Annotated in this window: 49 protein-coding genes and 1 pseudogene (1 of these 50 running past the window's edge); 33 read left to right on the top strand and 17 right to left on the bottom strand. The window is 46.2% G+C overall.

Going from position 1 to position 57,671, the window contains the following annotated elements; all coding sequences use genetic code 11:
• The first annotated feature begins 494 nt into the window (after window positions 1–494).
• Complete coding sequence (locus tag QUA62_RS11160; protein ID WP_190663726.1) at window positions 495–764, top strand: hypothetical protein; 270 nt, start codon at window positions 495–497, stop codon at window positions 762–764.
• Window positions 765–787: 23 nt separating this feature from the next.
• On the top strand, window positions 788–1,459 hold the full coding sequence (locus QUA62_RS11165; protein ID WP_333403975.1) for an ABC transporter ATP-binding protein: 672 nt from the start codon (window positions 788–790) through the stop codon (window positions 1,457–1,459).
• Window positions 1,460–1,558: 99 nt separating this feature from the next.
• On the opposite strand, the gene QUA62_RS11170 is transcribed toward QUA62_RS11165, so the two are convergent.
• Window positions 1,559–2,350 (bottom strand): DUF4058 family protein, encoded by a 792-nt coding sequence (locus tag QUA62_RS11170; RefSeq protein WP_333403977.1) that lies wholly within the window; start codon window positions 2,348–2,350, stop codon window positions 1,559–1,561.
• Between the two features lie 129 nt (window positions 2,351–2,479).
• On the bottom strand, window positions 2,480–2,722 hold the full coding sequence (locus QUA62_RS11175) for a hypothetical protein (protein ID WP_333403979.1): 243 nt from the start codon (window positions 2,720–2,722) through the stop codon (window positions 2,480–2,482).
• Window positions 2,723–2,849: 127 nt separating this feature from the next.
• Here QUA62_RS11175 and QUA62_RS11180 point away from each other — a divergent pair, with 127 nt between their 5' ends.
• The 5 genes from QUA62_RS11180 (at window position 2,850) to QUA62_RS11200 (ending at window position 5,559) form a co-directional block, all read left to right on the top strand.
• The gene (locus QUA62_RS11180; protein WP_333093481.1) at window positions 2,850–3,062 is read left to right on the top strand and encodes a helix-turn-helix domain-containing protein; all 213 of its coding nucleotides are present in this window, start codon (window positions 2,850–2,852) and stop codon (window positions 3,060–3,062) included.
• A 20-nt stretch (window positions 3,063–3,082) separates the two neighbouring features.
• Window positions 3,083–3,295 carry a helix-turn-helix domain-containing protein gene (locus QUA62_RS11185; RefSeq protein ID WP_333102249.1) on the top strand — a complete coding sequence of 71 codons (213 nt, stop codon included), beginning with the start codon at window positions 3,083–3,085 and terminating at the stop codon, window positions 3,293–3,295.
• 20 nt (window positions 3,296–3,315) lie between these two features.
• Entirely contained in the window at window positions 3,316–3,528 is a 213-nt protein-coding gene (locus QUA62_RS11190; protein ID WP_333217711.1) for a helix-turn-helix transcriptional regulator, read from the top strand.
• Between the two features lie 85 nt (window positions 3,529–3,613).
• Entirely contained in the window at window positions 3,614–4,675 is a 1,062-nt protein-coding gene (locus tag QUA62_RS11195; RefSeq protein WP_333403981.1) for an AAA family ATPase, read from the top strand.
• A gap of 2 nt (window positions 4,676–4,677) precedes the next feature.
• Complete coding sequence (locus QUA62_RS11200; RefSeq protein WP_333403983.1) at window positions 4,678–5,559, top strand: DUF4435 domain-containing protein; 882 nt, start codon at window positions 4,678–4,680, stop codon at window positions 5,557–5,559.
• A gap of 109 nt (window positions 5,560–5,668) precedes the next feature.
• On the opposite strand, the gene QUA62_RS11205 is transcribed toward QUA62_RS11200, so the two are convergent.
• Window positions 5,669–7,177: a UbiD family decarboxylase gene (locus tag QUA62_RS11205; RefSeq protein WP_333403985.1), complete on the bottom strand. Its 1,509-nt coding sequence runs from the start codon at window positions 7,175–7,177 to the stop codon at window positions 5,669–5,671.
• A gap of 184 nt (window positions 7,178–7,361) precedes the next feature.
• Here QUA62_RS11205 and QUA62_RS11215 point away from each other — a divergent pair, with 184 nt between their 5' ends.
• The 9 genes from QUA62_RS11215 (at window position 7,362) to hppD (ending at window position 18,527) form a co-directional block, all read left to right on the top strand.
• Complete coding sequence (locus tag QUA62_RS11215) at window positions 7,362–8,795, top strand: IS1/IS1595 family N-terminal zinc-binding domain-containing protein (protein WP_445301657.1); 1,434 nt, start codon at window positions 7,362–7,364, stop codon at window positions 8,793–8,795.
• A gap of 356 nt (window positions 8,796–9,151) precedes the next feature.
• Window positions 9,152–10,180 carry a phosphate ABC transporter substrate-binding protein PstS gene (gene pstS / locus QUA62_RS11220; protein ID WP_333403987.1) on the top strand — a complete coding sequence of 343 codons (1,029 nt, stop codon included), beginning with the start codon at window positions 9,152–9,154 and terminating at the stop codon, window positions 10,178–10,180.
• Window positions 10,181–10,382: 202 nt separating this feature from the next.
• Complete coding sequence (gene pstC / locus QUA62_RS11225; RefSeq protein WP_006635464.1) at window positions 10,383–11,384, top strand: phosphate ABC transporter permease subunit PstC; 1,002 nt, start codon at window positions 10,383–10,385, stop codon at window positions 11,382–11,384.
• 2 nt (window positions 11,385–11,386) lie between these two features.
• Entirely contained in the window at window positions 11,387–12,367 is a 981-nt protein-coding gene (pstA, locus tag QUA62_RS11230) for a phosphate ABC transporter permease PstA (protein WP_333403990.1), read from the top strand.
• Window positions 12,368–12,422: 55 nt separating this feature from the next.
• The gene (pstB, locus tag QUA62_RS11235) at window positions 12,423–13,274 is read left to right on the top strand and encodes a phosphate ABC transporter ATP-binding protein PstB (RefSeq protein WP_333217704.1); all 852 of its coding nucleotides are present in this window, start codon (window positions 12,423–12,425) and stop codon (window positions 13,272–13,274) included.
• A gap of 276 nt (window positions 13,275–13,550) precedes the next feature.
• Complete coding sequence (locus QUA62_RS11240) at window positions 13,551–14,822, top strand: APC family permease (protein ID WP_333403992.1); 1,272 nt, start codon at window positions 13,551–13,553, stop codon at window positions 14,820–14,822.
• Window positions 14,823–14,864: 42 nt separating this feature from the next.
• Entirely contained in the window at window positions 14,865–16,274 is a 1,410-nt protein-coding gene (locus tag QUA62_RS11245; protein ID WP_333403994.1) for an NYN domain-containing protein, read from the top strand.
• Window positions 16,275–16,357: 83 nt separating this feature from the next.
• Window positions 16,358–17,065, top strand: coding sequence for an SDR family oxidoreductase (locus QUA62_RS11250; protein ID WP_190663739.1), 708 nt, complete (start codon window positions 16,358–16,360; stop codon window positions 17,063–17,065).
• Window positions 17,066–17,465: 400 nt separating this feature from the next.
• Window positions 17,466–18,527, top strand: coding sequence for a 4-hydroxyphenylpyruvate dioxygenase (gene hppD / locus QUA62_RS11255; protein ID WP_333403997.1), 1,062 nt, complete (start codon window positions 17,466–17,468; stop codon window positions 18,525–18,527).
• A 20-nt stretch (window positions 18,528–18,547) separates the two neighbouring features.
• Here hppD and QUA62_RS11260 read toward each other — a convergent pair whose 3' ends face one another.
• Together QUA62_RS11260 and QUA62_RS11265 are read right to left on the bottom strand one after the other, a co-directional pair.
• On the bottom strand, window positions 18,548–19,081 hold the full coding sequence (locus QUA62_RS11260) for a GNAT family N-acetyltransferase (RefSeq protein WP_333403999.1): 534 nt from the start codon (window positions 19,079–19,081) through the stop codon (window positions 18,548–18,550).
• Entirely contained in the window at window positions 19,062–21,209 is a 2,148-nt protein-coding gene (locus QUA62_RS11265; RefSeq protein WP_333404001.1) for a diguanylate cyclase domain-containing protein, read from the bottom strand. Before QUA62_RS11265 ends, QUA62_RS11260 begins: the two co-directional genes overlap by 20 nt.
• A gap of 481 nt (window positions 21,210–21,690) precedes the next feature.
• On the opposite strand from QUA62_RS11265, the gene QUA62_RS11270 reads away from it, so the two are divergent.
• Entirely contained in the window at window positions 21,691–22,377 is a 687-nt protein-coding gene (locus tag QUA62_RS11270) for an HAD family hydrolase (RefSeq protein ID WP_333404003.1), read from the top strand.
• Between the two features lie 146 nt (window positions 22,378–22,523).
• On the opposite strand, the gene QUA62_RS11275 is transcribed toward QUA62_RS11270, so the two are convergent.
• Entirely contained in the window at window positions 22,524–23,135 is a 612-nt protein-coding gene (locus QUA62_RS11275) for a CPP1-like family protein (RefSeq protein ID WP_190663744.1), read from the bottom strand.
• A 243-nt stretch (window positions 23,136–23,378) separates the two neighbouring features.
• Window positions 23,379–24,257 (bottom strand): peptidoglycan editing factor PgeF, encoded by an 879-nt coding sequence (gene pgeF, locus QUA62_RS11280; protein WP_333404005.1) that lies wholly within the window; start codon window positions 24,255–24,257, stop codon window positions 23,379–23,381.
• 431 nt (window positions 24,258–24,688) lie between these two features.
• Here pgeF and QUA62_RS11285 point away from each other — a divergent pair, with 431 nt between their 5' ends.
• From QUA62_RS11285 to QUA62_RS11295, 3 genes are all read left to right on the top strand, one after another.
• Window positions 24,689–26,536 carry a peptidoglycan DD-metalloendopeptidase family protein gene (locus tag QUA62_RS11285; RefSeq protein ID WP_333404007.1) on the top strand — a complete coding sequence of 616 codons (1,848 nt, stop codon included), beginning with the start codon at window positions 24,689–24,691 and terminating at the stop codon, window positions 26,534–26,536.
• A gap of 74 nt (window positions 26,537–26,610) precedes the next feature.
• The gene (locus QUA62_RS11290) at window positions 26,611–28,983 is read left to right on the top strand and encodes a hypothetical protein (RefSeq protein ID WP_333404009.1); all 2,373 of its coding nucleotides are present in this window, start codon (window positions 26,611–26,613) and stop codon (window positions 28,981–28,983) included.
• Between the two features lie 15 nt (window positions 28,984–28,998).
• Window positions 28,999–29,886, top strand: a complete 888-nt coding sequence (locus QUA62_RS11295; RefSeq protein ID WP_333404011.1) for a glycosyltransferase — start codon at window positions 28,999–29,001, stop codon at window positions 29,884–29,886.
• Window positions 29,887–30,152: 266 nt separating this feature from the next.
• On the opposite strand, the gene ribE is transcribed toward QUA62_RS11295, so the two are convergent.
• Window positions 30,153–30,866: a riboflavin synthase gene (gene ribE, locus QUA62_RS11300; protein WP_333404013.1), complete on the bottom strand. Its 714-nt coding sequence runs from the start codon at window positions 30,864–30,866 to the stop codon at window positions 30,153–30,155.
• 228 nt (window positions 30,867–31,094) lie between these two features.
• Between ribE and QUA62_RS11305 the strand changes: the two genes are divergently transcribed.
• The 4 genes from QUA62_RS11305 to QUA62_RS11320 all read left to right on the top strand — a co-directional run bounded on the left by QUA62_RS11305 (window position 31,095) and on the right by QUA62_RS11320 (window position 37,348).
• The gene (locus tag QUA62_RS11305) at window positions 31,095–31,601 is read left to right on the top strand and encodes a bifunctional nuclease family protein (protein WP_006635481.1); all 507 of its coding nucleotides are present in this window, start codon (window positions 31,095–31,097) and stop codon (window positions 31,599–31,601) included.
• A 5-nt stretch (window positions 31,602–31,606) separates the two neighbouring features.
• Window positions 31,607–32,737: an aldo/keto reductase gene (locus QUA62_RS11310; RefSeq protein WP_333404015.1), complete on the top strand. Its 1,131-nt coding sequence runs from the start codon at window positions 31,607–31,609 to the stop codon at window positions 32,735–32,737.
• 629 nt (window positions 32,738–33,366) lie between these two features.
• Window positions 33,367–36,609, top strand: coding sequence for a PAS domain-containing protein (locus QUA62_RS11315; protein WP_333404017.1), 3,243 nt, complete (start codon window positions 33,367–33,369; stop codon window positions 36,607–36,609).
• 232 nt (window positions 36,610–36,841) lie between these two features.
• Complete coding sequence (locus tag QUA62_RS11320; RefSeq protein WP_333404019.1) at window positions 36,842–37,348, top strand: hypothetical protein; 507 nt, start codon at window positions 36,842–36,844, stop codon at window positions 37,346–37,348.
• 67 nt (window positions 37,349–37,415) lie between these two features.
• Here the strand turns inward: QUA62_RS11320 and QUA62_RS11325 are convergent, their stop codons facing one another.
• Together QUA62_RS11325 and QUA62_RS11330 are read right to left on the bottom strand one after the other, a co-directional pair.
• Window positions 37,416–38,525: an extracellular solute-binding protein gene (locus QUA62_RS11325; RefSeq protein WP_333404021.1), complete on the bottom strand. Its 1,110-nt coding sequence runs from the start codon at window positions 38,523–38,525 to the stop codon at window positions 37,416–37,418.
• Window positions 38,522–38,650 (bottom strand): annotated as a pseudogene (locus QUA62_RS11330) (phycobiliprotein lyase); the annotation flags it as partial. The gene QUA62_RS11325 and the pseudogene QUA62_RS11330, both read right to left, overlap by 4 nt.
• Before the next feature lie 657 nt (window positions 38,651–39,307).
• On the opposite strand from QUA62_RS11330, the gene QUA62_RS11335 reads away from it, so the two are divergent.
• Window positions 39,308–39,706, top strand: a complete 399-nt coding sequence (locus QUA62_RS11335; protein WP_333042890.1) for a hypothetical protein — start codon at window positions 39,308–39,310, stop codon at window positions 39,704–39,706.
• A 388-nt stretch (window positions 39,707–40,094) separates the two neighbouring features.
• Here QUA62_RS11335 and cobT read toward each other — a convergent pair whose 3' ends face one another.
• The 4 genes from cobT to QUA62_RS11355 all read right to left on the bottom strand — a co-directional run bounded on the left by cobT (window position 40,095) and on the right by QUA62_RS11355 (window position 43,694).
• The gene (cobT, locus tag QUA62_RS11340) at window positions 40,095–41,201 is read right to left on the bottom strand and encodes a nicotinate mononucleotide-dependent phosphoribosyltransferase CobT (protein ID WP_333404025.1); all 1,107 of its coding nucleotides are present in this window, start codon (window positions 41,199–41,201) and stop codon (window positions 40,095–40,097) included.
• A gap of 187 nt (window positions 41,202–41,388) precedes the next feature.
• The gene (locus QUA62_RS11345) at window positions 41,389–42,144 is read right to left on the bottom strand and encodes a DUF2232 domain-containing protein (RefSeq protein WP_190663939.1); all 756 of its coding nucleotides are present in this window, start codon (window positions 42,142–42,144) and stop codon (window positions 41,389–41,391) included.
• A 249-nt stretch (window positions 42,145–42,393) separates the two neighbouring features.
• Window positions 42,394–42,891: a universal stress protein gene (locus QUA62_RS11350; RefSeq protein ID WP_333404027.1), complete on the bottom strand. Its 498-nt coding sequence runs from the start codon at window positions 42,889–42,891 to the stop codon at window positions 42,394–42,396.
• Between the two features lie 89 nt (window positions 42,892–42,980).
• Window positions 42,981–43,694, bottom strand: a complete 714-nt coding sequence (locus QUA62_RS11355; RefSeq protein WP_190663937.1) for a Crp/Fnr family transcriptional regulator — start codon at window positions 43,692–43,694, stop codon at window positions 42,981–42,983.
• A 625-nt stretch (window positions 43,695–44,319) separates the two neighbouring features.
• Here QUA62_RS11355 and QUA62_RS11360 point away from each other — a divergent pair.
• From QUA62_RS11360 to pgsA, 6 genes are all read left to right on the top strand, one after another.
• Complete coding sequence (locus tag QUA62_RS11360) at window positions 44,320–44,499, top strand: hypothetical protein (protein ID WP_333404029.1); 180 nt, start codon at window positions 44,320–44,322, stop codon at window positions 44,497–44,499.
• Between the two features lie 284 nt (window positions 44,500–44,783).
• Window positions 44,784–47,093 carry a hypothetical protein gene (locus tag QUA62_RS11365; RefSeq protein WP_333404031.1) on the top strand — a complete coding sequence of 770 codons (2,310 nt, stop codon included), beginning with the start codon at window positions 44,784–44,786 and terminating at the stop codon, window positions 47,091–47,093.
• A gap of 140 nt (window positions 47,094–47,233) precedes the next feature.
• Complete coding sequence (locus QUA62_RS11370; protein ID WP_333404033.1) at window positions 47,234–49,138, top strand: hypothetical protein; 1,905 nt, start codon at window positions 47,234–47,236, stop codon at window positions 49,136–49,138.
• 274 nt (window positions 49,139–49,412) lie between these two features.
• Window positions 49,413–50,123, top strand: coding sequence for a sugar transferase (locus tag QUA62_RS11375; protein ID WP_190663933.1), 711 nt, complete (start codon window positions 49,413–49,415; stop codon window positions 50,121–50,123).
• Between the two features lie 83 nt (window positions 50,124–50,206).
• Window positions 50,207–51,052 (top strand): ADP-ribosylglycohydrolase family protein, encoded by an 846-nt coding sequence (locus tag QUA62_RS11380; RefSeq protein ID WP_333404035.1) that lies wholly within the window; start codon window positions 50,207–50,209, stop codon window positions 51,050–51,052.
• Window positions 51,053–51,260: 208 nt separating this feature from the next.
• On the top strand, window positions 51,261–51,779 hold the full coding sequence (gene pgsA / locus QUA62_RS11385) for a CDP-diacylglycerol--glycerol-3-phosphate 3-phosphatidyltransferase (RefSeq protein WP_333220601.1): 519 nt from the start codon (window positions 51,261–51,263) through the stop codon (window positions 51,777–51,779).
• A 193-nt stretch (window positions 51,780–51,972) separates the two neighbouring features.
• Here the strand turns inward: pgsA and QUA62_RS11390 are convergent, their stop codons facing one another.
• The 3 genes from QUA62_RS11390 to QUA62_RS11400 form a co-directional block, all read right to left on the bottom strand.
• The gene (locus tag QUA62_RS11390; protein WP_333404037.1) at window positions 51,973–53,718 is read right to left on the bottom strand and encodes a diflavin flavoprotein; all 1,746 of its coding nucleotides are present in this window, start codon (window positions 53,716–53,718) and stop codon (window positions 51,973–51,975) included.
• Window positions 53,711–54,340: a hypothetical protein gene (locus QUA62_RS11395; protein ID WP_333404039.1), complete on the bottom strand. Its 630-nt coding sequence runs from the start codon at window positions 54,338–54,340 to the stop codon at window positions 53,711–53,713. The genes QUA62_RS11390 and QUA62_RS11395 overlap by 8 nt, the downstream gene beginning before the upstream one ends.
• 153 nt (window positions 54,341–54,493) lie before the next feature.
• Window positions 54,494–56,221, bottom strand: coding sequence for a diflavin flavoprotein (locus QUA62_RS11400; RefSeq protein ID WP_333404041.1), 1,728 nt, complete (start codon window positions 56,219–56,221; stop codon window positions 54,494–54,496).
• A 226-nt stretch (window positions 56,222–56,447) separates the two neighbouring features.
• On the opposite strand from QUA62_RS11400, the gene QUA62_RS11405 reads away from it, so the two are divergent.
• Both QUA62_RS11405 and QUA62_RS11410 read left to right on the top strand, forming a co-directional pair.
• Window positions 56,448–56,573 (top strand): hypothetical protein, encoded by a 126-nt coding sequence (locus QUA62_RS11405; protein WP_333404043.1) that lies wholly within the window; start codon window positions 56,448–56,450, stop codon window positions 56,571–56,573.
• A 1,073-nt stretch (window positions 56,574–57,646) separates the two neighbouring features.
• A protein-coding gene (locus tag QUA62_RS11410) for a transposase (protein WP_333404121.1) crosses the window boundary here: on the top strand, window positions 57,647–57,671 show its 5' end (the start). It continues 149 nt past the right edge of the window; the window shows 25 of its 174 coding nt (coding positions 1–25); it begins with the start codon at window positions 57,647–57,649; its stop codon lies off the right edge, out of view.

Raw genomic sequence — 57,671 nt, forward strand, 5'->3', positions numbered from 1 at the left:
CGATCGCGTTTGAGCCAGTCGTCGAGGACATCAAATATGCCTCTTTCGGTCTGGGCGCGTCCGACTGCGATTGTCATTTACGCAAATCTCCAAATGGATATAATTACAACGGATCTGCCTCTAGTCATTAGTCTCTAACCGTTGCCTCTGCTTAGCAGAAAACAAGTTGGATTATGAACAGAGTTTACTTTTCTTTACCGTATTAACGATTATAGAGGTAATTCTTTACAAGAGCAAGTTTTTATTAAAAAACTTCCGGAGCTTGACTTGTCGGAAGTCCCCGAAGTCCCCGAAGCCCTCGAAGCCCCCGAAGTCCTTGCCCTGCATTTGGGAACTTCTACTATATAGGAGTCTTTGCGCTTTGCGTCAGAAGCCCGGTCGCTTCGTAGATATATCGGCCTCAACCTCTTATTTTTCTAAGAAACTGGGTTTCCGTGGGTAAGTCCTATATATATACTGAGGATAGAGCTCCAAACTTAGGTTTTTAAGACTATATGTTCAGCATTGACATCATTGTGAAAAATACGCCCGTCTCGCTGTCGGTGCAGCGGAAGTTGGAGGAGGACGCTGAGACTGTTTACCAGCAGGTGCTGGCGGCGATTCGCAACTCCCAACCGCAAATTTTGGAACTCACCTGCGAGAAAAATCCTGAGAAAAAGGTGGCTGTACTCAGCAGCGAGATTTCTGGGGTGGTGGTTTCTCAGAAATCGGGGGCGTCATCTACAGGCAGATCCCCTGGTTTTGTCTCGATGACAGCAGAATGAGGGCTGGGGGTGTTGGTGCCGATATGAGCCAGTCAGCGGTTGCTGTGCGGGATTTGGGTTTTTGCTGGCCGTCTGGCGATCGAGTGTTGCAAGGTTGCTCTCTGGATGTACCTAAGGGCGAGTTTTGGATGCTTTTGGGCACTAACGGCAGCGGCAAGTCTACGCTGTTGAGGCTGATGGCTGGGCTGCTGCACCCCCAGTCGGGGGAAATTGACCTGGGCGGGCGAGTTGGTTTTGTGTTCCAAAACCCGGATCACCAATTGGTGATGCCGACGGTGGGTGCGGATGTTGCTTTTGGTTTGGTGGAGGAAAAGCTTTCTAACGTTCAGGTGCGGGAGAGGGTGGCGGAGGCTTTGGAGGCTGTGAATTTGCTGGAGTTGCAGCGGCGGCCGATTTATGCTTTGAGTGGGGGGCAGAAGCAGCGAATTGCCCTGGCTGGGGCGATCGCCCGTCACTGCGAAATTCTGCTGTTAGATGAACCGACGGCTTTGTTAGATCCTGATTCTCAGTTGGATTTGGTGGCTGCGGTGCAGCGGTTGGTGAAAAATCGCGGGATTACGGCTTTGTGGGTGACTCACCGTTTGGATGAGTTGAATTATTGTGATGGGGCTTTTTTGTTGGAAAAGGGCGAAGTGGTCGATCGGGGAGATCCGGCGCGTTTGAAGCAGCGGTTGATGCAAAGTCAAGATGTTTAGCCCTCAAGCAATGCTTGAATTAAGTCATTCGGCGATTGAAATCGCTTCTACAAAAACGAAGTCGGCCTCCGCAGACTAAGAGAATGGCTGCACGCCAAATCAATCTCGCAATCCTCGATCGCGCAACCAAGCATCTGCCCAAATTGTATCGGCCTCTGACAGCGGTGGTATGACTTCCCAGTTGCGATAATCTATCTTCAGGTCGTAACTTGCTATGTCATAAATTTGATTGAATAATTCCTGCAAATTGATTATAGGTTCGGTATCGCCAGATCGCAGTGGCAAAGGAAAGGCTGGCAGCGGGTTCTGCACGTTAAAAGCGTACAAATCTGCTTTGGGACGGCGATTTCCCCGACACACCAAAACGCTATAGTGGCTTTCAATGTCATTGCCAATAACTGGCATTTTTTGACCGCGCCGCAATAAATCTATTTCAATTAAATGAGTGCGGCTACCTAAAATTTCTTCTCGCTTTTCTTCGTACATTTGTCGTCCTTTTCCTGTGCACTTATTAGTAGGCGAGAGGATTTCAATAACTGTTATCAATTCTTTGGTTTCTCTTTCTCTAATTTCTAAATAGCCTTCCCGAACCTGGTAGGGCATGGGAATAGTTACTGTTAATGGTTGTGTAGGCGGTGCTGCAACTGCTACCTTTGATGCTGTTGTTTCTGTTGCCGTTTGCGGCTGTATTACGTTTACGTCAGCAATGCCAATAACGGACAAATCCTCGTCAGCGGTTTCATACATTCTCACTTCCAATGACACGAAATACTTAGGACGCAGTTGGGGAGATAAAAACCTGAAAATTTCACTAATCAGCAAGTGGTGTATCCCAGGCCAAAAGTCGGGATGTTCTAAATACGAATCCATGCCGGGAAAGGGAGATGGCATTGATGTGACTCCTTGACTCAAATCTATTTTCAGTTTAGCAACATTTTTTTTTGCAAATTAGGGTCGATCGCACTTCCTGTCAAATAGAATAATTCCTATTTGTGGAAGGGCGATCGCACTTTTCAACAATTAAACTTCGATCGCCAATTGTGTTTGAATTGGAACGCTGTTTTCATTTAACACGGACACCGCATTTACGAAAACAATTGTATGCGGGACTGCAGGCATTAAGCGGCGCAGTGCATTTAGGTAAGATTCCGCGTCGCGGCGGCGGGCAAAACGGGCGACTGTTAACCGCTGACACTTGGGGAGGTGGCGAATTAGATGCCAAGGTTGAAGCCGATCGCGATATGTCGATTGTTTTGGTATCATAGATGTGTTCTGCCCACTTTTGTGGGTGGTAAAGGAAAGGCGTTCGCCCTTGATTTCTCAGGTCGGAGGGCGATCGCTGTTAACTATCTTTATTAAAAGATATGAGCATAGCTGCTGTCAAGCATAAATGGGATTAATTCGATTGCGAGTTCGAGAACTCGCTGAGGAGAAGGGTTGGACGCTCAAAGAAGTCTCTGATAGAACGGGAATTCCCTACAGCACGGTTAAAAAATACGCCCAAGCTCCTAAACTGGCAACGGTGGACTACACGGCTTTGCAGAAACTTGCTGCTGTCTTCGATTTGATGATCGAAGATTTGGTTGAGGTTTTGGAAAATTAAACTGATTTGTCAGCGGGAAGATGGGGTTAATTCGGTTGCGGGTTCGAGAACTAGCCCAAGAGAAGGGTTGGACGTTGAAAGAAGTTTCTGAGCGATCGGGCATTCCTTACAGTACGGTTAGAAGCTATGCCCATTCTCCCAAACTGGCAACTGTAGATTATACGGCTTTGAACAAAATGGCTCGCGTGTTTGATATTGCGATCGAAGATTTAGTTGAGATTTTGGAAGAGTAGGCTGATTTATCGTTGGGAATATGGGACGAATTAGGCTGCGAGTTCGAGAATTTGCTCAAGAGAAGGGTTGGACTCTCAGGGAAGTCTCCAACAGAACAGGTGTTCCATACACCACGATCGCCACCTATGCTAATTCTGCAGGTATGGCAACTGTAGACTACACAGCTTTGGACAAGATGGCTCGTGCGTTTGATATTGCGATCGAAGATTTAGTGGAAATTTTGGAAGAATAGGCTGATTTCCTAAGAATGCAATTGGACGAACTAGGCTGAGAGTAAGTTTTTGACAAGCCGACTTTACCTTTATTAAATTCAAATTATGAAAGTTCAATCTATCAAGTTAAAGTATTTTAAGAAATTCAGAGAGCGAGAATTAGATTTCACCGATCCAGAAACTGGACTGGCACGAGACCTTATAGTTTTAATAGGGATGAATGGGACTGGCAAAACAAGTATTTTACAGGCAATAGCAGCAACATTGGGAGAGGCAACAGGTCGATTGCAGAGGCTTTCTGAATTGGAATGGCCGGGATTTAATTATGAATTGCTAGGGAGTAACTGGGGAAAGTTTGAACCAGACGTTACTCTAAAAATGCAATTTTCGTCTCTAGAGATCCACGCGGTTCGGGAGTTCCACCAAAAATTGCAAAATATCGGTCGCAATTTACCAGTTCCTCCTGCTGATAAACATATTGTGTCCCTTAAATGGCAAGGTGAGCGCGTTCAGGCAAACACTTCAAGTGAATTGTTTCAATTCAAAGGACGGGAATATGCTAAGCAACTCCTTAGAGCTGAAGGCTTTCAGGTGTTTGAGCGAGTTGGGACAATTCTTTGGTACACAGAGCAGAGAACTTCTACCAGCCTAACTACTGAAAACCCGGATGAAAAAATTGAAATTACAGAAGATAATCTACGAGATCGCTTTTCAAAGTGGCGACAATTTCATCAGGATGTTGAAAGGGGAAGAATTAAGCAATTCCGACCCGGACAAAAGGACATATATGCTGAAATTGAGCAAGCTTATAAAGTTGTTTTCCCCGAACGTAGCTTTGATGGACCTGTTCCACGAGAAGGGATTGATGACATTCTGAGCGAACCCTGGTTTTATCTATATGATGGCAGAAACCAATATGAGATTTCTGAGATGTCTGGGGGCGAACGTGCTATATTTCCGATGATGATGGACTTTGCTAATTGGAATATTCATAATTCTGTGATCTTGATTGATGAAATTGAGTTGCACTTACATCCACCACTGCAACAAGCATTATTGAGAGCTTTGCCCAAGTTAGGGAAAAATAATCAATTCATTATTACAACTCACTCTGATTATATAGAGCAGCTAGTACCTGAAGCATACATTGTTCGTTTAGAGGAGTAACTATGAGTGTTGTTAGTAGTGGAAAAATACTTTTTTGTGAAGGAGCGCCCACCAGTTTAGACTATAAATTACTTAATACATTAGTTGACAGGATAACAGCTAATACCTGCACAATTGTTACTGTTGGGAGTAAGTTTACATTTTCAAAATTTGCCGAAGGATACTTTTCAGCGAGTAAAGCACTAGACCCGAAATACATTGTTTTTCTAGATCGGGATTTCGATGTTAAGCCAACTGATAACTGCCAGCTACTCCAAAGAGCAAATAAATCTGGCAATAAATCTATTTTTTTAAGTTATAGAACTTGTGTTGAAAATTATCTCTTAGATGCTAATTTAATTCACAATTATTGGGAAGAAAAGTACAATGAAAAGCAGGACAATCCAACTTCTACCTGGGGGCATAAAAATTCACCAGGAGTCGCTCGGATTTCAAAACTGATTGAAACTAGCGCCAGAAACTTGCAAGCTTACCAAGCTGTAAGATGGGCTTTGGGTGACTTGGTGAACCTGAGTGTAGCACGGGAACAACTCAAAACTACATGGACGAATAAAGGTAAACTACCTAAATCATTAATTTTGCAAGACTGCAAAATTAAAGCGTTAGAATTAGTCAATCAATTTAGACAGGCTGTTGAATTAGTTAGACCAGAAAAATTTGAAGATAACCTTGTTGTCTATGAACAACTATTTGCACGAGAAGAATTTTGGACACAGAAGCAATACTTAATTTGGTTTAATGGCAAGGATATTCAAAAGGAAATGCAGAGACAAGATTCTACATTTATTTCTCTAAGTTCATTTTTTGATTGGGCAATTACTTACCTAGACATTAATCAGCATGACGACCTTATAGAACTAAAAACAAAAATCGAGGATCTATAGTTTAATTAAGTATAGTCACTTACAATTTTAGATTTCCAATTTGAGACTTGCGATTTTCCAATCTAAAATTGGAAATCTAAAATTACCTTCGATCGCCCTTTTCTCCTCCCTACTTCATCTCATATCCAAACAAATTCGGATCGACTTCTCCCAAATTCAAATCTGCCAAACCATACTCAGCCCAACGCCTTTCTACCATCGCCGCCACATCAGGATCGGACTCCAAAACTTCACCCCATTCGTGATCGGTTTCCGGCGGCATCTTCGTAGTAGCATCAATCCCCATTCTGCCTCCCAAACCAATCTTTTCACTGGCAAAATCTAACGTATCAAAAGGCGTATTCGGCAGAATAAATACATCCCGAACAGGATCGACTTTAGAACTAATTGCCCAAACTACTTGACGCGGGTCGCGAATGTTGATACTTTTATCCACAACAATCACAAACTTAGTGTAAGTAAACTGCGGTAATGCACTCCAAAATGCTAAAGCAGCCCGGCGCGCTTGACCGGGATATGCTTTATCAATCGAGATAATTGCCGCTTTATAACTCAGCGCTTCCATCGGTAAGAAGAAATCGACAATTTCCGATACTTGCTGCCGCAAAATAGGGGTATAAATACGGTTAAGCGCGATCGCCATCATTGCTTCTTCTTTCGGCGGCCGCCCGCTAAATGTGGTCAGATAAATCGGGTCTTTGCGGTGCGTCATGCAGTGGAACCGCACCAACGGCGAATCCTCCACGCCGCCGTAATAACCCATGTGATCGCCGAAGGGCCCGTCTGGCAAAACTTCCCCCGGCGTAATCGTTCCTTCTAACACGATTTCCGAGTCCGCCGGTACTTCCAAATCTACGGTTTTGCACTTCGCCAATTGCACGCCGGAACCGCCGTAAAGTCCGGCAAATAACCATTCCGATAAATCTACAGGAATTGGGGTTGCTGCGGCGAGAATAATCAGGGGATCGACTCCAAGGGCGATCGCAACTTCCAACTTTTTACCAGCCTGCGCCGCTTTCCGCAAGTGCCGCGCCCCGCCCCGCACCGATAACCAGTGTACAGTCATCGTGTTTTTTGACTGCAACTGCAACCGATAAACCCCCACATTCGGCGTACCCGTTTCGCAATCTTTGGTAATTACCAAACCCAGGGTAATAATTTTGCCCGCATCTCCCGGATAAGGGCGAATCATCGGGATTTTGTTCAAATCCAGCCCTTCTCCCTCAAGTACCACTTGCTGACAAGCTGGGAAAAAGTCACGGCCCGGTTTGGCTTTCACTACGTCAAACAGCACTTTGCCGAATTCTATGGCTTGGGAAATCTTTTTCGGCGGTTTTGGCTGTTGCAGCATTCCCAGTTTTTTGCCGAGCTCTTCTAGTTCGATCGGCTTTTCCATGTTCATCGCCCAGCAAACGCGCTGTTCCGTACCCAAGAGGTTAATCGCAACGGGGAAATCTGCCCCTTTGACGTTTTCAAACAGCAATCCGGGGCCGCCTTTTTGCAGCATTTGGTTGGAAATTTCGGCAATTTCGAGGTCGGAATCGACTAAAGCGCTAATCCGGCGCAGTTGTCCCCGTTCTTCGAGTAGTTTTAGGAATCCCCGCAAGTCTCTAGCCATTTTTTTTAAGAATTGTTAACGTTCTTTTGTTATTATGAGCCGATCGACTGCCACAAGTTACTCCTGAACCGCTCAAAAGATACGTGTTTAACGAACCGCGAAGACGCCAAGGGCGCGAAGGAAGAGAAAGAAGAAGATAGGTAATGCCTTGTTCGGTTCGGGAGTAGGCTGCATAATGGGTTACATGAAATGTCCAAGATGCGAATCTGACCAAGTTCGTAAAAACGGCCGTCCCAACGGGCACCAGCGGTATCTTTGCAAAGCTTGCCGCAAACAATTTTTTGAGCGGTTGAGTCCGCAGTCTTTCAGTCGCAAATGCACCGAAACACGGTTAAGCGAAGCTATCCCGAAGGAAATCGCCCCTGCAACCACCACAGAGTCCGGCGGGATTGCGATTTTGCTGTTGGATGCCGAAAATCTGAAACTTAAGGTTAATACAGAACAATTCTTAGCCGGTTTGTGCGACTATCCCCTGCAAGTTAAAATTGCTTTTGCTAGCTGGAAAAACCCGAGTATGGGCAAGTTGGATGCTGAACTTTACGATCGCGGTTACGAACTGATTCACGTTCCGGGCGGTGCTAATAGTGCTGATGGTAAGATGATTGCCTTTGGCGCTGCTATTTTATACCGCTATCGGGATGTCAAACAAGTGTTTGTCTGTTCTTCGGATGGTTTGTTAAATCATCTTTGCAATCAGTTGCAAAATCAGGGATTGACTGTGTTTCGGGTGCGTCGGCAAAATTCGGTTTTGTCTGTAGAAAATCCTCTGACTGGTGATACTCATCATTATTCTTGTGAGAGGGAACTGGAAATCCCTAGTTTTGAGGAATTGGCTAATCAAGTTGCAGAGTTGTTGAAAGCTGAACACAAATCTATTGATGAGCGAATCGCTCGTTTTTCTAGTGTGGCGGAGCTTTTTCAAGAGCGCCGAACTATTGTTTTCCCTTCTACAAGTTCCCCCGTAGCAGCACTGTCGGAGCCAGCACAAAACGAAGTTACCCCGGTGCTTGAAGCATCTTTGGCAACCGTTGCTGTTCCTCCAAATATTGCGGAGCAAAATTTTCCCGAAATAATACCTGCTGTCAATTCAAATGCTATTGAGTCGCTGGATGTTTTAAAAACTATACTTGTAGAAATAATTGAATCTGCCCAAATTGAGTTGAAAGAGGATGCTATTCCTGTAACAAGAATTAAAAAATGTTTTTTTGCTAAATATCACTCTCCTGCTGATTTAATTGTAAAAAGTTTTTTGGGTAGAACTTCGAGTTTGATCAAATTTTTGCATTTGGAATCAGCTACTTTTAAAATAATATTAATCGGTACCGAACATCAAGTGGGACTCGTTCAAAAACCCTCGAGTTCAAAAATTGAATTATCTGCCGCCCTTGAAGCATCGGTAGCAAAAATTGTACTGGCATTAACTGCTGAATCTCCAGGTAGTTACATTCCGATTCCCCAGGTAGCCGGCGAATTTAAAAAGCAATACGGTCAACCAATTACTAAAAAGCTGAAATCGCTGGATTTGGGCACCAAATTTCCAGATTTTTTGCAGTCCTGTAAAACATTTAAAGTTAAGAAAAAAGGTAAAATTTATGAAGTGGCGATCGCACTTCCCTAGCTTTTTTATAAATACGGCCCTACCTGGGCTGTAAATCGCCCGCCGAAGTATGAAATTAGCCGAGTGCGATCGGACAAATCATTTTTTACGGCGGTCGCCAATTTCGAGCGTCAATCCTACGCGCAATAACTCCAATAAAACTCGCAGCAGTTAACGGTCAAAAACTTAATCTAATGTTAACCTTAATTTAAAACAAGCTTATTGTTATTGCACCCATTTCTTAATAGTTAAAACTTTAATCTAAAATTAACCATAATTTAAAACAAGCTTATTGTTTCCTATGTCTTTAATTAGGGATTTTAGTCTATCCTATGTAGGATTCCCAAAGCCTGCTATCAATATTGAGGACGAAAATTATGACTTTCTTCACAGCACGTGGGCGGCGTGCTTTTATAGTTACGCTAGCGGTAGCAGCATTTTCGCTCTCGTTGATTACTTCTGCTGTAGCTGCTGTCACACTAAACGGTTCGGGAGCAACTTTCCCTAAACCTCTTTACGATCGCTACTTCTCTCAGATGAGAAGTGCCAATCAAATTACTGTAAACTACGAAGGAACTGGCAGCGGTGCTGGTATCAAAGCATTAATTGCAGGCACTGTTGATTTCGCAGGCAGCGACGCGCTGATGACTGCGGCGCAAATAGCCGAAGTAAAGCGCGGCGTCATGGCGGTTCCGACTGCTGGCGGTGCTGTTGCAGTTGTTTACAACTTGCCCGGAGTGACCAATCTGAGGCTAAATAAGGATGCCATGAACGGCATCTTTGAAGGCAAGATTACTCGCTGGAATGATGCGAAAATAGCCGGAATTTCTGGACAAGCTAAAGGCTTGCCAAATACTCCAATTCGAGTAGCTGTACGGGCAGACAGCAGCGGTACAACGTTTATTTTTGCTAACCACTTGCAGGCAACTGGTAGCAGCATCAAAGCTGCCGCTCAGCCGAAGTGGCCCGACACCGCTGTCAGCGGTCAAGGAAACCCCGGCGTAGCTGCTTTGGTGAAGAATACAGCGGGTGCGATCGGCTACGTTCAAGATACTTATGCTCGGCAAAACAATCTCCAAACAGCATTTATTCAAAATAAAGCTGGCCGGTTTGTAGATCCTAGCTTGGCTGAAGCAGAGAAAGCTTTAGCAGGGGAAACATTCCCCGCAGACTTCCGCTTAGTAGAAGGCAATCCTAACGACGGTTATCCGATTGTTGGCTTGACTTGGCTGTTAATCTACAAACAGTATCCTGCGGCGAAAGCAGAGGCTATTAAAAAGATGGTTAATTGGGTGATGACTACAGGTCAAGGTATCAACAAACAGCTAGAATTTACTCAGATTCCTTCAGCTACAGCTCAAAAGGTGGTTCAAACAGTTAATCAGACTGTGGTTGCCAGAGGTTAATTGGGGCGAGCGCACGGGGTTAGGAGTGGACGAGTTAAATGTATGACTCAAAACTCATAAATTATCAGGTTAATGTGCGCTAAGTTTACTATGTAAGGTGCGAGCTGCACCCCCTACAAACCAGGTTTGCAGCGCGCACCAACCCCCTTAGAATTACTCGTCTTTTAAGCAACCATTTCGCTTTTTACGCAATAATTTCGGCATGACCAATCCTTCCAAAAAACGTAAAAAAGTGACTCGGAAATCGCCCGAAATAAACACAGCATTAGACTTGACAGATACTTCTGGTGAAGGTTTATGGATCGAGTCAGGATTTACAATGTTTGTATGGGCTTTTGCCTTAGCGACAGCGGGCACGCTGTTCTGGATAAGCGCGATAATTTTTAAAGATGCTTGGCCAGCTATTAGCAATTTTGGACTCTCCTTTTTGTGGAATCCCAAGTGGGATATCGGCGAGTTGCAGTTTGGGGCATTGCCGTTTATTTACGGCACTGTGATTAGTTCTGCGATCGCCATAATCATCGCCCTTCCTTTAGGGCTGTCAGTAGCTATAGTTACTAGCGAGAACTTCTTACCCCCTTGGGTGCGATCGCCCTTGGGATTCATGGTTGAATTAATCTCGGCTATTCCCAGCGTAATAGTTGGCCTTTGGGGCATCTTTGTTTTGATTCCCTTTTTGTTGCCATTGCAGCAGTCATTGTTTGATAATTTCAGTTGGTTTCCCCTGTTCAGCAGCGAACCTTTAGGCCCCGGAATGCTGCCGGCAGGAATACTGTTATCGATTATGATTCTGCCCACAGTAGCCGCCATCAGCCGCGATGTATTGCTATCTGTTCCAGTAGATTTGCGAAGTGCTTCGATGTCCCTCGGGGCCACCCGCTGGGAAACAATATTTAAGCTGTTATTACCAGCAGCTAGTTCAGGAATTATCGGCGCTACAATCTTGGCATTAGGACGCGCTTTAGGCGAAACAATGGCCGTCACAATGGTGATTGGCAACTCGATTCAAATCAACCAATCCCTGCTAGCTCCCAGCTACTCAATTCCTGCGGTTTTGGCAAGTCAATTTCGGGAAGCTCTCGAACCGCTGCACATTGGCGCTTTGATGTATTTAGCCTTGATTCTATTTGTCATCACTCTGTTGGTGAATGCAGTGGCAGTATTGCTGGTTAAGCTAATGGGCGTTAAGGGAGCTAAAAATTAAAAATGACTCAAGCACAAAAATCAAACAGTATTCTGGATGCAGAAATCTACAACCCCCTGTCACTGAGCAGAAATTTGTTCAGTCGGGGAATGACACTTATTGCCTGCTTTCTCACAGCTCTTGCCGTGCTACCTTTGTTCGCTATTTTGTACAAAATCCTGGGGGAAGGACTTACACATTTGAGCTGGGAAGTGCTAGTATCTTTGCCCGCACCCGTCGGAGTTGAAGACCAGCCAAACGGCTTTGCCAATGCCATTCTCGGCACTGCTTTAATGGTGGGAATTGCGACATTGATCAGCGTCCCTATCGGCGTAATGACGGGAATATTTTTGTCTGAGTTTGGTAGAGAAAACAAAGCAATGGCTAATAGTATTCGCTTTATCACCGTCATTCTCAGCAGCGTTCCGTCGATCGTAGTTGGCGTCTTTTCCTACGCCCTAATTGTCGTTACTACCAAAGCATTTTCATCATTAGCAGGCGGTTTTGCCCTCGGCATCATCATGCTTCCAGTTGTTGCTCTGACAACAGAACAAGCATTAAAATTAGTGCCTACTTCTTACCGTCTCGCTTCTGCGGGTTTAGGAGGCGGACGTTTTCAAACTATTTTTCGGATTATTATTCCCTCAGCACTCCCAACTATTACCACAGGTATTTTACTCGCTGCTTCCCGGGCCGCCGGCGAAACCGCGCCGCTGATTGTAACGGCGTTGTCGAGTCAATTTTGGCCTCCTTTAGTTGATAAATTGGGCGAGATAATGCAGTCTCCCATAGGTGCAGAAACTCTCTCAAAACTCAAAGAAATTCCCGAGACACTGCTGACTCCGACTCCTTCTATGTCGGTATTAATATATAGCTACGCCAGCTCTCCTTACAAGGAGCAGAACGAATTGGCGTGGACTGCTGCCTCTGTCCTTTTGGGTATGGTTTTAATTGCTAGCGTCGCATCCCGTACAGTAACTCGGAAACGCTTGCAAAACCGATAAATCAATAACTAAAGTGCATCTTTCAGTCAAAAGTTAACAATATAAGCCGCAAATAATGAAACCTAAAGCTAACTTGAAAGCAGAAAACTATACAGATCAATTCCTAGACGATGTTACCCCGGAAATTGACCCCAATGCAATGCCAGCACTGCGGGTTCAGGACTTGAGTTTTTATTACGGAACTCACAAAGTCTTAGAAAATTTATCGATGAATATCCCTCACCCACAGATTACGGCGATTATTGGCCCTTCAGGTTGCGGCAAATCTACCTTTCTCAAAGCTCTCAACCGGATTGGTGAATTGGAGGGAAAGGTTCAAATTAAAGGAAGAGTAGAGTTTTTTGGACAGGATATTTACAGCCCGAAAGTAAACATTAATAGTTTGCGCCGCCAAATTGGGATGGTGTTTCAAAGACCTAATCCTTTTCCGCTGAGCATCTACGATAATATTGCTTACGGGGTGAGAATTTTTGGTCGCAAAAGCAAAGCAGAATTAGATGAAATTGTGGAATCTGCACTTAAAAGTGCGGCGCTTTGGAATGAAGTCAAAGACGATTTGAATAAATCGGCTCAGGGGATTTCGGGCGGACAACAGCAGCGACTTTGTATTGCTCGCGCTTTGGCTGTGAAGCCAAAAATTTTGCTGATGGATGAACCTTGTTCTGCTCTAGATCCGATTTCAACGATGAAGATTGAGGAGTTGTTTCAGACTCTGCGGCAGCAGTTAACTGTTGTGATTGTGACGCACAATATGCAGCAGGCGGCTCGTGTTTCTGATTACACGGCATTTTTTAATACTGATGAAAGTCGCATCGGCCGGCTGGTTGAATTTGGGCCGACAAGTAAGATTTTTACTTCTGCGGGCAATTCGAGTACGAGAGATTACATTCAAGGCCGTTTCGGTTAATACCAGGGTGTTTTGCTTTCTCTCACTCGCTATATTATGACAGGGGCTTAAGTCCCTGTCTCACAGTTAAAGTTCTCTTAGGAAAACTCTGAAATAGTAATAGTATTTGACTTACTATTAACTCAGATTTGGCAACATTCTCAATAAGTATTTCAGTCCTCCTAGCTGGGGACTTGATTTTGGAGGCGGGGGTTTAAGCCCCTGCCGGAATTATTGCAAATATTACTAGATGTAACCTAATATCAGTATGGCACTGAACAGAAAACCGCTATATTTATGTCTTCACCACTTCTGAAGCGAGAGTTAGGTGTTTTCGGCGCAACTCTCATGGGCCTGGGATCAATTCTTGGCACGGGAGTATTCGTAAGTATCGGGATTGCAGCGGAAGTTGCTGGGCCGGGAGTGATTTTGGCTGTGGGTATTGCGGCTTTAGTTGCTGTTTGCAATGGCCTTAGCAGCGCTCAATTAGCGGCAAATCATCCGGTTAGTGGCGGTACTTATGAATATGGCTACAAATATCTCAATCCTTGGCTGGGTTTCACTGCCGGCTGGATGTTTCTGTTGGCGAAAACGGCTTCAGCGGCTACTGCTGCTTTAGGTTTTGCGGGGTATTTTTTAAATGCAGTTGGTGTAGCCGATCGCACTTACCTGATCCTAACAGCTTTAGTCGCCCTCGCCGTTCTCACTTTAATTGTATTGACGGGAATTAGGCGATCGAATATTGCCAATACTGCCATAGTCTCAGTTACACTTCTATCCTTAGCGGTGTTTGTTGCTGTCGGTTTGCCAGAGGTAAGGTGGGAAATGCCCGCGCTACAGAATCATAGCTCGATCGGCTCCATCTTCCAGGCCACCGCCCTGATGTTTGTCGCTTATAGCGGTTACGCCCGCATCACCACAATGAGCGAGGAAGTGCGGGAACCGAGGGAAACCATTCCCAAAGCCATAATTTTTACTTTGGTGCTGACAATGCTGCTTTACGTCGGGGTAGCAGTAGTTGTCGCAGGCGCGGGGGGAGGCGATAAATTGTCTTTACAACCAGGCGGCACGACTGCACCCCTGGAAGTCATCGCCCGCAGTTTCCCAATTCGAGGAGTTTCTCAACTGCTAGCCGTCGGCGCAATTACCGCTATGTTGGGAGTCTTGCTGAACTTAATTTTAGGGCTGTCGCGCATCTGGCTGGCGATGGGGCGGCGTCTGGATATGCCGAGAGTCTTGGCGCGGCTGAATCCAGAGGGGACAACTCCCTACGTGGCTGTGGTGGTTGTCGAAGTTACGATCGCACTTTTAATCCTCGTCGGCGATGTCAAAACCACTTGGTCATTTAGCGCTTTTAGCGTTTTGATATATTACGCTATCACCAACCTCGCCGCGCTGCAACTTTCCCCCGCCGAAAGGCTTTATCCGCAGTGGTTGGCTTGGGCGGGTTTGGGAAATTGTCTGTTTCTGGCTTTCTGGGTGGAGAGGGAAATTTGGCTGACAGGATTGGCATTAATTGCCGCCGGTTTAATTTGGCGGGCGATCGTCCGACTCCCGGCGACAAACTAGAATTGTGATAAATTGAAACAGCATCCCGCATTGTAGAGGGCCATGCCCGATCGAACCCCCTTGCTGGCGACTCAAGAATCTCTCGCATTCAGCGCCATCAGTCGCTATATAGCTCAAACCCTAATTACCATTCAGGAACAGCATCCCGAATGGATAGCTGAAAAATACAGGAAAACCCCCTGGGCCAAACCTGAGTTTCAGTCAGTTTTGATTGGAAAATTGACAAAAAGTTTCACAGTAGCCAGCGATACAGATTCCCTGCTGCTGACTGCGAAAAAATACCTACAAATTCTGCTGGTTCCAGAATTCGTTAATTCACCTCAATTCAGCAAATTATCGGTCAAAATTCAGCAGCTAGCCCAATCTCAAACAGCACCCGCTAAATCACAAAACTCAGTTTCGTCAAAGCCTCCCACTCCCACCACCCATCAAACAAATTCGCTTCCAATCGGCATTGCTATCTTGCTGCTAGATGTCGAAAACTTGCAACTCACCGTCGAAACCGAAAAATTCCTAGAGGGAATTTGCCACTATCCAATCCAAATCAAAGTTGCCTTTGCCAACTGGCGCAGCATGGGCAAAAAAGATGCCGAATTTCACCAGCGCGGCTATCAACTAATTCATGTCCCCCCCGGCAAAGACAGCGCCGACTTAAAAATGGCTACAGTCGGCGCCTCGATTTTCGTACATTATCCCACAGCCAAAGAGATTTTTGTCTGTTCGTCCGATCGCGCCCTCACTCACCTCAGCAATACACTGCAAGCCCACGGACTAACCGTATTTCAAGTCCGCAAACAAATAGATAAAATCGTAGTTTTAAACAGCAAAACCGGACAAATGGAAACCCATTCCCTTGTAACCGTACCGGAAATTACACCCCTAGAACAATTAGTTATTCAACTAAAAGAATTAATCAAAAAAGAGCAAAAACGAACCTCAACTCAGTGGATAAAAGTTTCTACTGTTTCAGCTTTATTTAGGGAAAATTACGGCTTAGTCCTCAATCAAGTTGTTGCCCATCATTTGCTCGGTACTAAAACCCGCGATATCTTTCTTAAATATCCCACCGATTTTGTCCTCCACAAACCCTCAGAAGTTTCTCAAACTTATGTCACTCTTTTTGAAGTAAGATTATCGCCCCCACCGCCAATACTTAGCCAAGAAATTCTGAATAACCACCAGGCAGCACCTGCAACTTTAACAGATATTAATTCTCTGGAAGACTTGGAAAGAGCTCTTGTCAAAATCGTTGGCGACTTAACCGGCAACTCTCGTGAAAATTCTGTATTTCTCTCCAATGTAGGCAGCGAATTTCACAGACAATACGGCAAACAAATTACCCAAATAATTAAAGATTTTAATCTCGGTAGGAAATTTACTAAGTTTTTGCAATCCTGCACTTCTCTCCAGCTAAAAAAAGCCGAAAAAGGCTGGCAAGTTTCCCTCAATTAATTAAAAATTAAAATATATCAACCTCCCCATTACTAGCAACTTGAGTTATCATACAATCGGGACGTAAAGAAATGTAAAGGGATATGCAGGACAAAGTTGTGGTTGTGGTGGGTGCAACTGGCGGCATCGGTTCAGCGGTGGCCCGCAAACTCGCTGATGCGGGTGCGAGGCTAGTGCTCGCCGCCAGAGACAGCAGTAAATTAGACGCTTTAGCTAGCGAACTTTCGGCAACAGAGGTACTGTGCGTACCCACAGATATCACCGATTTGCCCCAAGTCGAGACGCTGATGCACAAAGCTGGGGGGCATTTCGGACAAATTGATGCCCTCGTAAACGCCGCCGGTGCCGGAATTCTCAAGCAGTGGAACAAGTTAGAACCCGCTGATTTAGATGCCATGCTTGACTTGAACTTGAAAGGCAGTTTTTACACGTCTCAAGCAGCAGCGAATGTGATGAAAGAGCGCAAATCCGGCCACATTTGCAATGTCATCGGGATTTTGGGCAAGCATTCGATGGCGATGGGAACTGCTTATTGCGCTTCAAAGTTTGGGGTAGTTGGTTTCAGCAAGTGCATGGCAGATGAACTGCGACGCTACGGTATTAAGTTTACGCTATTCTATTTTGGCGGGGTGGATTCTCCGTTTTGGGATAATGTGAGTTTGAAGGTAGACAGGTCAAAAATGCTGACTACCGACACTGCCGCCAATGCGATTATGTTTGCTCTTTCGGCTGACCCGCAAGCTGTGCCCATGGAGATTAATATTCAGCCGGAAAGTCATTTGTTTTTTTAGCTATTGAGGAGTGATTTGAAGGCAGAACGCAGCGGAAGCTGAAGGCAAGAAAAATTATGATATTTTTAGGTTTGAGAACTTGTACAGCAGTTAATTATGTAGGTGCATGGGCTCGCGCACCTTACTCCTATAAATAGCACGTCAAACCATTTTTTTGCCTTAGTCCTATTGGTGAAGGCCTAGCGGTCAAACCTAAGTTATCGCACACACCGGGTTTCTTTTAAGGGCCGACTTATTTCTACCTTCAGAGGGAGCTAGGATATTCAATCTTTAGGTTATTATTAACTGGGCGCGTAATAAAAAATATGAAAAATATCCATTACTCAATTCCTCCCTTGCAATTTCGCCTTGAAAATCAGCAGATTTTCCATTTTTCAGTTTCCATTTTCAATTATTGATTATGGAGTTCGATCGCATTCAATTTTACGTTGAAAACGCTAAAGTATCCCGCGAGTGGTTTGTCAGCCAGTTAGGCTTTCAATCAATAGCAGGTTATGCCAACAGCCACACTCACACTGAAGTTGTCAGCAGTGGCAATGTATGTTTTGTTATATCTTCGCCCCTGACACCCGCTAGTCCCGCTGCTAGTTGGTTGAAGTTTCATCCTCCAGGGATTGCCGATGTGGGTTTTCGGGTAAAAGATATTGAATTAGCGGTAGCTAGAGCGGCTGCTGAAGGCGCTAAAATCCTGGAACCGATTCAAGAAGACCTAAACGCAGGAGGCTACTTTAAGCGGGCAAAAATTTCGGGCTGGGGAGATTTAAGCCATACCCTCGTGGAGCGAATTGGCAGCCATTCACTGCTATCGGCTTCGGATAAGCGGCCGTTGTTTACCCGGATTGACCACGTAGTGTTAAATGTTGAATCTGGGGATTTGTCAAGTGCTGTTAGTTGGTATCAAAAAATATTAAATTTTCAACCGCAGCAAAATTTTGACATTCAGACTGAGAAATCGGCTTTGCGGAGCCAAGTTATGGTGCACGCTGAAGGTGGGGTGCAATTCCCGATTAATGAACCGGCATCAGCTAATTCTCAAATTCAAGAGTTTTTGAGCGCAAATCGGGGACCGGGAATTCAGCACATGGCTTTGCAAACTAATAATATTGTGGGTGTTGTTGCCGATTTGCGATCGTGCGGTTTGCCTTTTCTGCCGGTTCCTCCAACATACTACTCCGAATTGCAGCAGCGGCAAAACTATTTGCCCGCAGATTGGCAAGCAATTGCAGCTTGTCAAGTTTTGGCAGATTGGCAAGAAGATACTCCCGCAGCGATGCTGCTGCAAATCTTTACCCAGCCAATTTTTGCAGAACCGACTTTCTTTTTCGAGATTATTGAGCGCCGAGTTAGTTTAGTTAACGGCAAACAGGTGCAAGCTGGAGGTTTTGGGGCGGGGAATTTTCGAGCTTTGTTTGAGGCAATTGAACGGGAACAAATGAAGAGGGGAAGTTTGATAGATGATTGACAAAACTTCCACTTTTTAGGTCATACAGGCGTGTTAATCAGCACTGCGATATCTTTCCAACCGTAGGCAATTTCTTTGAGTGCAACTCCTGCTCTACTTGTTTGCTGTTCGTCTACTTTTTCACCTCCTAAGAATTCATAAAACCTATAGGCGGAATTGTCTCCTAGTACCCAAACTAGCATCGAGTTCAAACTTAATTCTGCCAATTTTGTGGCAACTGTTCTCACGAGTTGCCGTCCGATTCCTTGACGCTGATATTCCTGCAAAATATAGATGGCAAATAATTCTCCTTTATATACATATTTGCCGGTGCGTTCGGGACCACCCGCAGCAAAACCCACAATTAGTCCCGAGTCATTCTCAGCAACGCATACAAAAACCCCAGTATTTTTGACGTTTGCCAGGATTTCTTGCCAACGGCTTTCTCCTTTTTCATAGGACAGTTGCGCGAAGTAATCTGTGGGTACAATTTTTCGGTAAGCTGTCCGCCAAGTATCTAGATTAACCCGTGCGATTGCAGGTGCGTCAGCGATTTTAGCTTCTCTCACAATCATCAGAAAATACTCCTTTCCCGGCCTGAAATTCTCTTTTCAAGTCTAGGCAAACTATACGATCGCGCCCTTCTAGTTTAGCTCGATACAGGGCTCGATCGGCCTGTCCAATTAACTCCTCAATCGATAAACCAGCAGCAGGTACAGTGGTAGCGATCCCCATACTGAGAGTTATAAACTTACTTACCTTGGAAGCAGCATGAAAAATTGCCGCTGCTTTCAAATCGCTGCGAATTGCTTCAGCTATCTGCTTTGCTCCTTGCACATCAGTGCGCGACAAAATTACCGCAAATTCTTCCCCACCGTAGCGGGCGGCTAAATCTCCTGCCCGCTGAGCCTTGCTAGCTAAAATCTCGGCTACTAGTTTTAAACATTCGTCGCCTCCTTGATGCCCGTAATGATCGTTGTAAAGTTTGAAAAAATCGATATCGCACAAAATTAAAGACAGCGACTCTTTTTCTCGCTCCATCAACTGCCATTCTAACTCCAATTTTTTGTCAAAACAGCGGCGGTTGGGAATTTGAGTCAATCCATCCACCGAAGCGAGGCGCTGCAATTCCATGTTAGCTGCTTGTAATTCTAATTTGGCTTGTTCTAAAGCTAAATTTTGCCGAGCTAATTCTTCACTTTGGCGTTTTTCTTGTTCGTACAAAAATCGGATTGAAGCTTCAGCTTCTTGCAATTCTTTCTCTGCATATTTGCGCTTGACAAATTCCCCTAATTGAGAACTTACCACAGCTATGATCTGAAGTAAATCTTGATCCGGTGGCAGTTCTTCCCGGCAAAAAAAAGTCATTACTCCTACAACTTGGCTCCTAGCGTGAATGGGGAAACCGAATCCCGATCGCAGTCCCGCTTCCTGGGCCAAGCGCGATCGCACGAAATTGCGATCGCCCACAAGATCGGTAATCCACTGCGTAGAACCGCTTCGGGAAACCGCTCCCGGCAAACCCTCACCCGCAGCCAAAGTAATCTGCTCCTCGTTTTCGGCAAACTCCCTAACTTCTTCCGCTGCCTGCCAAACTGCCACCCGCCGCCAACAAGGAGTTTCCTCGATCGGACAGCAAAGCGGCAGGCACCAAAGCGGATCTGTTTCAGATTTTATTTCCTCACCCCATCTAGTTTCTTTCTCAGCCTCTGCAGGCGTCCAAAGCTCGCCAAAATCCCACCCAAAACTTTGGCAAATAGCTTGCAAAATTTTCGGAGTTGCACTATCTAGAGAAGTTGATTCTGACAGGATATGAGTAACAGCATACTGTGCTTCTTGACACTTTTTTATGCGTTGTTGCTTGGTAATGTCTTTGCCGATATAAACAAAATCTTGTATAACCTTGCTATCTGCATCCCGGCTTCCTGTGCTTGTCTCAAAAGTAGAGCATGAAAACGCCACAATCAGCTTTAAGCCTATTTTCGTTTGGCAAGCTACTTTTACTTGAGGCCAATATTCGCTTTTAAGTGCAGGAGGTAGCTGGCTGACTTTGCGTAACAATTCCTCCTCAGCCGTAATCAGGGATATGGATTGGCCGATTAATTCCGATTCGGTATATCCAAATAATTGCTGTGCAGCTTGATTCACTTTTTTGATTTCGCCCGATGTTCCTGTTACGAACAAAACATCCCCTAGGGAATTAATAATTTTGTCAATATAATCGCCAGCCGCAGCTAAGTTATCGCCTTTAATACTTGTTTTGTTGGCAGCCTGAACCATGGTTGGCTGAGTTCCAATGCTATCTGTCACATCTTCACATAAAATAATCAATCTATCAGCATTGGCTTGTCCCTTATAACCAAAAATGTACAAATTTAGATACAAATAAGAGCCGTCTTTGAGAACTCGGCTAATTGATTTTAACTGACAATCTTGCTGTCGTTCTTCAATAATATCTTCAAGAAGTCCTTCAATTCCTATCAGTTCGGGAAAACTATCGCGCACGTCTTTTCCTTCGCCTACTTCCTCATGAATGTAGGCAAAATCTTGCACTTTCACAGATATTTCTTTAATCTTAAGTTCCCGATCGACTGTGAGGTATTCAATCCTGCGTAAGGATAACAGCTTATAAAGAAGAATATTAATACTTCTGGGGCTGCTCTCTACAGTTAATGTGGGAAGCATCTCGTTATTGTAGAGCATCTCTCTCAAAGGTTAGCCGGTAAAGTTAGTTGTTGTTTGGCTGCGATTTATCATGGGAATTTTTATACTGGCAGAGGTCATCACCTGTTACCGGTGGCAAATTTATGCAAACAGTACACTTTGGATTCTCCAAGCAGTTTTTTGCTTATTTTAAAAATGGGGCCAAATATTAATTTGACCCACTTTTTGTGAGAAAGCGCAGTCAAAATCATCCTCTGTTGAGGTTGAGATTTATGAAGAATATGTAGCGGTTTACACTATTTGTGCGGCACATTTTAATTTTAAATTCCCCGATATGGCTTACAACCGCTAAAGTTGAGGGACAGCACAGTTTAATTCAAATGTTTGCTTTATTAATTAGCACCATTCCTATAGACCTTACCTCCCCTGGGTATTTGTGTCAATTTTTGTAAAGAAAGTGTTACCTTTAAGTGATATAGTATCGAAGAATTTGTATAAAAACTTAAAAACACTCTGCTAAATGCTGAGACTTATTACCGACTTTGACGGCCCGATCATGGACGTGTCCGATCGCTACTACCGAGTTTACCAGTATTGTCTCGCCGAGACTAAGCGTTCGGACCAACCAGTGCGCGAACTCCCCAAAGCCGAGTTTTGGGACATGAAGCGCGCGCGGGTTCCCGAAACCGAAATTGCCATCCTCTCAGGATTAGATGCAGATCAAGCCCGCGATTTTGCTCAGAAACGCCGTCAAACCGTCCACACCCTACCCTACATGGTTTACGATCAACCAGTAGCCAGCGCCGTGGAAACCCTCGAAAAGGTGCAGCGCGCTGGAGTAGACTTAGCGGTGATGACCATGCGCCGCGTTAGGGAACTAGATGAAGCCTTCAACCGCTGCAATTTAGGGCAATTTTTCCCAGAAAACCGCCGCTATTGCCTCCCCAACGATTACGTTAAAACCGGGGATGTCAAAGATAAGCCGCTGTTGATGGCAAGAGCTCTCGCCGAACTGCCGCCGGCTTCTGACACTTGGATGGTTGGCGATACGGAGGCGGACATTATAGCAGCAAAAACGCACGGTGTCAAGGTAATTGGTGTTTTGTGCGGAATTCGCGATCGCACCCAACTAGAAATGCACCAACCGGATTTAATTGCCAACAATTTGAGCGAAGCAGTTGAGATTGTTTTAGGTCGCAAAAATTAGTCATTAGTCATTAGTTATTAGTCATTAGTCATTAGTTATTAATTGTTAGCCGATGTTACTTGTCGGAGGTCTTAATTCCACAGTTATTAGTGGTTGGCTGCTGACTAATAACTGTTGACTAATAACTGCTGACTAATGACTGCTGACTATCGCAGAAAACCGCTGACCAGCCACAGAATTAAAAACGTAAACAAAGCGATAAATTTCTCTGTTGTTATAAATGCCGGACTGACCAAAGAACCCAAAAAGCCTCCCAGCAACAAGCCTATAACCAAGCCAGCCACAGTCAGCAGCACAGCCCGACCAAATTTTTGTTCCTTGCGATTAACAAAATAAAGACAAGAGCCGACCCCAAGAGCCAGAGTCAACTGTAGTAAACCATCATTAGCTGCCGGATAAATACTCAGTCCGCCTAACCCCACATACACCCCAGCCGGCCACAAAATGTCCGATCGACTAGGAGTATCGATTAGCCGCTGCAACCAAGCTGGGCTGCCACTAGGAGGAGAGGGAGTAAAGCTTGGGGGTGGCGGAGTCAGCCGCTCGGGAAAGCGGATGCGTTCGGGTACTTTAATTTTACCTTCCTGTCGCTGCCGCAGGCGATCCATGAGGATCGCATCGTAAGCGGCTTCGAGCAATTCCAAACGTTTCTTGTCACCGCTGTACTGCTCAGCTAGGCGCGTGCGGGCCTCTTGCACTTCATCAAAGGAAGCATCTTCATCGACTTCAAGCAGTTGATAGGGAGTTGGCTCACTCATGGTAATAACCCGCTGAAGACTCTCGTTATAGAGTAATCTATACAAGAGAGGAAAGCGGGGCGGGGGCTCTGCCGCTTTCCCAAAAGTTTTGCTGCTAGTTTTTGGTGCTTTAAAACAGGAACCAGCAAACCTTACGAAAATAGAAACTAGAAGGCATTTGGCATTCGTAAATAAAAAATAATGAATCCAAAGATTTTTATTTTTATCTTGGCCGTCTAAAATTTTACCTTCTGCCAAATGCCCTCAGAAGGGACTTGTCCCGCAGGCACTCACAATTCCCGACCACTGGACTTTTTTAAGTCGATCGCGGCGGTACGAAAAAAAGTGAGCCGAGTCAGAATAAGTACAGAAAGGAGCGATCGCCACTTGAGAAACATCGATTCCCAACTGCTGCAATTGCAGAGCATTGCAGAGGCGAACATCCAAGCGTACTTTTCCCGGTTCTGGATCGGCTAAGACAGGCGTTTCCGGCAGTTGGTGCAAAAACTCTAGAATGCCGTCGGCTGTCGCACTAACGCCACTCTTAGGAGCAATGGTGGCTCCCAGTTCCGCTGCTACCTCCACAGATACCTGGTAAACCTCTCCAGCGATCGCCGGCCCCATAGCAATCTTCAGATTTTCTAGTTGACTGCCTTGTGCCACAAGTTGAGCGATCGCCTCTGGTAATATCTTAGCAGCAGTCCCGCGCCAACCCGCGTGAACTGCCGCAACGAGTCCCGTGCGCTCGTCAGCAATCAGCACCGGCACACAGTCAGCCGAGCAAACCCACAGCGCCTCCAATTCTCGCTCGGCTACCAAGCCATCAGCCTCAGCATAGCTTGGGGCAGCGGTTTCCGGGCCCGGAGCCACAACCGGGGACAACTCACTCGTTTTGAGTACCGCATTGCCGTGTACCTGTTGGAGTCGGTAAACCTTAGCTCCCGGTTCGAGAACTTCCGTCAGCTCGATCGGCCCCCGGGGCGAGAACTCGCGAGTAAAAAAGCCGTGAGACCAGCGAGAAAGCAAGCTGCAAGTCAGATACGGCAAGCCTTCAGAACTCTGCCAGTCCCAACTGATACCCTCAGGCTCTCCGGCGCACTCAGAGTCAGGAAAATTTGTCAAGCGATCGCCAGCTACAGTCATGAAACCTATCCATCCCCAAGCGAATCATTTAGCTTGTATTCTAAACAATCAACAATTTTGTCCGCGAAGTTTAAAGGCAGCGCCAGCTTTAAGGAAAAAATCGCGATGAAGCAGGCGGTTTTAGGACAACCGACTGCGCCGAAATTTTGCATAACCCGAGAAATATAGGCAACTAATTAACATAGAGGAACGCCAAAGCGCTATCATCAGTGTGGCCGTCAGACACTTCTAGGCAAGTGCCATCGGGATCAAAAAAACCGGATATCGATCGCGACTGAATGTGCAAGGTATTCGAGCTTGTTCTATGTGCAAAAAAAATTGCCTCAAGCCCGGTAAAATCAGTTAGGTCTGTATATAAAGACAAGGATTGCCATACATTCGATCCTGACTTCGAGATCCTTGTGCCCCCTGTTGAGTTGGGAAAAAAAATCGTGAAACCAGTTCCAGACAAGCAAATAACAGCCCCTTTGAACACCAAACAGCAAAAAAAGAACCCTACAGGCACCCGGACTCGATCGCGCCTTTTGTCCGATCGCTCACTGCTGGTGGGACTGGGTTGCCTTGCCAGTCTGGGACTGCTCAGCAAAGGCCTAGTTTGGGCCCAAGCCGAAACTCCGCCAGCAGAACAAGCCGTCCCCGGCGCAGCAGACCTCCAGCCATTATTTGAAGCTCCTCTCCCGCCCCCGGAACCCGAATACAGCCAAGTGGAGCCAGAACCATACCCTGAACCTGAACCGCAGGCAGAAGTTCCGCCGTCCGAGCCTTTCGATGCCGCACCGCCGTCCGAGCCGGAGTACGCCAGCGAACCACCTCCCACCCAATATTATCTGCCAGAACCCGCGCTGATTCCTTTGCCAGAAGCGACGGCCCAGGAGCCGCCTTTTGAAGCGCCAGTTAACCCAGCCCACGCTGAAATCGACCAAACAGACTACAGCATTGGCGCTACCAGCGAGTACCAAGAGTACGAAGCGCCAACAAGTATAGAGTTTGCAGAACGATCGACCGGCTGCGAAGGAGGTGGCGATTTGTGCGCGCCTCCTCCTGTTTCCGAGCCGGTGACGGCCGATGCCGGAGAACCCAACTACAGCCCAGAACCTCCGATCGCAGACGACGGCTATATTGCAGCCCCTCCTCCTCGAAATCTGCCAGAAAGCATTCCAGACAATGTTGGGGAAACTGTAGCCGGAAATAGTAGCGAAAATCCTGTCAGTAAAATCGGTCAAGCCGTTCAACAAATAGGCAGCCAGGTTTGGGGGGGTTCAAATCCGCCGGAACCAGCCTACGCACCCCCGCGCTACCCAGCAAACATCGGCTACTCGGCAAACACTGGATACTCGGCAAACACTGGATACTCGGCAGACACTGGATACTCGGCAAACACTGGATACTCGGCAAACATCGGCTACTCGGCAGACGCAGGATACTCGCCAGACGCCGGATACTCGGCAGACGCAGGATATTATGCCGGATCTGCATCTTACGGTGGCGGCGCTCCAGCGCCCAGCATGGGACTCGGGCCGGTTCAAGTCGGTGCCATTAGTGTCAGCAGCGGCAGCAATACCGGTTTTGCTTACTACAATCTCACGCCGCGTCCCGCAGGCCTGCCCGGAAATGGCAACACCAGCTTGCTGTTTCCGCTATCTATTGCTTCGGCAATTACTTCGCCGTTTGGTTGGCGGACTCATCCGGTTATGGGCTACGGCAGGTTTCACACCGGAACGGACTTGGGGGCCCCGATGGGAACGCCCGTACTGGCAGCCTATGCGGGTCAAGTGGCGATCGCCGATTGGTTGGGTGGCTACGGTTTGACAGTGGTTCTCAACCACAACAAAAAGTCTCAGGAAACTCTCTACGCCCACCTTTCGGAACTGTTTGTGAAACCGGGAGAGTGGGTGAAACAGGGAGAGACGATCGGCCGCGTCGGGAGTACGGGAATGTCTACAGGGCCTCACCTTCACTTCGAGGTTCGGCAAATGACTGACCAGGGTTGGGTGGCGATCGACCCGGGATCTCAGCTAGAATTCGCTCTGGCAAAAATGATCGGCAGTTTGGAAACCGCCAAAGTACCGCAAATGCCGAAAATGGTGGAAATACAAACCGCTAGCGGACTCAAGGATTTGGAAAACGATCTGCCGCAGCTTCCACCTCTGCCGCTGGGAATGGACATCGAAGTTCACAACATCCAGCCGCCATTCCCGGAACTCTTAAAAGCTGACATTTCTAAGCCCAAAGATCCCGAAGCAGTCAAACCCAAAATTCAGAAGCAAGCTAACAGGTAAAAATTAGGGATTGCTTAGATTAATTTTCTTGTGGAACGGTCGAAAAGCGCACCCCACAAGAAAATTAATGTTTTGTGCAACCAGCACGCGAACTCGTTGTTTTTCGTCGTTACCACGCTCTTTTGGGCAACGAGGAAAAACTGATAAAAAATGGTAACTTGCAGCTTATGCTAATAGCGCAGCATTTGTGGGAATTAATTTTATTTCTGATTATTATAGTCGGCCCGATTCCCTTAAGCTTGTCTCTTGCCTTCGAGAATCAGAAAGAAAACAATAAGTATTCATTTCCCCATTTTCTCCTCGTAGTCTTGACGGGATGGAGTATTACACAAGTTTGTATCGGCTTGATTTTAGGAAGCGCCGATCGCCTAAATATTGCTGCGGTGATTATAGCAGAAATTTTGATTGGTGCGATCGGCTTCATCCTGATTTATACAAAAAACCAGAAAACTTTTACCTTCTCGCAGTGGCCGATTCCCCAACTCAAGCAACCTTTAGGCCCCTCAGAATTCCTAATTATTGTTGCCACCGCTGTTGCAGGATTTTTGCTGTTAAAAACTCTCGCAACCAAACCCACAACCAATTATGATTCATTGTGGTTTCACCTACCTGCGATCGCCCGATGGTATCAAACCAATTCATTTACATTATTAGATGCTGCGGGAAATTGGATTTTTGAACAAGAACAAGCCCGAGTATATCCTTACAATTGGCACGTTTTATCTGCTTTGTGTGTGCTTCCCTTCGGAGAAGATTTTCTAGCAGCTTTTCCCCTGCTAATTGCGTGGGTACTGGAGGGAATTGCAGTCTATATCTTAAGCGTAAAATTTGGAGCAAGGCGAATTCACGGTATGGCAGCAGCATCTTTAGTATTGACAGTACCGATGATGCTCAACCAAGTTAACACCATTCACCCAGACTTACCGCTAGCTGCAATATTTACAGTCGGTTTATATTTTGGTTTATCCTACCATAGCAGCAGATCGCAATCCGAACTTTCCCTATTTTTGGCAGCCACAGGAATGCTAGCCGGAATAAAAATCACGGGAATAGTCTATTCAGCCTCACTTTTAGGAGGATTAGCAATATTAGAAATTAAAAGATTCGCGGTTAATAAAAAATCTACACCAGCTAATTTTAGAATTCGCCACTTTCTCAAACCAGTGTTACTGTGCGGCATAGCTTGTTGCTTGCTTTTAGGAGGTTTTTGGTATGCGAGAAACTTGCTGCACATCAATTATCCCGTCAGCGAAGTCGGCGATATTAAAATTCCCTTAGAGCCTGTTCCCTTACCGTCTCCCATACCTGCACCACTACCTCCGGTACAGCAGCCGCCCGCTTCGCCACTTCTAAAGATTTGGCAAAGCACTTTAGCAGCTCAATTTAATCCCAGCAATATTTCCCACTGGCAAACTGTCGGCTTACAAATTATCATTAGATTGCAACTGCCCTTTCTGGCGATCGCGCTTCAGGTATTGGCAGCGCCTCTGGCTTTTATCCAGAGTAAAACCAGAAAAATTAATCAAAATAATATTATTTTAATTGTACTTCTCGCCAGTACAGGAATTCTGTATTTAATTACACCTTACACCTCCGGTACTGTCGGAGAGTCGATCGGTCAACTCAGCCCTCTACTCGGTTTTAACCTCAGATACGGATTTCCCTTTTTAAGCGTACTTGCCATCGCCGCAGCAGCTACAGCAACTCTCTTGAGAACTCAAAATCAAGTTGTTCTGGCCGTGGTTTTGGTTAGTGGTTTTTTCGGAATTACTAGCAATACAATTTTTGATTATATTAAAAATGCTTCTTTCAGCGGAGATAGTATGGTTTGGGGGAGTTTGTTGATTGACAATTTCAAGTCTAATCCAGTAGAAGTTATTAATAGTATCGTAAAAATATTACGCCCCATTTGGCAAGATATATTACCCGATCCGATATTTTATCTTGTGTCAGTGACGCTGGCTGCGATATTGTGGAAAATGAATCCTGGCTTGGGATGGCTGAATCATCTATTTCCCACCCGCAAAAAATCGATTTACATAGTGATAATTGGTGTCTGTATAGGATTGATACTAATTGGTCATTGGAGGGAAAAGCGAGATTTTGCACGCACAGAGCTGTATCGTGGTATTTACGAATATATTGATAAAAATACAGTACCAGATGAAAGAATAGGCTTCTTTTTAAGTTCGCGCAGCTACCTGTTTTACGGGAGAAATTTGGACAGAAAAGTTTTATATGTGCCGTTTAGAGCCGATCGACTTTCGGCATGGATTGACAACCTGCGGCAAAATAAAATTAGGACTGTGGGATTCGGACCCCTGACTGGGACAGACGCAGCTACTAGGAAAGCTCTATCTTGGCTGACAAGTGCCCAGGGCCCGCTGCAACCAGTTTTCGGTAAAGATTTTAATACTGAGTCGGTGCTATATCGCTTGAAAAATTAAAAGTTATTAGTTACCATGAACCAAGCTAAAACTCTATTTTCAATTATTGTTCCGACCTACAATCGACCCGATAAATTAGCGGCGTGTCTTCAGTCTTTTGTTGAAATTGAATATCCCCGCGATAAATTTCAAGTTATCGTGGTCAACGATAGCACCGAAATTTCTGTAGAAAATACAATTTCGCCTTTTCAAAATCAGCTAAATATCACACTTCTGACACAACCCAACTCCGGCCCTGCAACGGCGCGAAATACTGGATCTTTTGCGGCAGAAGGCAAATTTTTAGTGTTTACAGACGATGACTGTACTGTGGGGGTAGATTGGCTGCAAAATCTGGAAAAGCGATTTGGGGAAACACCAGATTGCTTAATCGGAGGTCGAACTGTAAACGCGCTGCCGGATAACATCTATTCTACTGCCAGCCAGCAACTGATCGATTACCTTTACAGTTACTATAATGCTATTGGCGATCGCGCGCAATTTTTCACTTCTAACAATTTTGCCCTTCCCGCTGAGGCTTTCCAAAAAATCGGCGGCTTTGACACGACTTTTTCTCTAGCGGCTGGAGAAGACCGGGAATTTTGCGATCGGTGGTTGCATTCGGGCAATGCCGCAATTTACGCTCCCGAAGTTATAGTCTATCACTCCCACGCACTAACTCTTCGCAAATTTTGGAAACAGCAATTCAATTATGGTAGAGGTGCTTTTTTGTTTCAGCAAATTATCTCGAAACGCGGGGCTAATGGGAAACTACAACATCCGTCATTTTATCTGAATTTGCTAACTTATCCATTTTTCCACGCACCGGGCTTTCAAAAGCTATTAATTGCTGCATTGTTTTTAGTTTCTCAGGCGGGAATTGCTGCGGGATTGTTTTGGGAGAAAAACAATTTTGTTGAGTAATAGATTTTTATTAATGAACCGCAGAGAGCGCAGAGAGCGCAGAGAGAGAATTAAGAGTTAGTAGGTGCGTCAGCTTTGAGCCGTCAATTATTGATATAATTAATTCGCTGCTGAGGCCTTATACAAATCAAAAACAGGCTCACCTGCCTGTTCCACAAAGAGTGAGTTTTCTTGTGGGGTTGGCAGGATAACCCGCACGTAAAAGGCTGATTGAGGAGGGTGTAAGATATCAGATATTAGCAAGGTGCGCGGTGCGTACCCACAGATTAGATAAATCCGTGTTCTGCTAAGAATTCTGGTGTAATTGTTCCCAAACTGTTGATTGTGGGGGTTTCTTCCCACGGTTCTGGAGGGGATTTTGAGCCGCTGCGGAGAAATTTGGCGACATATTTGCCCAGAATATCTGCTTCTAAGTTTACTAAACTTCCTGGTTGCAAATAGCTGAGGTTTGTCTCACCAAAACTGTGGGGAATGACAGCAACTTCAAACCAATTGCCGTCAGCATCGCAATCTGCCACGGTTAAGCTGATGCCGTTGACGGCGATACTGCCCTTGGAAACGATGTAAGGTGCGATTTGACGTTGCCATCCCGAATTTGCTGCTGGTGTGGCAGTAAACCGCATCTCCCAAGCGTTGGCGGTTTGGGTTGATGTTGCTAAAGTGCCGATCGCATCTACGTGCCCCGTCACAAAATGTCCCCCCAATTTGCTACCGGCGCGCAGGGAGGTTTCTAGGTTCACCAAAGCATCGGGGAATGATCCCAGGGTTGTGCGGCGGAGGGTTTCTGGGGAAGCGACGGCGACAAAACCTTGCGGCAGAACTTCCACTACCGTTAAACAGACTCCATCCACGGCTACGCTGTCCCCAATGGCTAAATCTTGTAAAATTGGGTAGGAGTTGTTTGATGTGCAGGAAATTTGGAAATAATCGTTGCCTAGCGACTTCAGCTTTCCGAGAGATTGAATTAGTCCTGTAAACATAAGTATTTTTCCGTAGTCGATCGCTTATTTACATCAAACCATAGGGACAAACCAGAGACAGGAGGTTTTGCCGTCCCCCTGTCCCCTGGAGTCAATCTAAAATCTAAAATCGACAGTCCCAGATCTGTTGCAGATTCAGGCGAAGATCAAGTCATACTGGATTTAGGTGATCTTTATGTCCAAGTTCTCTACTGCCTTACAGTTTCTTAATTCTATGAGGCCGATCGAATGATTGAAATGAAAGTCGCTGGAATTGCCTTAGATGCAGCCACGCGCAGTCCTATTGTCTTATTGAGAGACGCTACTGAGCGACGGGCTTTGCCTATTTATATCGGTCAGGAGCAAGCAAAGGCTATTATTAGCGCGATCGAAGGGCACAAACCTCCTCGGCCCTTAACTCACGATCTGATGGTCAATTTCTTAGAGGCATGGAGTCTTACCTTGGAGCGCATAGTTATTCACTCGCTGCAAGATAACACGTTTTATGCCGTGCTGATCGTCCGTCAGGGAGAAGTTAAAAAAGAGATCGATGCCCGACCTAGCGACGCGATCGCCCTAGCCCTGCGAACGAACTGCCCCATCTGGGTGATGGAAGAAGTCGTCGCCGATGCTTCGATACCGGTCGATCGAGATGCTGATGAGGCCGAACGCCGGGCCTTCCGGGAATTTATCTCAAACCTCCGTCCAGAGGATTTGATTAAGAGAAGCGGCTTCAGCCCGGGCGAAACTTCCTAACCTTTATGCGCTATCGACGGTTTGGCAAAACGGAGTTGCACCTGTCGGTATTTTCCTTGGGAACCATGCGCTATTTGGCTTCTGAGGAAACTGCCTGTCAGACTGTACAACAGGCGGTGTCTCAGGGAATCAATCACCTGGAAACTGCGGCTGGTTACGGTTGCAGCGAGGAATATCTTGGCGCGGCCCTTTCGGCTGGTTTGTCTGTCGATCGATCGCGCCTCCACGTCACTACAAAAATTTCCCCAACGGAGGATGCAGCAGCCATGGAACGCTGCATCGACGCATCCCTCAAACGCCTGAATTTAGACTATATCGATTGTCTGGCAATTCACGGTTTGAATACTTGGGAACATTTGGCTTGGGTGCGATCGCCCACAGGCTGCATGGAAGCTGTACGCAAAGCCCTGGCTGAGGGTCGCATTCGGCACGTCGGCTTTTCGACTCACGGGCCTCTGGATCTGATTTTGGCTGCAATAAATACAGATTTGTTTGAATTTGTCAATCTGCATTATTACTATTTTTTTCAGCGCAACGCCCCGGCAATTGAACTCGCCAAGCACAAAGATATGGGCGTTTTCATCATTTCCCCAGCCGATAAAGGAGGGCAACTCTACACGCCTCCGGAAACTCTCGCACAATTGTGCTCGCCTTTCTCGCCTTTAGAGTTGAACTATCGATTTTTACTCAGCGATACTAGGATTGGGACTCTGAGTGTGGGGGCTGCAAATGCGACAGAATTAGAGCAACCTCTGAAATATGCCGATCGCGACTTTCCCCTCACCCACGCCGAACTCGCTGCGTTCGATCGGCTAGAATCGGTTATTGCAGCCACTTTGAAAACCGACAAATGCAGCCAGTGCTATGCCTGTTTGCCTTGCCCGGAAAACATCAACATTCCCGAAGTATTGCGACTTCGCAATCTCGCCGTCGGGTGCGACATGACTGACTTTGGCAAATACCGCTACGCCATGTTTGAAAATGCCGGACACTGGTTTCCCGGCAGCAAAGGCAACCGCTGCACCGATTGTGGCGAATGTTTGCCGCGGTGTCCCGAAGAGTTAGACATCCCAACTTTGCTCAAAGATACTCACCAGCGACTGGGCGGCAAAGCAGGCAGGCGGTTGTGGGATTGAAAAAAAGGTGATGCAGGGAAAAGGCGATCGAGCGTATCTAAGTGTTGCAATAATTACGTTAAACTTTGGTTTAAGTGAATTTACTCTAGAGTCGATCGAAAAACTACTTAGCTTGCGGACTGTCTGCAGGCATTGGTGTCCACTTAACGTCTTATGTTGTACCAATCTACTGTTTGAGTTCATAGTCTTCCTGATCCCCCCTAACCCCCCAGGGACAAGAGCGTCAAAGTCCCCCTTCTTAAGGGGGATTTACGGGGAGCGAGACTCGGCTATAAACGAGAGATACAAATGGTTTTAGTCTGAAGTTGACACCCATGTCCCCTGTCTGCTCGCAACAAACTTTAAATAGGAGCCGACAGTATATGGAAAAACAACTAAATAAGACAATCTGATTGAACACCGAGAAATTGATTTATTTAAAAATATCCCAGTCATTTTCTTGCTTTATTGCCCCCGGCGAGAGCTAACAATTTTATGATGAGTGATTAAGCGAACTCGATATAAAATATAAAATCGTTCGACTGAGCGCTCACGCCGAAGTCTAAAATCTCAAATCTCAAATCTCACATTGATTCCCTTCCCGATTAATTGATGGCCTGTCATCTAAAACCGATCCCGTATTTACTACTATGGCTCATACTCAGTTAAACGACAGCCAGCCAAATTGTCTGCAGCAAACTAAAGTGGCGACTTCCGAAAGAAGATTGAAAGCAGCTTTCAAGCCGTGTACCTACAACTTATCTGTTACCAGAAAACAGCTAATCGGACTGCTGACTTTACAAACAATCTTGCCCGTCGGACTAACGGCAGCAGCACTTTGGCTAACATCGGCAGTTGGAAGCAATCAACTGCAAAATCAAGCTAAATCCGAACTGAGCCTTAGTGAAATTAACTACAATCTCCAACTCGATCGCGCCGCCGACCGTTTGCAAAACTCTTCTGACAGCAAAACGATCGCCCAAACAGCCTTAGCTTACAACAGCGGTAAACAAACAACATCAGATTTGCGAAAATCAGTCAAGCAAATTTTGGAAAATCAAGTCAAAACAGGGGAAATAGACAGCGCGGCTTTAGTGGGGAAAAACAGGCCGATTGTGGTTAGCGTCAACTCCAACCAGAAGGGAAAAAGTTTTAACCGGCAAAAAATAGTCGATCGAGTATTCGCTGCAAAACAGCCAATTACGGCTACCGAAATCCTTGCAAAATCAGAAGTTCAGGAACAATTGGGATCTTTGCCGCCCGGAAAGGGCGATCGCCCTGTTCTCCTCCGCTACGCAGGAATTCCCATAAAAGATCCAAAAACTCAGACAGTGATTGCTGCCTTAGTATTAGGAAAAATAATCAGCCAAACGTCAGTAGTTGCTAGCAGCAAAATTCTCAATTTACAGGGCGGGGGATATCAGGCTATATACGCACCGCTGGCTGACGGCAAATTTGTTTTGGCAAGTTCGCAAACATTTACAAAAAACCAACAGTTACCAGACTTGCTGGCAGAGAAATCGCTGCTGAAATCTGCACTCGCCGCCGGCGGCAAACCAGTCGCCGGACACGTACAAACAGGCAGTCAAACTTATGCAGTAGCTGCCAAATCCCTTGGCAATTTAGCGGGAAAACCCGCAGCAATTTTAGTGCGATTCATCCCCAAAACCTCGATCGAAACTTGGTGGGGCAACAACGGGCTACTGCTGGCACTGTCTGCGGCTGCCGTTGTTCCCTTCGCCTTGGGAGTTGCAGTCACCCGCCGGATTGCCAAACCCACAAACTCAGATTTATCCACAGCAGACGGGAATGGGGCATCTAACTCCACCGCCGAACCGCAGCAGCGACCCCGGAAGTTGGATCTAATTTATGACAATTTAAATTTCGGCGAATTCCCCGATTTATTCAAAAAATCGAGTTTAGATGGTCAATTAGCCGTCGATTTTCGATATAAAAAAATTGCGGGTGATCCTCTTCGACCGCTTCGGCAACGCCCGATCGCAAATCCCCACATCCCGCTCGCTTTCCAACCCCTAGAATTGCCAGAAAACTCCGTCTCAAACCACTCACGGCAGGTAAATAGACAACTAGAAAAAAGCGCGATCGCCTTAAATCTAGTCCAGGAAGCTTGGCAAGACTTAAATCGCCTCAACTTGGAATTGCAGCCAGAAATACTCGATCGCCAAAATACTCAAAAAGCCCTGCGAAAGAGCGAAGCACTGCTGCAAGCGATTTTAGACAACTCAACAGCAGTAATTTACATCAAAGATGTTGACGGAAAATACCTGCTCACAAACCGCCATTTTGACAATTTGTTCGACATCGCAAAAGAGCAAATAACAGGGAAAACCGACCGCGATATTTTTCCCCAAGACAAAGCAGCAGTTTTGCGAGAAAATGACCTGAAAGTTCTTGAATCCTCCTCGCCCCTAACCATCGAAGAAATCATCCCTCAAGACGACGGCCCGCACACTTATATTTCTCTGAAATTTCCCCTCTGCAACTCTGAAGGTAAAGCTTATGCAGTCGGTACAATTTCTACAGATGTGAGCGATCGCAAACTTGCCGAACTCACCCTAGAAAAAGCCAAAGCAGAACTAGAAATAGAAGTCGAACAGCGCACCCTATTCCTCAAACAAGCCAACGAACTCTTGCGGTTTGAACTCGCCGCCAGAGCCCGCGGCGCCATCACAGTCAGACAAATGACCGCTCAGGTAGCCCGACACGCCAGAACAGTTGACGGCATTCTAGGGGCTTCTCTTGACCTAATTTTTCTGGTAGATCGATCGGGAAAATACACCTATGTCAGCCGCACCGCCGCTCAAGCGGCCGGCCTGAACCCCAGAGAAATGATTGGCAAAACCTGGCAGGAATTAGGCTGGTCGCCAACAATTATGCAGCGGGTTCACCAAGAATGCCACGCCATATTTGTGACAGCCGAGCCCAAGAAAGGCGAAGTAATTGTCCCCACGGCAAACTGGGGAACCCGCGACTACGAGTACATTCTCAGTCCGGTTTGTGCGACAGACGGCAGCGTCGAAGCCGTAGTGGCGACACTCCGGGATATCACCGAACGCAAAGATGCGGAGGAAGCGTGGCAGTTGGCCAAAGAAGCAGCAGAACTCGCCAACCGCGCCAAGAGTGCTTTTCTGGCAAACATGAGCCACGAGTTACGCACTCCCCTCAACGCGATTATCGGCTACAGCGATATGCTGGTGGAAGATGCCGAAGAGTTAGGCAACTTAGAGGTAGTCTCGGATTTAGACAAAATTCGCACTGCTGGCAAACACTTGCTGCACCTAATTGACGACATTCTCGACATTTCCAAAATTGAAGCTGACAAGATGGAGATTTACCTCGAAAGCTTCGATGTTGGAGGCTTAATCGAGGAGGTGGTAACAACTATCAAACCGCTAATGGATAAAAACGGCAATACTTTGGAAGTATTGATCTCTGACAATATCGGCGCGATGCACGGCGATTTGATGAAAGTGCGGCAGGTAATGCTGAATTTGCTCAGCAATGCTGCTAAGTTTTGTGCTAATGGGACGATCGTGCTTGGTGTTGAAAGAATTACCAGTGAAGAATTAAAAAATAAATATCAACCGAGAGTTGCTCAAATGTTAATTTTGGATGCAGACTTTTTAATTTTTCAAGTGACGGACACGGGCATCGGCATGACACAAGAACAGCAAGAGCGACTGTTCCAACCTTTTACTCAAGCTGACAATTCAACTACTCGCAAGTACGGCGGTACGGGTTTGGGCCTGACTATCAGCCAGCGTTTTTGTCAGATGATGGGCGGCGATATTGAAGTAAGTAGCGAGTTAGATCGCGGTTCTACTTTTACTGCTTATCTGCCTGCTTCATTGTTTAAGCGCTCGGAATTTTAACATGACTGTAGTGGGGGGCTTTACCAACAATAAAAGCAAAAAAAAACAATCTAATAAACCCGCCCCCACACAACAAAAAATCGCAATGTACATCTTTTGCCTCTAATAAAATGTAAGGTTGATGTAGGTTATGTGCTGTGCGCGGGCGGGTTTTCTAGATGGCGAGTTTCCCACATAAATGGTTGGTAAAATGCGGCCCTACGGGAAATATATAAAAAATAAAACACTAATTATGAAATACGATGTTTATCCCCGCAATAATGGCATTTTGACAAAAAGTTTATTTTTGTTCCTTATGGCGGGTTCTTCGTGCTTCGGAGCCTTGCTGTGGGGACAATCTGCCGCATATTCCCAGCAGCCGAGCTGCCCGACTGGCAACGCTGCTAATTTCCCGCCGCCCCCGCTTTCGCAAACCGAAAAAAGTGTGCCGAGTCTGTGGTTAGCTCAAAAACTCTATGGCGGAAAATTGCTCGATCGCTGGTTTGTCGATCCCGGCAATACTTGGGTAATTATCATAGTCAACCGCCAACTTTGGAGTTTGCTCGATTATATGGAACGCTATCAGTTTGTTAACCGCTTTGGCACTGTCGCCAACGATTATGGTTACAATGTGCGAGTTTGCAACCGTCAAGGCACTGCTTTGGCAGTTTATTCGTGCCAGGGCGATCGGCTTAACTGTCGCATTGATTTAGAATCTCTCTCAAATCCGGGTATTCGAGGAAGGGTGAAAGGATTTTAGTAGGGTGCGTCAGTCGCGAGTAATTTTCTGGATAATCGATAAATCAAGAGCTGACGCACTCTACATTTTAACTTCTCACTACTTGCCTAGTTTCTTGCCAGAGCGATCGATATTGCTGAATCCCCGCATCCCCAAACGGCAGCAGAAAGTCGCTAGCAGCAAGAATCTTCGCATCCGGCAACAACACAGGATTAGTGCGAACAGCTTCCGGCAAATCTTCGGGTTTCATGCCGACAATTATCGGCGAACTAGCCTTAGCGAGCAAAGATAATTGAGGAGCAACCCGAGGTTGTAAGCAAAAATCAATCCATTTTTCCACTAAAGAAACTGGATTCCCTGATGCTGGTTGTACCCACAAATCTGTCCAAAGCGCAGTTCCCGAAACCGGAATTACTAAAGCAATATCCTTTTGAGTTTGCAGCAGTGGCAGCAAGTCCCCAGAGGAACCTACTGCCAACCAAGTATCGCCTAAAATTAATGGTTGCAGGTAAGAGTCAGAACTATAAAGTTTAACTTGTTGGTGCAAATTTGCGAGTTCTTTTTTGAGATTTGGGACTTTATCTAATTGCTGCGTATTGTAAGATTTCCCTAGTTTTTTTAATGTTAAACCGATAACTTCTCTGGGACTGTCTGGCAGAGAAATTCGATCGCGCAATTCTGATCGCCACAAGTCTTTCCAATCTGTCGGAGTCCACCCCAAAGCCTTAAATTTGTCGGTTCGATAAGCAATTACCGTAGTTCCCCAGCGGTAAGGTGCAGCCCACACTTTACCTTGAGGATCTAATTTACCCTCATCGTTGCGCCTGACGAGTTTTTGCCATCTTTCGGGCAATTGTGGCCAATTAGCAAACTTAGCAGGATCGATCGGCTTAATCAATTTTTGCCTAATTGCCAAAGTCAGCCAGTAATCTCCCAACATCACCAAGTTAGCTTGATTTTTTGATTCGGGAACTTGTTTCCACTCCTGCAACAGGGCGAATAATTCTTTTAATTGTCCTTCTTGCGTTACCTGCAAAAGCGGAGACGGTTGTACATCGCGGCTAAATTTGCTTACCAGTTGGGCCGGAATACCGTTTTTGAGCGATCGAATTTTGAGAATGGGCTTCGAGTCGCACCCTGCCGCCAATTGACTTAAAGTTAGGGTGGCGGCCCCCAATAGCAAAGACCTTCGTTTCACCTGTCAATCCGCTTTTCTAAATATTGACCCATCGTTTTGTGTTCTACAGCCCGGGAAATAATTATTTGTCGAGTCCGGTAGTTGGCGCCGATTTGTCTTATTTCTTTGTCAAACACAGAGCCATTGTACTCGGTTCTGCTGCGCTCTGAGTCTGTTTGACTCTTGCCCTGATTTTACCTTCTACCTTGTCGATCGAGCTTTCCGATGCCGAAAACTCCCTCAACTTAACGCCTAATTTCTCTGCCCCAAGTTCCTTTGAGCCAGTTTGGCTCGCCAGCCGGGTCGATCGACTGCATCTGTGTTACATTTTTTAATATAACGAAACAACGAGAGCGCTGCCATCTGCCGTTGGATGACGCTTTTTACACAACCGAAGTAAAAAATCCTTTTTAAATCGGTGACAGCTTAATAACTAAAAAAACTAAAAACCCACTCATCTGAATCCTGAAAGCACTGGCGAGAGCGAAGTCAATCTAATAGTACGCTCTGCGATCCCACTCTCAGAAACCCGACGTTTTAACTCTGATTGAAGGTTTGAACGAAGAATCGGGGTTAACCAACCCGGTTCCTGTGTTCAAGACTATCTAAAACCTAAAATCTAAAATCTACAATCGACTCACGAATGAGGATCGATTATCTTCAAGCTGGCTCCCTAAATCTACCGTCAGGATTAGGAACACAACAATTACGTCAAAAATTAAATAATTTAGTGATAAATCCAAGTTATGTAAAGATTTACCTAAAATGTAAAGATATTAAGTTACGAGCCAAAGGATGATTGTATGGAAGCGCTCCGCCAGCAAGTTACAGTATTGAGCCAACAAGTCGAGGCCCTCTACAAACTCATAGAAAACCTCAATGAAAAGCTCTTGGAGTCGGCCAAGGAGACGAAGCTGACCCAGCAACAGAGAAACGATCGCTCTGGAACGGTAGGAAATGACAAAACCTCGCCCTATCAAAGCTACAGCAGTCTCGACGGCCTCCTCGAACACAAAGACATACTGTTAGATGACAGCTACTTCGACAAGAATTCTCAAAGCTTGGAAAAAGAGCTGAGCGCAGAGATTCAAATCCAGCGCTTAACAGCTCAGCTAACAGCAGCTTACAATCGAATTGCCGCCTTGGAAGAACAGTTGCTCTCGAAAAGAATGCACTCGCAACATCTAGGCGGGCCTAATTAAATATTGCTAGCGGGGATCGGGTACTAATCAAAAAAAAATACAAGTTGCGTTGATTTATGCTCGTCTACTTATAGATTCATTGCATAGAGTTTTTTATCTCCCGCAATTAGCAGGGGGAATACTGCATCAAAGTCAGATATTGTGTAGAAAATTCTGTAAATCTGAGAGCATAAATGCTACAGAAAGTGATATAATTATTCAGCCCAAACAAAGCTGGGTGAGCAGGACAACCATGTTCGCAGCTCGATCGCCGCATCTGAATTTTTAATGTTTAATTCCTAACATTCCTGGACGCACAGAAAACAAAAAACCCGGTTTGCGAGTGTATTCGTCGCTGCAAAACCCCAATATTTTGAGTAAAAACCGGGTTTTTTGCCTCCAGGACTCTCTAATGTTTAATTTCACACCGCGAGGCTAAAGCTTCAACAGCTTGAAGGAGTTGAGTTGGAGTCCAATTTGCAGCCAGGCCACTGGCGATCGCACAGGCTCCCGCACCGACACCTTCTTTAACATAGCCGCGATCGTAAGCTTGCAGTTGCCCGTAGCGAGATCCAGCAAAACTTAGCTGCGCGGCCAACAGAGGCACACCGCCGATATCATTAGCGAGTCCTACAGTGTCTCCTGTAGGGTCTTCGGCCACCCAGCGCGTAGTCCCCACCGCAACTTGTTCGGGACTCCATACTAGAGCATATTCACGGGCTAAGGCTTGCATCAAAGCGTACACTGCCAGCATTTGCGTGCCCCCAGCCAGAAGCACCCCGCAAGTCCGACTCGCCGCGATCGCCATTGCCGCCACCGCTATTTGCATCGGATCGCCCACCGCCGCTACCAATTCTAAGGAAGTGCTGTTTTGTCCGCCAATTTCCCACTCCGCATTATTGAGTCCCGCTGTCACCGCAGCCAATTTTTGAGCGTGATTGCAGCGAGGATGAGAACTATTAACTTTGCCCGCCGCTGCAATACCCAAACCCATTAACACGCCCAAAGCAGTAGTCGTTCCCCCAACTACGCACTCCCCTAAAATTAAATAGCTGCCATTAGTTTGAGCAGCCAATTTAGCTCCCCAAATTAATCCTTGTTCGAGCAAATGTTTGACTGTTTCGAGTTCTAAAGCATTCCCAGAAATCAGACACTTTGCCGGAGTGCCGCCCAAATCAATTGCAGGTACCGGAGGTGGGAGGGGCAAACCAGCATTAAATAGGTAAAGGGGAAGTTCCAAAGCTTCGACTACAGCGCGAGATATCAATACTGGGGAGGCACCCGCTTCTAGGGGCGGCAAAGGATATTGGGGGGATGCTTGGGGGCCGTTATACAAAAATTCTGCATCGGCTAAACAAGTAAATTGTCGATCGTGCGGCGTTGCTCCTGCTGCTGAAATCCCCGGAATTAAGCCAGTAGCGGTAAATCCTAACACGCAGGCAAATATCGGTTTTCGTCCCCGATAGCGATCGAGCCACCGCTCGCCCTGTTGAATTTCTGTATAAATACCAATCATAAATTAGTCATTAGTCAGTAGTCATTAGTCATTAGTCAGCAGTCATTTGACCTCTGCAATAATTATTGTGGAACAGGCATCCTGCCTGTTCAAGACTTGCTTTTCAGGAGAGGTCTCTTAGTTATTAGTCATTAGTTATTTAGTAGCAATTAGCAATTAGCAATGCCCGATCCCCCATGCCCAATAACTACTCTTCATAATCGATCAAAACTTGCACCCAGCTTGGCGGTCGCGGAATTGGATTTCCCAAACGATCTAATAGCAGCAAAGCTACTAAATGCACTACAAATAAATAGACAATATTGTTAACCAAAATCATCCCGGCGGCGATCGCCCCAATTGTGTTCAAACTCGGTACATTAAGCCAGCCCAGCTTCACAAAAACCCATTCCACCATCTCTGTTACCTGGGCGGTTACGTAAACCCATAGATCTTGGCCCACCAACGCTGACAGCAGCCAAAACCGAAAAAAGAAGCCGACAGTACCAATTAGCGCGCCCACACTAATAGAGAGTGACCAACTCGCTTTACGCCTCCAAAGTCCTCCTAGCGCAACTCCCATAATTCCAAAAGGCATCACGTATAAAATGCTCCGCGTCGGGCCCATGAGTACCGACAGCAGCAAACCCGATACCAAAGCTGCCATCCAAGCTGCTCGGTTGCCCCAACGCAAGTAAACTAGGGCGATGGGTATCGGGAAAAAAACCCGCAGCAAAGGCCCCAGCGGAAAGTAATAATTTACCAGCCAAATTAAGCTAGCCGTACTTGCTAAAAAAGCCGTTTCTACCAGCCTTAAAGGCGCTTCCCCAGAGGCGCGCTTCCCCGGATCGGGATTGGTGCGATCGCCAGCCATTGCTGAAATATCGGCGGTTTGCGGCTCGTTATTTGTACTGGGTGAACTACCCGAATTAGACGCAGCGTCTGCTGAAAAAAAATCACTCATCCGATTTTAGATTTTAGATTTTAGATTTTAGATTTTACGGAACCTGCGCCCGATACGGCTGATTCCCGATTTTAGATTTTAGATTTTAGATTTTAGATTTTACGGGACTTGCGCCCGATACGGCTGATTACCGGTTTCACTGTTTGGATGCCTCGCCGCCAAATTTAATATTGCTCGCAGAAACCGGGTTTAGGTAGGAACGCAAGTCTTATTTTAGATGGATTTTCTCAGCCAAAATTTTCAGCAGCATTATTTTTGGATTTTGGCTTCCTGGATTACAAGCACCGAACAAGATGCGTGGTGAACGACATAATTGCTGACGCTGCCGAGAAAAGCTTCTGTAAACCCAGTGCGGCCGCGCCTCCCCAACACTATTAAATCTGCGCCCCAATTTTCGGCGGATTCACAGATACAATGCCCCGGATCTCCGTCCATTTTGCAGTCAAATTCCACCTGCAATCCTTTTTTTGCTGCGGCGTCGCAGTAATTTTTCAGCAAACCCGAAGCCTGTTTTACATCCCTGTCCAGCCGCAAACGTTGAGCTTGATAAGCTTGATCCATTAACTCGACATTCAGGCCCAAATCTACCGGAATTGGCACTGCAGTCTGACCCATCGTGCTAACAGTAACGCAGTTAAATAGCATCACCTGGGCGCGATCGCTCAGAGCTAATTCTAAAGCTTGAGTGAAGACGCGGTGGCCGAGTTCAGAATCATCTAAGGCGGCGAAAATTTTCTTAAAACTCACAGCTTTACCTCCTGCGGGAAATCATTAGTATCAGTTAGGTAACAGAGAGTGCTGTTGAATCTAATTCAAATTAGCAAACTCTGATACTTCTAGACTAACAGACGCTCTAAGGCGTGCAGGTCGGGAATGCACAAAACGTCACGTTCGCGCTGAATAGTTCCTTTTTTTTCCAGCTTGCTCAGCACTCGCGTTACTGTTTCGCGAGCCAGCCCGCTGAGGCTGCTCAATTCTCTGTGTGGTAGGTTGGGAATTTCTGTACCTCCTGTTTCCAGGATTTTTTTGCCTTGCCCCTCGGCCAAAAATAATAGAATATCTGCTACTCGCGAGGTACTGTCCGACTCTCGCAAACGCAGGCGGCGGTTGACTTGTCGCAGGCGACGCGCCATCAGTTGAGCTAGTCGAATGCCTGCTAGCGGCTCGGTATGAATGAGCTGCACAAAATCCTGAGATGGCATATTGCCGATCAGTGTCGGGGCTAGGGTGATCACATCTGTCGATCGCGGTGCTTCTTCGATCGCGGCCATTTCCCCGAATAATTCTCCTTTCCCTAAAATATTCAGTGTTACTTCTTTTCCGTCTAGGTTGTAGGTGCGAATTTTCACCCAACCATCCAATATAAAATACACTGATGTTCCCCAGTCATTTTCGAGTAAAATCACTTGATTCGACGGATGACTGCGGGTAACGATGTGGACAGTTGCTCTCTCGATTACAGGATCGGGTAATCCTGCAAAAAAAGGAGTAGAAACTATCAATTGATTTATATTGGAATTCGGATCTCGGGTGTTAAAGCGGTCTTCCATGAGGCCATCATTTTAATTTATGCGCTTGAGCTGCGCTGGGCAGTTAGAAATAGCTTGCAGCCGAGTCATTCGATTTGAGATTCAAGAAACAAGGATCTCAAATCAAGGATCTCAAATCGGCAATTTTACCTCTAAAGTTTTGCGGGCAAAGGCTCAATATGGGAATTAATAGCCTCAAGCTCTGATTGGGAGCTAGAAACTAAAGAATATACCATAATTTTTTAGATATATACCACTGAGCAAATTTTATTAACAAAATTTTAGCAAGGTGGCAAACGACTGAGCCGATCGAATTACCTTTGAAAGCACTTCGCTTAGAAAGCTTAACACTGCTGAGAGATTTGTTGTCACTAGGCCCTGCTGTCGAGAAGGCAGAATCGACGAACACAAGCCTGCAAGCACGGTAGACAGATCCCAAATCCGACTGCAAGCCTGAAACCTGGCAAAGGTCAGCACGATCGGCAAAATCCACAGCCATTGCGAGCCTAAAGACTGGCGCTCTTGGCGAGCGAAACCCACCGACTTCCCAGCAAACTTTTCTGCTACCCCAAGATTATTGTACCATTAGTATCTAGCCATGAATACATATAAAAGGCTATAATTAAAGGTTACTCAAACCCAGTATATGGGAACAATCCCGAATCTCGGTATCCCAAACCGCAAATTGTTTGAGGTTTTTTCCAAGTCGGTGAAACAGCAAGAGACAGTGGCGCGCCACCATACTAACCAAACTCGCGGTGACAGTGTGCGGCCCGCCGTTCCAGCCGGTGAAGGCAAAAGTTCGTCGGCATCGCAGCTCTTATGAGCAGGAATCAGCCTCCGGGTCGGGAAACTCGCCCCTGAGCCGCAGAATTGGACAGCACTTGCAATTGATAGCAGCGGGCATTTGGTGCGGAAGTACCGGCTAACCTATCATAGGCAATAGAAGTTATCCGAAGGCAAAACGTTAATTAACAGTTGTCAGAAAATATTAGTGAATTATTGACGGACTCGCATTCAGATTATTCTATCTATTGGCATCGCTGCCGCCTGACTTCAGTCTTTTTTCGGTAAAGTTTCTCCCAAGCCGCATTCCCAGAGGTTCCGCCCTTGAATTCTCAGAAGTACAAAATTCAAGCACTGATTGCTGAGATAGACGAGGTACTCAGCAAGCCCGCACCCCGCTTGCCTTGGACGGGTTCGATCGATACTGTCCACCAGCGCCAACTTTTAGAGCGAGTTCGCGCTTATCTGGTTTCCTCAGACTCAAAGCTAACGACCGCAAAAGCCCCCGCCCGCCCAAATGTCCGCCCGCAACCAGTTCCAGTGCCCAAAGTGCCTCTGCCCGCCCCAGGCCCCTCAGCAGCAGAGCAAATCATGCTTGCCGTAACCGGAGAAATCAGCCACCTGCGTTCCAGCCTGACAGGGCCGCTCCAAGAAGACATAGAAGCTCTGCGGCAAGAGCAGCAAGCTCTAATTCAAGAAATCAAACAGCTAGAAGCAAAACGGCAGCAGCAACAATCCCTAGCTCAGCAACAAGCCAACCAACAGCGAATCATTGCTGAATTCTTGCAGGTACTGACTGCCCGCTTGGAAGAAACCTTGACTAGCGATTTCTCCCAAATTCTAAGTTCCCTAGAAAATCAGTTATTGCAAAGCAGCGCAACAGCTTACTCTTTGGGCGGTGCGGGTGATGAACAATCGGCTATTGACGTAACACTTAACCCACAAACCTCAGAAGAACACCCGCTGCTGACGCCGGCTCAGAGGTTGGAGCAAATGCAACTGTTCCAATCTCATGCTGACAGTCTGCTGATGAGTCTCGATTCAAGGATGGGTACCGTGTTCGAGGCTTTGCAAGCAAATCTGCAAAGCTATCAAGCTTCCTTGAGACAAGAACTCGAAAATATGTACGGTTTGAGCCAGCAGAGCGAGGCGATGTTCGCAGGTTTGCTCAACCACTTGGCCGCACAGTTGGGACGAGAAGCATCTTCCTACGTTCAACAGCCGATCGATTTAGCTAATAATCTCGAAACCGTCACCCCAACCGCAGCCGATCAATCTCCTGTCGCTCCCACCCTTTCAAATACTTCGATCGAGCACTCAGCCGCAGAGACTCTGACTGGAGACTCGGTGCAGGAAATTCGCACCGGCGAATTCGGAGAACAAGACAGATTGCCCTACGCCGGTACAGAAATTTCTCCGCAATTCAGACAGTTGAGGCGCGACCGCGACCGCATTCAAGCCCCAATTTTGCTCCCGGAGTTGGAAGATAAATTTGTCGATTCTGCACCCGAAGTATCTCGAAATGAAACTCGGTTTCCTGGCGGTGAATCGGAAAATACGTTAACAGAAAAAAACGAAGAGATTGAGGATTTGTATGCAAGTTTGTTCGCGGGAGAAGCGGTTCCTGAAGTAGAATTACAAATCGAAAGTTTCCCGGTAGAAAATACTGAAATCGAGGTCGAAAGTGAAGGTGTAGAGTATCAAAATGCGGCGGATAATGAAACTGCCGACTCGCTAAAAATGACCGAAGATTTGTTTGTAAATCTGCTAGAGGAAGGCGAATCTCTGGAAGAGATTTTAGGAGATGAAGATTCAGACTTTGTAATGGGTAATTCTGTAGACGCTCTAACTTTAGATACTGCAGATTTATTTGAACCGCAAGTGGCAACAGTAGCCCAAGTTTCAGAAGCACCGCCCTCAACCGCTGAGGTGCAACTTGACGCGGACGATCGAGAAAATCTAGAAACGGATCAAAACCTCAGCGAGCAGTTTGGCGCTACTGTGCCTCAGTCAGCAGCTTTGCCGTTGAGAACGCCTGTAGAAATTAGCCCTCACCACCCCAGTGCCACGCCCCATGTGCCGAGTGCCGGCGATGTTCAAACTGGTGAGTTCGACTCATCCTCGCAGGGGCTCGATGATGGGTACATCCAAGCTTCGCCGGACGAGGATTTGCTGCCGGTCGAGGCATTAGAAGATGACCTCGATCGAGCTCTAAATTTGGACAACAATACTCTGGAACTTTTGGAGGCAGACCTCTACAATCTGGAGGGATTGGAAAATACTAGCTCCCGGCGATCGATTTTCTCAGCCGCTAACAGCTTCGATTTATCGGCGAGTTCCCCCGAGGACATTGCAAAAAATCCCTTTGCCGAGGCCGCAGAGGAAGAACTCGGCACGCTGGAGGATTTGTTCTCCGATGTGTTGGAACTCTCACCTGAGGATGAACCCTTTGTTTTGGAAAACGAAGTTGAGGATGACTTGTTTGCTGAGGAAGACGACTCGAATTTGACGCTAGACGAGATTTTGGCTAGTTTGACCGAGACCGATCGCCCTTTGACTGATTCTCCCCCTCCAGAAACTGCCGAAACTAACGAACTGCGATCGAGTCCTCCAGAAAGTAAAAAAAAAACCTAATTTCGACAGAGAGTAAAGCAGGAGTTGTTGAGGGGAAAACCGAGTTTAGCGAGTTTGCCACACAGCAGCAAGAGTCGGCGCCTCCTTTTGTTGCAGGTGCGATCGCCCCATCCCGAGAACGCCCTAATTCTAGCTGGTATTTGGGCATTGATTTTGGTTCCAGCGGCCTGTCTGCGGCTTTGCTCGATCGCACCAGTGGCCAGTTGCACCCGATTTACTGGGAAGTATCGCAGGCTGAGGGTTCCCCAGCAGACGCCAGCTTTCGGATTCCCTCGGCTGCGGTGCTGGCGAACACCGCCCCAGGAAGCCCAGGGTCAGAGGTGACAGTCAAGTCAGTGGGATTCCGACCCCAGGCTTTGGCGGCAGGAGAATTTTTACTGGAAAATTTTAAATTGCCTTTAAAGGTGGGCATTCCTTATCAGCGGGAGGCTGCTGGGATGTACGAACCGCTGTTGCAGTGGTCGCCCTTGCAGGCTTTTTCGATCGCCTTGCCGCTGCAAGGTGTGCGGGCACTGCTGGCTACTTTGAATCCGAGTTTGCGGGGACAAATATTTGACGGATCGGGGGAAGTTTTGGATTCTGCACCAAGGGCAATTTTTGCAGGATTGCCAGTTTCCAATTTAATCTGTAGGGCTTCGGGACTAACGCCAGAAACTCTCGATGCGGCGCTTTTAGACTTGCAGGGTGTAATTTTGGGGACTCCTGCCGGCTGGTCGGATGTTTATATGTTTAATCTGCGGGAGGCGGTTTTGGGCGCGTCTCTGGTGGCTTCTGATTCGCAAATTTTTGTGGTGGAAGATGCGATCGCCACTTTGCTTGCTGCTGTAACTCCTGTGAAAAATGGCATGGAAGTCGAGTCGCCAGCCGTGGATTCTGCTAAGGGCGGTGAAGAAGCTGCACCGCTGAGTGTGAATGCTTCATCTTTTAGCGGGGGAACTTTGATTTTGAATGCGGGGGCGGCGACGGTGGAATTAGCTTTAGTTGAGTTGCCGTCCAATCTTCAAGATTTAACTCGTGCTGATTTTACTTGCCACAGTTTTGGTTTTGCTGGCGATGCTTTCGATCAGGATATTATCTGTCAGTTGTTGGCTAAAAATGAAACGTGGGGAATGTCGATCGATTTGCCACGTCCGGGGCATCCAGATTTGCCGAGCCGCTATCAATTGCAGCAGCGGTTACAAGGTTCTACTTTTGGCCTGCAATTGTTAGAAGCGGCAAGGCAAATAAAAGTTAGTTTGCAACATCAAAAAAGTTTTGCTTTGGATATTGGCCAGCAGCATTGGGATGTGAAGCGCAAAGATTTGGAAAGTCTGGTTTTAGTGCCTTTTGTGCAGCAGTTAAACCGCGAATTGAATGCTTTGCTCAGCCGCGCGGGAATGTCGCCGGCGGGGATTAATCAGGCGATTTGTGCGGGGGGTATGGGTGCTTGGCCTGCGATCGCCCGCTGGTTGCGGCAGAAGTTGCCGAATGCGATCGTAGTTCAAGACCACGAATTGCAGGTCGATCGAGATATTTTTGAGATTCACAATTCTGCATTAAATTCGGTATCTCAAAGTACAAATTTTTCCCAAAAAGTTGGTCGAGTTGCCTGCGGGTTGGCGAGTTTAGGTCTCTATCCTCACATTTTAGATGTGTCGCAGCAGCAGTACAGCGACTTTTTTCTGCTGTGGGAATTAATGCAGGTTTTGGGTGAGGAAACTTTGAGCTTTCAGGAAATTTTGCAGTTGTTGGAACGTCAGGGCGTGAATACCCGCACCTGCGAACCCCGGATTTTGCGGATTTTGGAAGGAAATTTGCCGGCGGGACTTGTGCCTGCGGAGGAAGATTTCATGCTGTTGGCCCAGGAGTCGAAGCAAAATCCTGATTGGGAAGAAATTTTGGCTGAGCCGCTTTTCTTTGAAGATGTCTCACGGGGTTATCGTTTGAATCTCGAACACGCCTCTGTTGTCCGCGAATATTTAGCCAAACTCGCCTCTAGCAGCCAGCAAAAATTCTTAGAGCCGCTAACACTTGCTTGGGATGTTCGCACCGATATTTATCGCTAAACGGCCAAAAACCCGGTTTCTCAGTAGTATCCTCCCTGTCTTTCGGGAAGAGTCCTAGTCGAAACCAGGTTTTTTTGCGTCTAGGACTAACTTTTTTCTGTAAATTTACGTAAGTTTACATAAACTTTATACGTTTTTATAAAAAATACATAGAAACTTTATAAAAGTATTATTGGTTTTTAAAGATTGTGCAAAGCTCAGCATTTCAGGTTCTGCAGATTTGGGATGGCTAATAAGATGGACGTAAGAGATCGTTAAAGTTGAGACAAATCATATGAAATTTCCCATGGGTGCCTCGTGGAAATCATCATTATCAGAAATCCTGTCCTTATTTTTTCAAGAATTTACTTACAGAGTCGGTGTATCGAAACAACAGCATCACCGATCCGTAACGAGCAAGGTAAAACGGTTAATCGATATTTTGGGCTCGCTGCTGGGACTGGCAATTGCTGCTGCGGTGGCGGTGCCGGTGGCAGTGGCGATGCTATTGGACAATCCGGGCCCGCTGCTTTACAGTCAAGTCCGCTGCGGCTTCAAAGGGCGGCTTTTCAGAATGTGGAAATTTCGATCGATGGTTGTCGGGGCAGAAAACCTCAAACATTTAGTTAGGAACCAAGCCAAGGGTCACATTTTTAAGAATGAAAATGACCCGCGAATTACCCGCATCGGCCGTTTTTTGCGGAGGACGAGTTTGGACGAGTTGCCTCAATTCTGGAACGTGTTAGTCGGCGACATGAGTTTGGTGGGGACTCGGCCGCCCACTCCCGATGAGGTTGCTGCCTATGACGAATTTCACTGGAAACGTTTAAATGTCAAACCCGGTATGACTGGGGAGTGGCAAGTCAACGGACGGTCTGGAGTGAAAGACTTTGACGATATTGTACTCATGGATCTCGACTATCAGCGCAAATGGTCTGTTGTCTACGACATCACTCTGATTTGCCAAACAATTGGGGTTGTCTTCAGTAAAAACGGTGCGTGTTAATAGACTTGCTGTTTTGGGGTGTTTTTGGATTTTAAATTTTAGGAAAAAACAGGGTATGAAATAGTAGGAAACGGATTAAATATATGTTAATAGAATTAGCGATTGGTGATGCTTACGGTGCGGGTTTTGAATTTGTTGACCAGCAGACGATCGAATTGTACAACAATCTCAACGGCTACATCAAGCATCCCCGTCACGACATCCAGCCTGGATGTTACACAGACGATACGCAGATGAGTTTAGCCGTCGCAGAAGCTATCGTCAGCCGAGAACCTTGGACACCGGAACTTTTAGCCAGCAAATTTGTTGCAGCTTTTCACCGCGATCGGCGATTTGGTTATGCTGGCAAAATGTACAATTTTTTGCTACAAGTTCAAGACGGAAAAGAATTCTTAGAAAAAATTCACTCCGCTAGCGATAAAAGCGGCTCTGCGATGCGAGCCGGGCCCATTGGCGTTTTTCCTACTATTGAAAAAGTCATTGAAAATGCTACCGTTCAAGCTGCAATTACTCACAACACTCCCGATGGCATTAAAGCAGCTATAGCGGCCGCTTTGATGTCCCATTACTTTATTTATCAGCTAGGTTTAAAGAAGAATTTGGGAAATTTTCTAGAAAGGCACGTAGCGGGTGAGTGGTCGATACCTTGGCAAGGAGAAGTCAGCGTTAAAGGTTTTGTCTGTGTTAGAGCAGCTATTACTGCGGTCATGCGAAATGATAGTATGAGCAAACTGCTCCAAGATTGCATTGCTTTTTCGGGAGATGTCGATACAGTAGCAACTATTGCTTTAGCTGCTGGTTCCTGTAGCAGTGAAATTGCCCAAGACCTGCCAGAAAATTTGGTACAAGGATTAGAAAATCAATCTTACGGCAGAGATTATATCATAGAAGTAGATCGACAGTTAATGAATTGCGCGATCGACTTCTGACTTCTTCCTGAGATAGGTTACATTCGTTAAATCCCTTACACTGTTTCGTTGCCGAACTTCTTTCTATTAGGATTAAGACCAACTGTCACAAATAGGGTTAAATTTTATGTATGTAGTTGCGCTTGGGCGCTCTTTCCTAAGCTCAGAGCGCTAAAGCGCAACTACATACCTTTGTTTAATTTTCCAGTTAACCTTAGTCCTATCTATTATGAATTTGCCTAATTTGATTACTTTCTCTCGCTTACTGGGAGTGCCTTTTCTGCTCTACGGTTTGTACGACCCAAGCGCTCAAAGCCGCTGGATTTGCACCGCAATTTTTGTGGTAGCTGCGGCTACTGATTGGCTGGACGGCTATTTGGCTAGGAAGCTGAATCAAATTACCGATTTGGGTAAGTTTCTCGATCCTTTGGTGGATAAATTGTTGGTTCTCGCGCCGCTTTTAGTGTTGATTGAGTTGGGTCGAGTGCCGGCTTGGGGGGTATTTTTAATTTTGGGCAGGGAGTTGACGATTGCGGGGTGGCGTGTTAATAAAACTACGATTTCGGGAGCTAATATTTGGGGGAAGTTGAAGACGGTAAGTCAGATTGTGGCGATCGCACTTTTAATTGCTCCTCTGTCTGAAGCGTGGAATTTTCCCGCAGTAATTGCTTTTTGGGTTTCTGTGGCTTTAACTTTGATTTCTGGCGCTATTTATCTATGGCCGGAAAAGGAAATAAAAGAAAAGTAAGGGACTTTTATATCATTAAACACGCGCTTTCCCCCAGTCCGGCAGGGGTTTAAACCCCTGCCTCAAAGCAAAAGTCCTCTAAAGAGGACTGTTAAAATCATCAGTCCTCTTTAGAGGACTTTTGCTATTAGCCGGGGGTTTAAACCCCCGGCGGACTTGTGGAAAAGCGAGGATTTATCAAGATTACTTCCCCTTAATAATGGCTCCCAGATTTCCGGTAATGCACCGCTGTCACGCCGTCATTTTTGAGCAAATGACCGTTTTCAATCGCCGCATAAACTACCCAGTGATCGCCGCATTCCATCCGACTTATCACTTGGCATTCCAGATAAGCTAGAGCATCAGTCAAAACGAGACAGCCGTTGCTAGCTTCCATTGTTTCGACTCCGGCAAATCTGTCTTCTCCCGGAGCAAAGTTTTTCATGAAATACTTCCGCAACTGTCGCCCTTCTGCTAAGATGTTGAGCACAAATTTGTCTCCGGCATACATCAAAGATTCGATCGATCGATCTTTGGCCACCGCAATCGTCACACCGGGCGGATTAAACGTTGCTTGCGATACCCAGGAAGCCAGCATCGCACTGGTGACATCCTCCCGCTTCGCAGAGACTACGCACAGCGAACCAACGAGTCTCCCTACGGCTTGTTCAGTGCGATCGCTCCCCGCTGCTAACTGCGGTTTCGGTGCCCGCAATTTTTGCGATCGAATCAAAGCTTGAGCAAAATCTGTTCCCACATCTGTGCACTCGTGAATCGTCGCCGCCGTCGGCTTAAATTTGGCTCGAATCGGCTCAAATCCAATTCTATAGCCGGCATCTTTCAGCTTGTTTTCCACTAAGTCGATCGCCTCTCCACTCCAGCCAAAAGAACCGAAAACCCCTGCTAATTTGCTCTTAGTTGCGGTAGATAAAACAATTCCCAAAGCAGTTTGAATTTGCGTCGGAGCGTGTCCTGCTAGCGTGGGAGTTCCGATGATAAATCCCGCGCATTTTTCGATCGCCTCTTTAATTTCCCCCGGTTCGGCAAATTCGCAGTTAATACTTTCTACAGCAACGCCGGCTTTCGTAATTCCTTTGGCGATCGCCTGCGCTAAAGTAGCCGTATTTCCGTAAGCCGAAGCATAAATCAAAGCAACTGTCAAGTCTTTTGAATTTTGTTGCTGGCTCCATTCCCGATACAAATTGCTCAGTTCATTAAGGCCGTAACGGACGATCGGGCCGTGACCGGGAGCATAAAATGCTGTGGGTAAATCGGCGAATTTATCCATTGCTGCCAGCACTTGTTTTGCTTGAGATGCGTGCAGGGAATCGTAATAATAGCGCCGATCTTCGCTGTAAACGCTCCACCCTTCATCGAATACTTGATCCCCGCAAACGTGAGCTCCAAATAGTTTGTCCGTGAACACGATTCTAGTGTGCGGATCGTAGGTGCAAAGTTGGTCAGGCCAGCGGGGAGTCGGAGTCGCGATGAATTTTAAGGCGTGACCTTTTCCTAAATTGAGAGTTTCTTCTCCCCGAACGATCAAAATGTTTAATTCTTGGTCGGGGAAAGCGGCTCGTAAACTAATTGCGGCGGGATTCGTGCAAACCAAAGCTACTTGAGGAGCTAATTCTAACAGAGCTTTAATTGTTACTGACCTGTTAGCATTGAAATGCCCCAAAATTATGTAATCCAGCTTGGTCAAGTCCACCCGTTTCTGCAAAAATTCCAGGTAATTTTGAGTAAAAGATTCCCCCGGCGGGTCGAACAAAGCAGTTTTGTCAGCTTGAATAATATAGCTATTGGCTGTCGTACCCTTTTGCAGCGAATACTCGACTTCAAATTTGAGTCGATCCCAAGTGCGCGATCGCAGAATAAAAGTATCGAGTGCGATCGGGATAAACTGCACGTCGCGGGGTTTGACATCAGATGCGAGTCTATTAATCAAAGTGTTAGTCATTTATTGCACCTATGAGAAACTGAACTACAGAACTTCTTTTGATTTCGTGCCAAAACTTGGTATCTACAATGTCAAACCTTGCACCTCGACCCTGTAAATTGGTATCCAGATCAGTCAGAAATTCCCTGGTTTCTAAATCATCCCCAATTTGGATAAAGCTCACTCCAATTTCTTCATCTTTCTCTATTTTATTTGCCGCACTTACAATAATTTCGGCGACAGCAGCGACTTCTTGGGGTTTTTGATCGAGGACTGCAACAATTATTGCTCCTTTCTTCCCTTTGCCATCTGTTTTGTTTGCGAAATAATCGCTAAAACTTGCTTTCAGAGCTTCTTCCAAATTAGTTGCCGTCGGGCTTGCTGAATCCGGTTCCGTATTTTGTCGCTGCAAAATTTCAGCTAACCGGCCAACAGTTGAATTTTTATACTTCCACATAGGAGTAGAAGCTTCGTAAAGGGTGATGCCGTCGCTGTCAAATTCCTGACATTTTTTTGCTAAGTCAATCAGAGATGCCTGTGCTTCTACCCACTCCTCGTACCAAGGATGTTGGGGGTCTCGGCTGGCATCGCTTCTGGCAATAATAATTGTGTAATCTCGGTCTTCTAAAAGATTTGCAGGCATTGGCAATTCCTAAGAGTGAAAATGGAAAAGCAAGAGGTAAGAAAAGGCTTATGGCGCACCGCAAGTTTAGTTGCCGGTAAGATTCGCCATAAGCACCCTACGTTGAGAGTTTTTGCGTAGGTAAGATGCCGCATAAGCACCCGATATTCCTACCTAATAATGATTTCCGACTTTTCGGTGGTGAACTGCCGGCAGTGCATCTGGATTGGAGACGCGGCCGCTATCGACGATCGCATATACGATATGATGATCCGAAAGTTCCATCCGGCTGACCACTTCGCACTCCATGTAAGCCAAAGCCTCTGTCAGAATGGGAGAACCGTTGGTTGCTGGTTGAGTTTTAACTCCGGCAAATCGATCGGCACCAGGAGCAAAACGCTTTAAAAAGTGCCTCATCAAAGTTTGATAATTGCCTTCTTCCAGCACGTTGAGAACAAATTTATCTCCCGCGTGCATCATCGATTCAATCGCCCGATCCTTCGCAACTGCTATTGTTAACCCCAGCGGTTTAAAGCTAGCTTGAGTTACCCAAGAAGCTAGCATCGCACCGCTAACATCACCTTTTTGGGCGGTAATGATGTACAGTCCGCCGCTGATTCGTCCCAAAGCTTTATCGAGGTCGCTGTCGAGGGATTTCATCTGTTTGACTGCTTTGTCCCGCGTCAGCCACTGTCCCAAGTCGGTGCCGGCTTCGTCGCAAAGTTGATAACTCGCTTCTGTCGGTGATTCTTTAATTAAAATGTTGGGAAATGCTTCTTTTAAACCCAACTCTTTGAACTTGTTTCTCAGCGGGTAAATAGATACGTCATCGCCACCGCCAGATTCGCACAAACCGAAAGATTGTTTGTTGTTAGCTGCAACTAAAATTGTGTTGATTGCGGCTTCGGCATTCACAGCAGCAGTACCGCCACTAGGTGGCGAACAAATTACGATGCCGGCAGCATTACCGACAAGTTCAGCAACTTCTTGTAAGTCGGCGATTCTCAAGTCCATCATTTCCACAGCGACACCGGTTTTGGTGATACCGTGGGCGATCGCTTGGCTGAGTCGATCGCTAAATCCGTAATCGGAAGTGTAAAATACCGCTACAGTGGTTTCTGCCTTAGCTTGCGCTTGGCTCCACTTTTTGTAGCGCCCGGTGAGTTCAACTACGTTGTGTCGCAGCAAGGGGCCGTGACCGGTCGCAACTGTACCTATTTCTCCCAACTCTGCCATCCGCTTCATTGCAGCGAGTACCGATCGAGCATTGGGAGCCATCAAACACTCATAATAAAAGTGGTAATCTTCCTCAACTGCTGCTAAATCGTCATCGAAGGTGCTGTCGGAACAGTAGTGCATCCCGAAAGCATCGCAAGTGAACAGCACTTGAGTTTTGCTGTCGTAGCTGAAAATAGTATCAGGCCAGTGCAAGTTCGGCGCCGATACGAATTCGATAATGTGGCCGTTTCCTAAATCTAGTTTGTCCCCGTTTTTTACTACCAATCGCTCAAATGGTTGGTGTACAAGGTTTTCTAAAAATTGAATTGCAACTTTCGCCCCCACGACAATCGCTTGGGGTGCCAGCGCCAGCACGTCTTTGACTAAACCGCTGTGGTCTGGCTCGGTGTGGCTGATAATTAGATAGTCAATCTCTTTCGGGTCAATTTCCCCCGTCAGAGTATCCATGTATTGCTGGCGAAACTTCTCGTGCGAGGTATCGACGAGGGCGGTTTTTTCACCGCGAATGATGAATGAGTTGTAAGTTGTACCGTTTTTGAGCCCGAATTCGATGTCAAAGCGGTCTCTATCCCAGTCCAGGCATCGAATTGCCATTGTGTCAGAGGCAATTTCGACTTTTTCCACCGTCAATCTGCGTTGGACTCGTTCAGTCAGCGCTACCATCAGTGCCTCCTTGTCTGTTACCCATTACCTTATTGTTTCCATTCTGACACGTTTCTTTTGTAAATCTTTATAAAATTTCTTATGAGGCTGTTAAGTATCCCAAAATTTATGGCGTAAGGCAGTTCGGCAACAAAGCACTGTACCGGATGTAACGGATTTGAGGAAGAAGGAAAATTCAATAAAATCAATTTTGGGCCTATAAACAGTTGACAATAAACGTATCTCTATGGTAATAAAACTGAGTTCAAGCGGTTGGGCGATCGCCTCCTTAGAAGACTATCAGTCAAATGCGATTCTCGATCGCGCGGCAATTTGGATTAGGGACAATAACTCGGCATTTAAGTCAACCTAATCAAACGTCAAATGCGATCGCGCTCTCTTATCCCGATGTGTTTAAGCAGTCAGGGATTTGGGGATAATGATAGAGTAAAAAAAATTCCACTCCACAAGCAAAAATCGACTCATATAGCAATCCTTGCAAGAGTCGTAAATTTTTACCCCACCCCAACCCTCCCCGAAGCCGCTCTGAGGGATTAATAAATTCACAGGGAGCATCTCAATGAAAGCAGCCAAGCCCAAAATTCGAGTTGGGAGGCAGGAGGCAGGAGGCAGAAGGAAAGAGGAAGAAGCAAGGAGCCAGAAGAAGTGTTTTTACAAATATGAGATGCTCCCAATTCACAAATGATTGAGGATTTCTATAGATGTAAAGCTACAGCAGATTGCAGGTAAATATAGTACACTTAAAAATAGTATATTAATAGCAGTAATGAAACCATTACCGATCTAAGTTCGAGAAAAGGTGGTCAAAGCTGTGCGTGCAGGGCAACACATCAGTTAGACAACTAGCGACCAGATTTGATGTCAGAAAATATAATTGTTGAGCGACTATTAAAGCGCTACCAACTTACAGGAAATATGCAACCACTTCGTCAAGGTAGAAGTCTCTAAAGTGAGTTGAATGGAGATTAAGCGTCAACTTCATGAACTGGTAGAAAAATATCCAGATAGCACTTTGTCAGAATATTGTGAATACTGGGGAATTTTTTACGAACAATGGATAAGTCATAGTACCATGTGCCGAGAATTAAAAAGGCTGGGACTAACAAAAAAAGACGCTACGAAGCAGTCAAGCGGCGACAGACCCGGTGCAAAAATTAAGAGGAGAATACTGGGAAAAAGTGAAAAATATATATCTATAAAACCTGGTATTTATAGATGATATGGGGGTTTTACTTATTAACCAGGAATTATGCTAGCTCGCCTCATGGTACCAGAGTATCCGATCTAAAACCATTTTACCGAGCCGCAATAATTACAGCAAGTGGAGCCATTAGTATTAAAAAAGTGATGACATTAAGGATGATGAATGACTTAATGGATGGCAAGGGATTTGAAGTATTTATCGAATATTTTTTATTCCCGTAACTGTGGGGAGCGGTAGTATTAATGG

The organism is Microcoleus sp. MON1_C1, assembly GCF_036701945.1.
Taxonomy (GTDB): Bacteria; Cyanobacteriota; Cyanobacteriia; order Cyanobacteriales; family Microcoleaceae; genus Microcoleus.

Excerpts from the sequence above, each read along its gene's own strand:
- QUA62_RS11160 (WP_190663726.1), top strand. The coding sequence starts at position 495 with ATGTTCAGCATTGACATCATTGTGAAAAATACGCCCGTCTCGCTGTCG.
- QUA62_RS11165 (WP_333403975.1), top strand. The coding sequence starts at position 788 with ATGAGCCAGTCAGCGGTTGCTGTGCGGGATTTGGGTTTTTGCTGGCCG.
- QUA62_RS11170 (WP_333403977.1), bottom strand. The coding sequence starts at position 2,350 with ATGCCATCTCCCTTTCCCGGCATGGATTCGTATTTAGAACATCCCGAC.
- QUA62_RS11175 (WP_333403979.1), bottom strand. The coding sequence starts at position 2,722 with ATGATACCAAAACAATCGACATATCGCGATCGGCTTCAACCTTGGCAT.
- QUA62_RS11180 (WP_333093481.1), top strand. The coding sequence starts at position 2,850 with ATGGGATTAATTCGATTGCGAGTTCGAGAACTCGCTGAGGAGAAGGGT.
- QUA62_RS11185 (WP_333102249.1), top strand. The coding sequence starts at position 3,083 with ATGGGGTTAATTCGGTTGCGGGTTCGAGAACTAGCCCAAGAGAAGGGT.
- QUA62_RS11190 (WP_333217711.1), top strand. The coding sequence starts at position 3,316 with ATGGGACGAATTAGGCTGCGAGTTCGAGAATTTGCTCAAGAGAAGGGT.
- QUA62_RS11195 (WP_333403981.1), top strand. The coding sequence starts at position 3,614 with ATGAAAGTTCAATCTATCAAGTTAAAGTATTTTAAGAAATTCAGAGAG.
- QUA62_RS11200 (WP_333403983.1), top strand. The coding sequence starts at position 4,678 with ATGAGTGTTGTTAGTAGTGGAAAAATACTTTTTTGTGAAGGAGCGCCC.
- QUA62_RS11205 (WP_333403985.1), bottom strand. The coding sequence starts at position 7,177 with ATGGCTAGAGACTTGCGGGGATTCCTAAAACTACTCGAAGAACGGGGA.
- QUA62_RS11215 (WP_445301657.1), top strand. The coding sequence starts at position 7,362 with ATGAAATGTCCAAGATGCGAATCTGACCAAGTTCGTAAAAACGGCCGT.
- pstS (WP_333403987.1), top strand. The coding sequence starts at position 9,152 with ATGACTTTCTTCACAGCACGTGGGCGGCGTGCTTTTATAGTTACGCTA.
- pstC (WP_006635464.1), top strand. The coding sequence starts at position 10,383 with ATGACCAATCCTTCCAAAAAACGTAAAAAAGTGACTCGGAAATCGCCC.
- pstA (WP_333403990.1), top strand. The coding sequence starts at position 11,387 with ATGACTCAAGCACAAAAATCAAACAGTATTCTGGATGCAGAAATCTAC.
- pstB (WP_333217704.1), top strand. The coding sequence starts at position 12,423 with ATGAAACCTAAAGCTAACTTGAAAGCAGAAAACTATACAGATCAATTC.
- QUA62_RS11240 (WP_333403992.1), top strand. The coding sequence starts at position 13,551 with ATGTCTTCACCACTTCTGAAGCGAGAGTTAGGTGTTTTCGGCGCAACT.
- QUA62_RS11245 (WP_333403994.1), top strand. The coding sequence starts at position 14,865 with ATGCCCGATCGAACCCCCTTGCTGGCGACTCAAGAATCTCTCGCATTC.
- QUA62_RS11250 (WP_190663739.1), top strand. The coding sequence starts at position 16,358 with ATGCAGGACAAAGTTGTGGTTGTGGTGGGTGCAACTGGCGGCATCGGT.
- hppD (WP_333403997.1), top strand. The coding sequence starts at position 17,466 with ATGGAGTTCGATCGCATTCAATTTTACGTTGAAAACGCTAAAGTATCC.
- QUA62_RS11260 (WP_333403999.1), bottom strand. The coding sequence starts at position 19,081 with ATGATTGTGAGAGAAGCTAAAATCGCTGACGCACCTGCAATCGCACGG.
- QUA62_RS11265 (WP_333404001.1), bottom strand. The coding sequence starts at position 21,209 with ATGCTCTACAATAACGAGATGCTTCCCACATTAACTGTAGAGAGCAGC.
- QUA62_RS11270 (WP_333404003.1), top strand. The coding sequence starts at position 21,691 with ATGCTGAGACTTATTACCGACTTTGACGGCCCGATCATGGACGTGTCC.
- QUA62_RS11275 (WP_190663744.1), bottom strand. The coding sequence starts at position 23,135 with ATGAGTGAGCCAACTCCCTATCAACTGCTTGAAGTCGATGAAGATGCT.
- pgeF (WP_333404005.1), bottom strand. The coding sequence starts at position 24,257 with ATGACTGTAGCTGGCGATCGCTTGACAAATTTTCCTGACTCTGAGTGC.
- QUA62_RS11295 (WP_333404011.1), top strand. The coding sequence starts at position 28,999 with ATGAACCAAGCTAAAACTCTATTTTCAATTATTGTTCCGACCTACAAT.
- ribE (WP_333404013.1), bottom strand. The coding sequence starts at position 30,866 with ATGTTTACAGGACTAATTCAATCTCTCGGAAAGCTGAAGTCGCTAGGC.
- QUA62_RS11305 (WP_006635481.1), top strand. The coding sequence starts at position 31,095 with ATGATTGAAATGAAAGTCGCTGGAATTGCCTTAGATGCAGCCACGCGC.
- QUA62_RS11310 (WP_333404015.1), top strand. The coding sequence starts at position 31,607 with ATGCGCTATCGACGGTTTGGCAAAACGGAGTTGCACCTGTCGGTATTT.
- QUA62_RS11315 (WP_333404017.1), top strand. The coding sequence starts at position 33,367 with ATGGCTCATACTCAGTTAAACGACAGCCAGCCAAATTGTCTGCAGCAA.
- QUA62_RS11320 (WP_333404019.1), top strand. The coding sequence starts at position 36,842 with ATGAAATACGATGTTTATCCCCGCAATAATGGCATTTTGACAAAAAGT.
- QUA62_RS11335 (WP_333042890.1), top strand. The coding sequence starts at position 39,308 with ATGGAAGCGCTCCGCCAGCAAGTTACAGTATTGAGCCAACAAGTCGAG.
- cobT (WP_333404025.1), bottom strand. The coding sequence starts at position 41,201 with ATGATTGGTATTTATACAGAAATTCAACAGGGCGAGCGGTGGCTCGAT.
- QUA62_RS11345 (WP_190663939.1), bottom strand. The coding sequence starts at position 42,144 with ATGAGTGATTTTTTTTCAGCAGACGCTGCGTCTAATTCGGGTAGTTCA.
- QUA62_RS11355 (WP_190663937.1), bottom strand. The coding sequence starts at position 43,694 with ATGGAAGACCGCTTTAACACCCGAGATCCGAATTCCAATATAAATCAA.
- QUA62_RS11360 (WP_333404029.1), top strand. The coding sequence starts at position 44,320 with ATGGGAACAATCCCGAATCTCGGTATCCCAAACCGCAAATTGTTTGAG.
- QUA62_RS11375 (WP_190663933.1), top strand. The coding sequence starts at position 49,413 with ATGAAATTTCCCATGGGTGCCTCGTGGAAATCATCATTATCAGAAATC.
- QUA62_RS11380 (WP_333404035.1), top strand. The coding sequence starts at position 50,207 with ATGTTAATAGAATTAGCGATTGGTGATGCTTACGGTGCGGGTTTTGAA.
- pgsA (WP_333220601.1), top strand. The coding sequence starts at position 51,261 with ATGAATTTGCCTAATTTGATTACTTTCTCTCGCTTACTGGGAGTGCCT.
- QUA62_RS11390 (WP_333404037.1), bottom strand. The coding sequence starts at position 53,718 with ATGACTAACACTTTGATTAATAGACTCGCATCTGATGTCAAACCCCGC.
- QUA62_RS11395 (WP_333404039.1), bottom strand. The coding sequence starts at position 54,340 with ATGCCTGCAAATCTTTTAGAAGACCGAGATTACACAATTATTATTGCC.
- QUA62_RS11400 (WP_333404041.1), bottom strand. The coding sequence starts at position 56,221 with ATGGTAGCGCTGACTGAACGAGTCCAACGCAGATTGACGGTGGAAAAA.
- QUA62_RS11405 (WP_333404043.1), top strand. The coding sequence starts at position 56,448 with ATGGTAATAAAACTGAGTTCAAGCGGTTGGGCGATCGCCTCCTTAGAA.